The following is a 57,671-nucleotide window of genomic DNA, read 5'->3' as shown; positions in this document are numbered from 1 at the left end:
TTGTTTGCGCGCAATGCATACAACACCGAATTCCCGCATCGCATGGCGTTCTTCGATGTGGACGATGCGGGCCGTGGCATCGGTGGCGACCGCAGCGAATTTCTCGGTCGCAACGGCAGCATGCGCATGCCGGCGGAACTGGCGCGTACGCATCTGTCGGGCCGGCTCGGCGCCGGGCTTGATCCGTGCGCCACCTTGCAGGTGAAGCTCGAACTGGACGAAGGCGAGCAGCGCGATGTCGTGTTCCGCCTCGGGCTGGGCCGCAACGCGAGCGACGCCGGCGCACTGGTGCAGCGCTTCCGTGGCAACGCGATGGCGGCCGATGCACTGGCGCAGGTGCGCGCGCACTGGGATCGCATCCTCGGTGCGGTGCAGGTGCACACACCGGAGCCGGCGCTCGACGTGCTCGCCAACGGTTGGCTGCTTTACCAGACCATCGCGTGCCGCATCTGGGCGCGCAGTGGCTATTACCAGTCCGGCGGCGCATTCGGTTTCCGCGATCAGTTGCAGGATTCGATGGCCACGCTGCACGCCGCGCCGGACATCGCGCGTCGACAACTACTGCTGTGCGCGGCGCATCAGTTCCCCGAAGGGGACGTTCAGCACTGGTGGCATCCGCCGCTCGATCGCGGCGTGCGCACGCAATGTTCCGACGACTATCTGTGGCTGCCGCTCGCCGCCAGCCGCTACGTGCTGGCGACTGGTGACCACAAAGTGCTGGACGAAACCGTCGGCTACATCGAAGGCCGTCCGCTGCTGCCTGGCGAAGAGTCGTATTACGACCTGCCGCAGCAATCCGGCCTGCGCGAATCGCTCTATCGCCATTGCGTACGCGCGATCGAACACGGCCTCGCGCGCGGCGTTCACGGCCTGCCGCTGATCGGCAGCGGCGACTGGAACGACGGCATGAACCGTGTCGGCGAAGCCGGCCGCGGCGAAAGCATCTGGCTGGGTTTCTTCTCGTGCGAGGTGATGACGCGCTTCGCCGAGGTCGCCCGATTGCGCAACGACGAAGCGTTTGCACAACGCTGCGACAGCGAGGTCGCCAAGCTGCGCGTCGCGCTCGAACAACACGGTTGGGACGGCGCGTGGTATCGCCGCGCGTATTTCGACGATGGCACGCCGCTGGGCACGCACACCAACGTCGAGTGCCGCATCGATTCGATCGCACAGAGCTGGTCGGTGTTGTCGGGTGCCGCCTCACCTGAGCGCCAGCAACAGGCGATGACCTCGCTCGAGCAGCATCTCGTGCGGCGCGATGCCGGGCTGGTCCAGCTGCTCGATCCGCCATTCGACACCTCGCCACTCGACCCGGGCTACATCAAGGGTTATGTGCCCGGTGTGCGTGAGAACGGCGGTCAGTACACGCATGCGGCGATCTGGGCCACGATGGCCTTTGCCGAACTCGGCGACAGCACGCGCGCATGGGAACTGCTGCGCATGATCAACCCGGTCAACCACGGTATCGACGCCGCGCAAATGGACGTCTACAAGGTGGAACCTTATGTCGTCACCGCGGACGTCTACGCCGTCGAACCGCACATCGGCCGTGGAGGCTGGAGCTGGTACACCGGCTCGGCCGGCTGGCTGTACCGGCTCATCCTCGAATCGCTGCTTGGGTTGCGTCTCGAAAACGGACAGCTGCGCTTTGCACCGGTGCTGCCTGCCGACTGGGATGGTTTCTCCATGAGCTATCGCCATCGCGACACGTGGTACCGCATCAACGTGCGGCAAAGCGATGCCGTTTCCCGCAACCGCATCTGGCTGGACGGCGTCGAGCAAGCGGATGGAAAGATTCCGCTCGCCGACGATGGCGTGGAGCACAGCGTCGAACTCGACTACCCGCGGGTCGTGTAGAACGCATGCACAAACATCGGCCACGGGTCGAAGGCGTTGACCCGAATGACCTGCTGGCATAGGTTGCGGAAACTCGCCTTGGAGGAAGACATGCTGCGGACCGTTCTGACCTTGGTTCTTTTCATTGCCACCGGCCTTTCGGCAGCGGCTCAGCAGTCGCCCGGCTCGCCCTTCTCGCAGAAATTCAAATCCTCCATTGATAACGCCATGCGCAATCAGCATTCGGGCGCTCGGACCAGTGCATTGATTTCGGCGATGTCACAGGCGACGAACCAGGAAGTATTTTTCGTCTTGCCACTTTTATTTCCGGCCAACATGTTGAACGCGGCGACGAATGCAAGCGTATGCACGAACGAAATTTCGGCTTCCACCGACAATCTCGCTGCGTTCCAGGCCAGCACGAATCCGAAGTCATTTCCTGATGAGAAGGCCGCCAAGATCAGGGCCGACACCGACAAGCTCATCAGGTGTCTGGGGAAGTACTACAACAACGGACAGTTGCGCTTCCCGCAAGCCAAGTGACGTGCTGGATCGAAGTTTGTTCTGCGCTCAGCTAAAACTTTCGTCGTGATCGGCCCACGAACCGAGCTTCGGTGAATTCCGGGCGTAGCGCCGCGCCATGCGCCACTGATCCGGCATTCGGCCAGACGGTGGGTGGCAAAAGACTGGTTGTGTGGTCTGCGGCGGCGCGCCACTATTCGTCAAGGCCAACGTGCCGGGTAAAAACGATCTTCGTCACACCGAACCGCTGGGCTTGAGAATCCGGTCCGTGCAACCGGGCACCCACGAACCACTTGCCAGCATCTGATCTGTCGGTCGCGCACATCGTGGCCGGCCGGTCGATCACCTATACCAGGACGATCAGGGGAATGAGCACACAAGAGATGATCACCACGCGCGGCGGCGCGGACGCGCAAAAGGATGTTGTGCGACGGACGGAACCTGCCCTGTTGGTGAACCTCAACACGCTGCGCGCGATCGCCGCGATCGCGGTGGTCTATTCGCACATCACGTCCGAAGCGGGTTTGCACCTCAGGCTCAGCATCGGCACGCGTGGTGTCGACATCTTTTTCGTGATCAGTGGATTCATCATTGCGTATATCGGTTCGCGCAACTCGGACCGCTTTTTTCTGCGCCGGCTGATCCGCGTCGTGCCGTTCTACTGGGTCGCGACGCTGGCGCTTTTCAGCGTGGTGCTGGTGGCGCCCCACCTGCTGCGCAGTACACAGCCCGACATCGTGCAACTGCTGTGTTCGCTGTTCTTCATACCTAGGGAGACCGCATACGCCGGCATGTTTCCCACGCTGGTGCTGGGCTGGTCGCTCAACTACGAGATGTACTTCTACGTGATTTTTTCGCTGGCGTTGCTGGTCTCGAAACGCTTCGCGCCGATCCTGTGCTGCATGGCCATCATCACGATGCTGCTGGCGATAACTGCCAGCGGTGCGCAGAATCCGTCGGTGCAGTTCTATGCGCGTCCGCTGGTATTCGAGTTCGTGTTCGGCATCGGCATTTTCTATCTGCTGTACTGGGTCGAGCAGCATCGCGCGGCGCTGCAGGAAGCGGCGGCCGGCAGGATATGCCTGCTGCTCGTGTTGCTGGTGTCACTGGTGGCGATCTTTTATGTCGAGTCGCAACAGGGGTTCGGGCTGCCCCGGCAAATCAGCTCCGGCATCCCCGCATTCCTGATCGTGCTGTCGGCGCTTCTGCTCGAACGCATCTACCGCGTCACCGTCAACAACCGCCCGCTGTTTCTGCTCGGCGAGTCGTCGTACATCCTTTACCTGATCCATCCGTATGTCGTTTACGGCCTGCTACGCACGGTGCTCCGCGGCGAACACCACAGCCTGCCGGTAACCATCGCGATCATCGTCATCCTGCTCGCGGTATCCAGCGCGATCGCGATCGCCATCCACCTGTGGTTTGAAAAACCCGCCATGGTGTTCCTGCGCCGGCGGATTCTCGGCGAAGGCCTGCCGCGCGCGGACCAAATGCGCTAGTTCGTCCTGCATTTTTGATTGTACGTGCGCTCCGTCATCGCCGGATATTTCTGCAGCAACTCGGCTGCGCGCGTGGGTCGCGGGCTGAAACCGCCGCGACAGTTCGGGCAGATGCCGAGAAGAACGGCGGTGATGCAGTCGATGCAGAAGGTGCACTCGAACGAGCAGATCATCGCTTCGGTGGAATCCGGCGTCAGATCCTTGCTGCAGCATTCGCAGCCTGGTCGCATCTGCAGCATCGAAGTGGTCCTGTGATCTGTGGAATCAGGCCAGCGCTTTTTCGTAGCGCCAGGCATCGGCACCATCCTGGTAGTAGTGCGCGTAACTGCCGATGCGTCGATAGCCCAGGTGTTCGTAGAGCTTGATGGCGACGACGTTGTCGGTGCGGACTTCAAGCCGCAACGCACGACAGCGACGTTGCCGGCCGGCAAGTTCCGATGCGTCGATCAACGCGGTGCCGACGCCCTTGCCACGCGCCTCTGGCTGGCTGGCAATCGAATACAGCCGCACCACGCCACTGCCCTTGCGGAAAAACAGCACGGCCGTGCCGAGGAAATTCCGGTGGTTGGCACTGGCCACGAGCACCAGTGCGGAATCGCTGTCGAGATGCCGGCGATATTGATCACGACTCATTCGGTCGCTGTCGAAGGTACGGTCCTCCAGTGCCACCAGGTCATCAAGGTCGGAGATTTCGGCGCGACGCACGCGCACGGCGGCAGTGGTGTGGAGTGGCTGCATGCTCGGTTTCGGTATCCATCGAGGCGGGCGGGGAAAGGGGAAGAGGCGGGGTACCCGACGACAAGCGCGGACTCTAGCAGCGGACGCGATCAAGGTGCTGTGTTTCGGGCGTGCAGATTCCCTGCGCACGCGACCTGGGTCCGCATGTTTATTCGGGCTTCAGCGCCGTGCCTTGTGCATCAGCGACCCTGTGCCAAACTGCGCGCCTTGTGCTTTCGTGCGCCTTTCGCGCAGCCCTTTCCCCCGCAAGTTCCGTTGCTCGAGTGGTGCCATGGCGCGTCTGGTCATCGTTGTCGAAAAAGCCTCCGACTGGGGTTCGTACTATCCGTCCGTGGACGTGATGAGCGCAATGGACTACCTGCGCGAACCGGTCGGCAGCGACGACGAACGAACGCACGTGCTGAACCTTTGTCGCAGCTACAAATATCTCGGTACCGGCTATTACGTGTCGCTGCTCGCCGAGGCGCGTGGACACAAGGTGATGCCATCGGTGCGCACGGTGAACGATCTGCGCCGCCGCTCGCTGTACGGCGTGGACATTGAAGACCTCAACACCAAGCTGACGAATTTTCTTCCCGCCGGCGGACGCGACACGACCGACTTCGGCATCCTCGTCTACTTCGGCGAGACCGCTTACCCGGCGCTGCAGGATCTTTCGCGGCAGGTGTTCGAATCGTTTCCGTGCCCGTTGATGCGCATCGAGTTCGAGCGCGATCGCGTGTGGCAGGTGAGTGCGATCAAGCCGGTCGGTCTGCACACGCTGGACGATGCGCAGGAAGACGCATTCGCCGAGGAGCTCGACCGCTTCTCCAAGAAACTCTGGCGCAAGCCGCGCGCGCGCAAGCTGTATCGCTACGACATCGCGATGCTGGTCGATCCGGCCGAACAGATGCCGCCATCGAACAAGAAGGCATTGAAGGCGTTCATCGCCGCCGGCAAGCAGCTCGGCATCGAAGTCGATCCGATCGGCAAGAACGATTACCAGCGGCTGGCCGAATACGACGGCCTGTTCATTCGCGAAACCACCGCCAGCGACAACCACACCTACCGTTTTGCGCATCGCGCGGAAAAGGAAGGCATGGTGGTGATCGACGATCCCACGTCGATCCTTCGCTGCACCAACAAGATCTATCTCAACGACTTGATGGTGTCGCGCAAGCTGGCCGTGCCACGCACCGAAATCCTCTATCGCGACGACAGCAAGGGCATGAAGGACGTGGTCGACAAGCTCGGCTTTCCGCTGGTGCTCAAGATCCCCGATGGCTCGTTTTCGCGTGGCGTGGTGAAGGTGGAAAGCGAGCAGGCCCTCGAGCAGGCAGCCAGCGGTTTGTTCCAGCACAGCGCCTTGCTGCTGGCGCAGGAATTCGTCTACACCGATTTCGACTGGCGCGTGGGCGTGCTCAATCACGAGCCGATCTACGCCTGCAAGTACTACATGTCGCGCGGCCACTGGCAGATCTACAACCACGGCGCGAAAGGCACCGCGAAGTCCGGCGGCTTCGAAACGATCGCGGTGAACGACGCGCCGGCCGAAGTGATCAAGCTGGCGCTGAAAGCCACGCAGCCGATCGGCGACGGACTCTACGGCGTGGACCTGAAACAGGTCGGCAACAAGCCGGTGGTGATCGAGGTCAACGACAATCCGTCGATCGACGCGGGCGTGGAAGACGCGCATCTCGGCGACGCGCTGTACTTGCAGATCATGGAAGAATTCCTGCGCCGCATGGAACGCAAGCGCCAAGGCCAGGGCATCACTGGCTGAAGTCGTTCAGTGCCAGACCACGCTGCGCGACGCGCTGTAACGTTGCCGCCGCAGTGCCAGCAACTGGCGAGGCAGGCTTGGTTCCAGCACCAGCAGCACGATCAACGGCGCACCGATCAGCCAGAACGCAGGCGACCAGCCGAGCAGGCGGCTGTGCATCGGCACCAGCGTGGAGAGCATCAGCACGATGCCGCCAGCCAGCCAGAGCAAGCCGGCCACGAGCAGGTTCTGATGAGAAACGCGGGAAGTTGGCTGGCACATGGGCGTATCCGTGGGAGGGCGACGGCTGCAGCGTGCGATGCGTCCATCTCAAAAGCTGCGACCGCGGCGGATGAAGATCGGCGGTGTGCACGCCTTGTAGAATGGAAGGCCATCCGCTCGCGCGGACTCACGCTTTGCGGAATCACTGAATGTCTTCCACGTCGTTCGCCGTGTTTGGCCATCCCATCAGCCACAGCCTTTCGCCGCGCATCCATCAGGCGTTCGCGCAGCAGTTCGGCATCGAGCTGACTTACCGCACGATCGACGCCGCGCCGGAAGATTTCGATACGGCCGTGAGGCGTTTCTTCGACGACGGCGGCCATGGCGCCAACGTGACCTTGCCGCACAAGGCGGCCGCGTTCGCGCTCGCCGATGAGCGCAGCGACGCGGCCCATCGCTCGGGCACCGCGAACGTGTTGACGCGCTTGCCTGATGGCCGCCTCGCCGCACACAACACCGATGGCGCCGGCATGGTGCGCGACATGACCGAACGGCATGGCGTCGATTTGCGCGGACACAACACGCTGCTGCTCGGCGCCGGTGGCGCAGGGCAAGGCGTGGCATGGCGACTGCTGGACGCCGGCGTGGACACGCTCACCATCGTCAACCGTTCGCCGCAAGCAGCCGACGTGCTGGCCGACGCCATCGGCGAGCCGGGGCGCGCGCATACACGTTACTGGGCCGACCTCGACGACATCGGCAGCTATGACCTGATCGTCAACGCGACGTCGGCTGGCGTACTCGGTGCATCGCTGCAACTGCCTTTTTCGCTGGTCGGTTCGCGCGCACTTTGCTACGACCTGTCCTACGGCAACGCCGCGCAAAGTTTTCTTGCGTGGGCAAAAACAGCCGGCGCGCGCTACGCCTTTGACGGACTCGGCATGCTGGTGGAAACCGCTGCCGATGCGTTCGAGTTGTGGCACGACAAGCGGCCGGACACCGATCCGGTCTATCGCATGCTGCGCGGACCGGATGCCTGAATTGAAGCCAGGCCTCGAAACCACTTCGCCACTTCATGAGCATGTGTTTCCCGGATTCGAATAATTCCGCTCCTCAATGGCTGGATGCAATGTTGCCCTCAGGCAAGGCGATCGATGGAAAACCATCGACCGACATGCCGCAACAAGCCCAAACCCCTAGAGGATTGAACAACATGAAGCTCAAGAACAAGGTCGCTTTCATCACTGGCGGCACATCAGGCATCGGTCTGGAGACCGCGAAACTTTTTCAGGCCGAAGGCGCCAGCGTGGTGATCGTGGGATCGGATGAAGAGCGTCTGGCCGCGGCCGGCAAAGCACTCAATGGCAAGGCTTTGCTCGTCCATGCCGATATCCGCCAGGTGTCGGACATCGCACGTGCGGTCGAAGAAACCAAGGCGAAGTTCGGTCACATCGACATCGTGTTCGCCAATGCCGGTGCGACCACGGTCGCGCCTCTGGAAGCGGTGACGGAAGAATACGTTGCCGAAAACCTGGCGTTGAACTTCACCGGTACGTTTTTCACGATCCAGAAGACGGCTCCGCACATCACCGACGGCGGCAGCATCATCGTCACGACATCGTTCCTGAATACGATCGGATACCCGGGCCTTTCGATCCTGGCGGCGACCAAGGCCGCGACGCGTTCTCTTGTTCGCACCTTGGGCGCGGAACTGGCCTCTCGCGGCATTCGCGTAAACGCCATCAGTCCGGGCGCCATCGCAACGCTTTTCTACAGCAAGATCGGCTTGCCTGATGTCGCACTTCAGGAAGTCGCCGCCGGGATCACGGCGAAGATCGGTTTGAAACGTTTTGGTGAAGCGTCCGAGCTTGCGAAGACCGCGCTGTTCCTGGCGAGCGATGACTCGTCATACACGACGGGCACCGAGTTGGTTGTCGATGGTGGTCTGACCCAGTTCTAGGCGAATGACGTTCAATCATCCGCAGAGCACTCGCCCTCTTGAGTACAATCACGGACGGCGAGTTGCTTGATTTTCAGCAGGCAGATTCGAGTGTTCTTGCATTGCTATTGCAAGGACATGCGGCTCTCGAATGAGATTAAATCTAAGGAATGCGTCCGAAGCTGGCGAGTTCTTCGCGAAGTCTCGGCAATGCGAAGTCGATGAAATGACGGAGCTTGGCGGGCATGAGGTTCCGCGAGAGATAAACCAGATGGACAGGTATTGGCTCAACTTCGTATGACTGCAAGATGTACCGTAACTTTCCCGAATTCACGGCGGCCTGTACATCGTGTTCGAGAAGTAGTGTCGCTCCCACGCCATCAATGGCAGCATCCACTGCCGCATCCGGCGATGACACAAGCAAGCGCGGAATTTCCGCAATCGTGAAAGTTTCTTCCATGCCGGGATTCCGAAAACGCCAGGGCGAAAGATAGGGACTGTCGAACACGACGCATGGATAATTTTGAAGGTCATGCGGCGTTTCCGGTGTTCCAAACTTCTCGAGAAGACCGGGGCTGGCAACGACCACGACTCGTAAGGTTCCCACACGCGCAGCGACCAGACTGCTATCGCGCAAGCGTCCAATGCGGATCGCGACGTCCGCATGCGCATCGATCAGATCGACGTTCCGGTCCGACTGCACAAGTCGAATGCGTATCTCCGGATATGCCGTCAGAAACTGATCGATGACCTTCAGCACTCGCAGTCGCGCAGCTTGCACGGGAGTGGTAACAACGAGTTCGCCTCGTGGCGTCTGAAATTCGCCAGCAGCGCGCCGCTCCTGCTCATCGACCTGCTCGAGTATTTGTTTTGCGGCAGCAATATAGTCAACGCCAGCCTCTGTCGGCGTGAGCTTTCGAGTGGTCCGGACGAGGAGCTTGGTACCAACAAGCGTTTCGAGATCATTGATGTTTCGCGTGAGCGTAGCGACCGGAATTCGCATTCGTCTCGCGGCGGCCGACAGACTCCCCGTCTCGACGGAAGACACCAGCATGGCCATAGCATCCAGTCGGTCCAATGTGTTCACCCATAAAAATGTTCAGGTCGAGAACCTTGATCTGCCTGGATAAGCAGGATTTTCTCGAAGCATTAGTACCTTAACCCAGCAGTGGTACGACAGGTTCTAGCGCCCTATGAATCCGCTCTTTCCTTCTGAAGACATCAAACACGCTGGCGAATCGAAGAACACGCACAAACAAGGCGGGCTCGCTTTCCACCCTCCATTTTTCGGGGTTTAAATAGCTACGCGAGAGCAAACCCGCCGGCGTGCGCTGCGCGCAACTCACCGCCGACAACTGCCGCGCAATCTTCGGCCAACCCGAACGACCCTCGGTGTGCAGCAACCTGCGCGCAGAACCGGCGATGTGCAGCGACAATGGCACGCATGCACTGAAATGGCTGACACCACTGGAAGTTGCGACGGTAACGCTTCGAAGCCATCGCCATACGACTGAAACACGCAATGGCTATCTTGCCGGCTTCCGCCGGAGGCGCCCCGATCGTGGGCGCTTTGGTGCGCGGATGTCGCTCGCGCAGCAGGTGCCATGACACGTTTTCTTTTTACCGTATCGCGCCGGTACGGGCTGGTGATCGCCTCGATGCTGGTGCTCGCCGTGATGGCATCGGGCATCCTCTGGTATGGCCATGCCGTGGCTCATGCATCGAACATCGACGTGCCCGCACCGACGACATCCGGCGCGAACCCCATCGACGACGCGCAGAGCGGCACCGGCATCCTGCTCGGCCTGGCGCGCGACGCCATGCACGATGGTCGCCTGGTGGCGCCGGCCGGCAGCAACGCGTACGAGTTTTACCTGAGCGTGCTGCAGCTGGATCCGTCCAACAGGACGGCGCAGGACGCGTTGCGCGAATCATTTCCGCGGGCCGTAGTGGAGATCGAAGGCACCATCAACCGGAAGGATCTGGAAGAAGCGCGGCGCGAGCTCGATTTGCTGCGCGAATTCGACAGCAACAACTTCACGCTCGCGTTGTTGGGCGGCAAGCTTTCCGCGGCACGCACTATCGTGACGAAGCAGCACGAGGCGGAGGCCGAACGTATTCAGGAAACGGCCGCCCAGCGTGCGTCGACCATGTGAAGAAAGCGTGTTGTCGATGGCCCGAGAGCCGTCGTTCGCGACGCCGTACGCAATAAATGCGAATGGCCGTATGGAAGTCCATCCGGGTGATGACCGCTGGTGTCATGCGTGCTAGCGTGCGCGAACAGGGTCCACATCACGCCAGGATTTGCCATCATGCCAATCAGTAGAGTGCTCTGCCGTTTTCGTGTCACTCCATGGGCCCTCGTGCTTGCAGCGCTTGCGCTGGGTGCGGGACCGGTCGCCGCCGGTACGCCGGTAGGTTCGACCAATGTCACCACCGCCGATCCCACCGTGCCGCGGCCGCTGGGCAAACCTTGCGTGGTGCAACTGTTTACCGACGTCACATTCACCGATTTCAACAGCCGCCCGTACAGCTACACGCCGCCGGCATCGTGCAAGGGCAGTTGGTCCAAGGTGGTGCTGGAAGCGGATTTCTCGGTGACTGCGGGACGGCAGTTCGATCGCACAGCCAACCTCTGGCTGGGCGGCGTCAATCTCTATTTCGGCACGACCGAGGAGCCCTCTTCCGCCGTCGCGCCCAGCTGGCACGTCGAGCGCGACCTCACCGATTACAGCGCCTTGCTGCGACAGTCCGGCAACGGGCAGGCAATCATCGGCAACATCGTCGATGGCACGTATACCGGCGTGATCCACGGCAGCGCCAAGCTGCTGTTCTATCCGACGTCGATCCTCGCGCCGGCGGCGCGGGTTCCCGATGCGGTGTATCCGCTGGGCAGCGACCCGGTCGGTTCGACGGTGGCGTTGAATACGGCGACCGACAGCCTCTCGAAAACCTTCAGCCTGCCGCGCAATGTGGAACGCGCCTATCTCGACGTGTTCGCGCAGAGCCAAGGTGGCGACGAGTTCTGGTACACCTGCGTGCCGGATCAATACGCCGATGAAGTGGAAGAATGCGGCGGCGGCAATTTCCGCGAAGCCGAGGTGAGCATCGATGGCCAGCCGGCCGGCGTGGTGCCGGTTTATCCGTGGATTTACACCGGCGGCATTGATCCTTATCTCTGGCGACCGACGACCGGCGTGCAGACGCTCAACTTCATGCCGTATCGCGTGGACCTGACGCCGTTCGTCGGCGTGCTCAGCAATGGCGCGACGCATACGGTCGCGGTCAATGTGGCTGGCGCAAACAATTACTTCAGCGCCACGGCGAGTCTGTTGGTGTATCTCGATGCGCACGCCAAGCAGATCAACGGCGCAGTGACGAAGAACACGCTGGTCGGCCAGCCGCCGACACCGACCATCGGCGACACGCTGGTCACCGACAGCAGCGGCAACGTGACCGGCAACATCAACACCAACCTGAGCCGGCATTTCGTGATCGAAGGTTATGCCGACACCTCGCACGGGCGCGTGACCAGTTCGGTGGAACAGACGGTCGGCTTTGCGGATACGCAGGGCTTCACCATCAACGACAGCACGTTCCGCCAGATCAGCGACCAGCTGACCACGGCCACCAGCGTGAGCCGCAGCAAGCTCGGCTTTCTGCTGACCGGCGAGTACGACCAGAACGTGAGCTATCCGCTGCACGTCGACGTCAATGAGCAGGTGCAGCCGGATGGCAGCATCAGCCTCGCCACGACCGCACATCAGGGTCTGCAGCAACATCGCGCGCGCAAGCTGCTCGGCTTGACACTGTATTCGTCCGATGTGGGCAACACCGTGGACAGTGCCGACACACTTCTACTCGATGCCACAGGCAGCACGATCACCGGCCACAACGGCCAGCAGAGCGCGCAGACCTATACATTCCGCGATTCGCTCGGCAGCTGCTATCGCACCGATGTCGCATCAGCCAGCGGCGCGGTGACCAGCTACGGCACCGGCCAGGGTTGCCCGGATCGCACGAACCGCCTGCAGTGGTTCAGCCATCCGGATGGATCGCCGGACAACGGCAACACCGTTCTGGGCTGGTAAGTCTTCGTGCCACCGCCGCGACGTCGCGGCGGTGGCACGTCGAACGATTCAGACGGCCAAAAGGTAATCGTCTTTCAGGCGCACGTAGTGATCCGCCGAGTAATGCATCTGTTCGATCTGCCGGTCGCTGAGCAAGCGCACGAACTTTGCCGGATTGCCCAGCCACAATTCGCGCTCGCCCACCACCTTGCCGGGCGGGATCAAGCTGCCGGCGCCGACGAAGCCGTATTTTTTCACCGTGGCCCCGTCCAGCACGGTGGCGTGCATGCCGATCAGGCAGTAGTCCTCGATGGTGCACGCGTGGATCACCGCGGCGTGGCCGATGGTGACGCCTTCGCCAACGATGGTGGGAAAGCCGCCCGGCGAGTACGGACCATCGTGCGTGACATGGACGATGCTGCCGTCCTGCACGTTGCTGCGCGCGCCGATGCGGATGTGATGCACATCGCCGCGAAGCACGGTGCCGGGCCAGATCGATACATCGTCGCCGAGTTCCACGGCGCCGATCACGCTGGACGCGGGATCGACATAGACGCGAGCGCCGAGCGTCGGCGAAATATTCTTGTAGCTGCGGATGGCATTCATCGCGACATTCTATGCGAGCGGTGAACGAGCCGGCTCAATTGATCCATCGACGTCCGCCGCGCTTTCAAGCAGTTCGACCGCGTGCCGATAACCGGCGTCGATCGCGCGCTGCCAGTCTTTCCAGTCGAGCATGCCGACATGCTCCAGCGGCGGCGTGAACAGCAACTGCGCGAGATCGCGCCGACGCAGGCTGGCTTCCTCGCCATTGACCATGCCTGCGCGCACCAGCGTCGACAACAAGCCCGGACGTTGCACCACGCCGCGTTGCAGCCACAGTCGCCACAACGATGGCGTCGCGGATTCCTCCGCATCGGTGTGCAGCGCGATGTCGGCGCGGATGTCCAACGCCGTGATATGCGCGATGCCATCGGCAGTCATCACATCGGTCGGCAAGTTGTTGACCAGTGCGCCATCCACATGCACCTGGCCGCGATGCAACAGTGGCGGAAGCACGCCCGGTATCGCGCTCGACGCGCGCAGCCAGTGCCACAGCGGACCATGGCGATGCACGGCCTGGCCGCCGCCCGACAAACGCGTCGACACGCAGAAATAGGGCAGCGGAAGATCCTCGATTTCGAGCGCACCGAAGGTTCGATGCAGCATGCGCGCCGCGCGACCACCGCGGGTCAGCGCAACCAATGGCAGCGTCCAGTCCGACAGCGGTCGACCGCGCACGAAGGCGTGGCGAAAGGTGTCGGTCATCTCATCGACGCCCCAACCTGCGGCGACACCGGCGCCGATGATCGCGCCGATGCTGGTGCCACCCACGGCATCAAACCTGTGGCCAGCTTCGTGCAGCGCGCGCAACACGCCCAGATGTGCCAGCCCGCGCGCGCCGCCGCCGGCGAGTATCAGTCCTCGTGCGTTGCCGCTGATCGATCGCGCCAGTCGCGGGATATCCGCGTCACTGCAAAGATGGTGATGCTGCAGCTCGCCGTGGAAGACATCGCGCCAGCGTTGCGCCGCGCCCAATGCAACTTGATGACCGGCGTGAAGCAGAATCAAATGTCGTGGTCGATGACGCACACGCAACGGACGATCCGGTTGCATGTCCGGCCACGCACGAACCGGCTGCGCGGCCATGGCCGGCAGCAAAAGCACGTCCGCCTGACGCAGGCAGCGTTCGCGCCAGAGGTGTCTGTCCGCGCCGCTGTACCGGGAGACATCGAGATAGATCACGAAATGCGCTTGCGCCTCGCGCTCGGCGAACCAGTCGGCACTGCGGCCCGCACCGAGTTCAGCGTCGATCACCACGCAACTGCCGTACTTTTCCAGCGCGATCATCAGGCGCATCGCGAGCATGCGCGCCGGCACGCCATCGCTCGCCGGGATCAGTGCAAAGGTTCGCGGCAGGCCCGCGCTTTCTTCGCCGCGCTCACGGCGTTGCAGCCGATCGATGGCCATCCGCGCCACGCCGAGCAGAGCTTGCGGATGCCGCGCGAGCACGCGTTCGAAGGCGGCGCGGTCCAGTCGCAGCAACTCGCAATCCCGCAGCGCGCGCACCGTGCGCTGGCGATGCACGCCATCGACCAGGCCGATTTCGCCCACGCTTTCGCCGGCACCAATCAGATGGCGAAGCACAGTGGGGCTGTCGAATACGCCGAGGCTGCCGTTCTTCAAGAGGTAGAGCGCGTCCGCCGCTTCGCCGTGCTTGAACAACGGCCGCCCGCCGGGCAATCCGAACCAGACCAGCTCGCGACGAAGTGTCTCGCGCGCCGAGTCGTCGAGATGCGCAAAAGTCGCGCTGCGCTTGAGTAATCCATCGACATCGGGCGGCAACATGGCAGCAATGTTATGGGCCGGATGATGACAAAACGGCGCCAGCGCCGGATCAACAGCGCCCGCGCTTGATTTTGGCGATGCCGGTCGCCACGCTGGCGCTCTCCAAGGAGCTTCCATGAGTCAAGACAACCCATTGCTGGCGACCGATGCGTTGCCCGCGTTTTCGCAGATTCGCCCCGAACACGTCGAGCCGGCGATCGACATTCTGCTTGTCGAATATCGAAGCGCCATCGACGCATTGACCGCCGTCGATGCGCCGCACGATTTCGCCACCGTGATGCTGACGCAGGAACGCCTCGAACAACGGCTTTCGCATGCTTGGGCACCGGTCAGCCACCTGCATTCGGTGGCCGACAGCGACGCCCTGCGCAAGGTCTACGGACCGGCCGAGGAAAAGCTCACCGAGCACGCGATCGAGCTGGGCCAGAACCGCGCGTTGTACGCCGCGGTGCAAGCGCTGGCGGATGCGCCCGATTTTGCCGCGCTTCCGCGGCCGGAACGCGCGCTGGTGGAACACGCGCTGCGCGATTTCACCTTGTCCGGCGTGGCACTGGAGGAACCAGCGCGCTCGCGCTTTCGTGACATCGGCGTGGAACTTTCCAGACTTTCCACCGAATTTTCCAACGCGGTGCTGGATGCCAGCGAGGCATGGCACGAGCATGTGACCGACGAGCGCGACCTTTCCGGCATTCCCGAATCCGGTCGCGCGGTGCTGCGTCAGTATGCACAGGATCAGAATCTGGATGGCTATCTGGTGACCTTGAAACAGCCCAGCGTGCAGGCTGTGCTCGGCTATGCCGATAACCGTGCACTGCGCGAACGGGTTTACTGGGCTTACCAGACGCGTGCTTCGGACCAGGGCCCGAACGCCGGCAAGTTCGACAATAGCGAGCGCATCGAGAAAATCATGGCCTTGCGCCACGAAGCGGCGCAGTTGCTGGGCTTCGACAATGCCGCAGAGGAATCGCTGGCAACCAAGATGGCCGCGTCGCCGACCGAGGTGATGGAATTCCTGCGCGACCTCGCCACGCGCGCGCGTCCGGTGGCGCAAAAGGAATTGGCGGAACTGCGCGACTTCGCCCACACGGAATTGAAACTCGACAACCTCGAATCGTGGGACGTCGGATACGCCTCGGAAAAGCTGCGCCAGCAGCAATACGATCTCGACGAGGAGCAGTTGAAGCCGTACTTCCCGCTACCGGCGGTGATCGACGGCCTGTTCGGTTTGACCCACCAGCTCTACGGCATTGCACTCGCGCAACGCGATGATGTCGACGTGTGGCATCCGGATGTCCGCTACTACGACGTGCGCGACGCCGACGGGCGCGTGTTTGCCGGCGCTTACATCGACCTCTATGCGCGCAACGGCAAGCGTGGCGGCGCATGGATGGACGTGTGCCGCGCGCGTTTCGATGACGGCGATCAGTCGCAGGTTCCGGTCGCGTTCCTGACCTGCAATTTCGCGCCGCCGACCGAAGGCAAACCGGCGCTATTGACCCACGACGACGTGCTCACGCTATTCCATGAATTCGGGCACGGCCTACATCATCTCCTCACCGGGATCGCGCTGCCGTCGATCGGCGGCATCGAGGGCGTGGAATGGGATGCTGTGGAGCTTCCCAGCCAGTTCATGGAGAACTTCGGCTGGAACCGCGCCGCGCTGGATCTGTTCGCGCGCCATTACCAAACCGGCGAAAAACTGCCGGAAGAATTGTTTCAGCGCATGCTTGCCGCACGCCATTTCCACGCCGGCCTGTTCCTGGTGCGGCAGCTTGAGTTCGCGCTGTTCGATTTCCTGTTGCACATGGAATACGACCCGGCCGAAGGCGCGCAACCGCTTGCCGTGCTGGAGCAGGTGCGCAAGCAGGTCGCGGTGATCCATCCGCCAGCGTGGCAGCGGTTTCCGCACGGGTTCAGCCATGTTTTCGCGGGCGGATACGCGGCGGGTTACTACAGTTACCTGTGGGCGGAACTGCTATCGGCCGATGCGTTCGGCGAGTTCGAGGAACACGGCGTCGTCGATCGCGCGACCGGTGAACGCTTCCGGCGCGAGGTGCTTGCCGTCGGCGCCAGCCGGCCTGCGCTGGAAAGTTTCGTGGCGTTCCGCGGGCGCAAACCCGAACCGGAAGCGTTGCTGCGCAGTCACGGGCTGACCTGAAGGCTCATCGGCGAACCATTTGGCAGTTGCCGACGAATAGCGACTTCGGCAACGAATCGCGAACGAACAAACGGCACATAAAAAAAGCCCGCCGAAGCGGGCTTTTTCAGATCAACTCAAGTCCGAAGGGACTCAGGCGACCTGGACTTCCTCAGCCTGCAGGCCTTTCTGGCCCTTGGTGACGACGAACGTGACGCGCTGGCCTTCCTGCAGGGACTTGAAGCCCGTGCCCTGGATCGCGCGGAAATGCACGAACAGGTCGTCACCGCTTTCCGGGGTGATGAAGCCAAAACCTTTGGCGTCGTTGAACCACTTGACTGTACCGCTCTGACGATCCGACATGTAACTTTACCTTTGAAGCATTGATGGTTTGCGGCTCGGAGCGTAGTGCACTTGACCGCAATGAGAGCAGGAACTACCGGGTTGAATCGGAGTCTTGCTTTGCCAGCATACACTGGAAGTTGTGGTTTCGGTGGTTTTCGCTTGCATATTCCTGTAGGTCGGATTTCCGGACTCCCCAAACCAGCCGTGCAAGCGCCGATCACGGCGCCATGCCGATGCTGGTACAGGCCAGCGGCGACGGTTCAAGCGCATCCGGCACATCACATACAATGCCGCGATGAAAATCGCCTCCTGGAACGTGAATTCGCTCAAGGTACGTCTGCCGCAGCTGACACAGTGGACGGCCGACGCGAAGCCCGACATCGTCGCGCTGCAGGAAACCAAGCTGGAGGACGCCAAATTTCCGGTCGATGAGCTTGCGGCCGCGGGTTATCACGCGGTGTTTTCGGGGCAGAAGACCTATAACGGCGTGGCGATCCTTGCGCGCGAGGCACCACGCGATGTGGTCACCGACATCCCCGGGCTAGACGATCCGCAGCGCCGCATCCTGGCCGCCACCATCGGTGATCTCCGGGTGGTGGATCTCTACGTGGTCAATGGCAAGGCGGTTGGCGATGAAAAGTACGCCTACAAGCTGGATTGGCTGGCCAAGGTGCGCGAGTTCATCGCGCGCGAGCACGAGCGCCATCCCCATCTGGTGGTGCTCGGCGACTTCAACATCTGCCCGGACGACCGCGACGTCTACGATCCGGTGGCCTGGGGTGAAGACGTCCTGTGTTCGCCCCCGGAACGCGCCGGCCTCAAGGCCATCACCGATCTGGGGCTGCACGACAGTTTCCGCCTGTTCGAATCGCAGCCGCAGCATTTCAGCTGGTGGGACTACCGGCAGGCGGCGTTCCGTCGCAACATGGGCCTGCGCATCGACCTCATCCTGATCGGCGATGCGTTGAAATCCGCGGCGAAAGCTGCGGCGATCGATCGCGAACCGCGCCGTTGGGAACGTCCTTCCGACCATACGCCGGTGACGCTGGAACTGGACTTGAGATGACCGATAAAACCGAATGGCCCAGCTCGCTGGACGACAATGAACTGGATGAACTGGATCGCTACCTGCGCGCCCATACCGGCGAAGGTGACCTGCTGCTGGATGGCGTGCACGGCCTGCTCAGTGCGCTGACGGTCGGCCCGTTGCTGGTGCTGCCGGACGAATGGCTGCCCGAAGTGCTGCACGAGCCGTTCGCCGACGAGGACGAAGGCAATCGCGTGCTCGCCCTGCTGGCCAAGCTCAACGATTCGATCAGCGCTGAACTGGACGTGCAGGCCTATGAGCCCATTCTCGGCGAAGTCGAGATGGAAACCGGACCGATGCTTTCCGCCGCCGGCTGGTGTGAAGGCTTCAGCCGGGGCATCGACCTGCGCGCGGGCCTGTGGGAAAACCGCCTGTCTGAGGATCCGCAGCTGATGGAGCTGCTCGGCCCGGTGATGGCGTTGGCGGTAGATGAAGGCATCCTCAGTGCCGAGACCGAGTTCGAGAAACTCAGCGACGACGAATACGACGAATGCCTGTCGCAGGTGCCAGCGGTGCTCGGTGCGGTCAACCAGTACTGGCAGACCAAGCCGGCCACCGAAACAGAGGTCGAGGCAATGATGTTGCAGCATCGACCGAGCAACGATGACGACGAAGCGCCGCCGCGGCAGCGCAGCGGGCATTGGGTGCACTGACCGTTTCGTCGTCGCCGACACGGAACGATCCGTTCCGGCGGCGACTCTTGGTTACCTGTCGCGACGCAGCCATTTTGGCGGGCAGTTCTTTCCTCAGGAGCAAGCCATGAGCGACCGCCACATCACGCGACGCATTCGCGGCACCGACACCGCCGATGGTGCCGGGGTGAAACTCAAGCGCATCATCGGCCAAGCCGGGCTCGACATGCTCGATCCGTTCCTGCTGCTGGACGAATTCCGCTCGGATGACGCGGGCGATTACATCGCCGGCTTTCCCGAGCATCCGCATCGCGGTTTTGAAACCGTGACTTACATGCTCGCCGGCCACATGCGCCACCACGACAACCACGGCAACAGCGGCGACCTCACGCCCGGCAGCGTGCAATGGATGACCGCCGGCCGCGGCATCCTGCATTCGGAAATGCCGCAGCAGGAAAACGGCCTGATGTGGGGTTTCCAGCTCTGGGTGAACCTGCCGGCCACCGACAAGATGACGGCGCCGCGTTATCAGGACATCGCTGCGGAACGCATCCCGACCGTGCACCCGGCCGACGGCGTGGAAGTGCGTGTGATTGCCGGCGAACTCGACGGCGCCACCGGACCGGTCGAAGGCATCGTGACCGCGCCGGTCTATCTGGACGTGAGCCTGCAGCCCAACGCAACGCTGACGCTGGATCTGCCGACCGGCCATCAAGGATTTGCGTACGTGTTCGATGGCGAATCCGCAGGGGTTGGCGGCGAAACGCTGCGCCGCAGTGAACTGGGCGTGTTGTCCGAAGGCGACCGACTGCAGCTTCTCGGCACCGATAAACCATCGCGCGTGCTGGTCGTCGCCGGTCGTCCGCTGAAGGAAAGCGTGGCGCGCTACGGTCCGTTCGTGATGAACACGCCCGAGCAAATCCACGAAGCCATTGCCGACTTCCGCTCGGGCAAGTTCTAAGCAAGGAACCCGATTGTTGCGAGCATCCTCCTCCTCTCCCTTCGGGGAGAGGACTGAGGTGAGGGCGGGTGCCCGCCACAGGCCAAACAATCAGCCCTTCACGCTGCCCAACAAAAGTCCCTGCAGGTAATAGCGCTGCAGCGCCAGAAACAGCAGCAGCACCGGCAACACGGTCACGACCGAACCGGCCATCATCAATTCGCTGTCTTGCGCGTGCTCGCGTGCGAGTGAGGCCAGCCCGATCGGCAGCGTGTAGTGCTCCTGTCCGGTCAGCACGATCAGTGGCCACATGAAGTCGTTCCATGCGGCGAGAAAAGTGAAGATCGCCAAGGTCACCATGATCGGCTTGAGCAGCGGCAGCACGATCTGCACGAAGATACGCCATTCGCCGGCACCGTCGATGCGCGCCGCTTCCAGCAATTCGTCGGGGATGCTGCGCGCGTACTGCCGCACCAGATAGATGCCGAACACCGTGGCCATCGCCGGCACGATCACGCCGGCATAGCTGTCGATGAGGCCGAGATACTTCAGCAACAGGAACAACGGCAACATCGCCACCTGCGCCGGAATCACCAGGCCACCGATCAATATCTGAAACAGCACGCGGCGACCGGCAAAGCGCAACTTGGCGAACGCATAGCCGGCCATCAGGTTGCACGCCAGCGAGAGCAGCGTGATCGCGCTGGACACCAGCAAACTGTTGAGCAGGTACTGACCCATGCCCGCACGCAGGAACAACTCGCGATAGTTGTCGAATGTCGCGTGCGCCGGCAACAGCGGTGGCGGCAGCGAACCGGTTTCGCCTGGCCGCATGAAAGACACTGACAGCATCCACAGCAACGGAAACAACGCGACTGCCGCGCCGCCGAGCAGCAAGCCGTTGACGAGCGCCTTGGCGATACGTGGATTCACGCAGGTTCCTCATCGGCGCCATGACCATGACCGCGCCGCGCCAGTTTCAGCAACACGGCCGTCGCGGCAAACATCACCGCGAACAACAGGAACGCCACCGCCGATGCGGTGCCGAGGTTCCACCACTTGAAACCTTCGTCGTACATCAGATACAGCACGCTCGTCGTACTCTGCAACGGGCCGCCTTCGGTCATCACGTACGGCTCGGCGAACAACTGGAAATATCCGGACACCGTGAGGATGCTCACCATCATCAACGTGGGGCGCAGCATCGGCAACGTGATGTGCCGAAATTGCCGCCACGCCGATGCGCCGTCGATACGAGCGGCTTCGTACAGATCCACCGGGATGGCCTGCAAACCGGCGAGGAAGATGATCATGTTGTAGCCGAAGTTTTTCCACACCGCGAACAGGATGATGGTCGGCATCGCCCAGTGCGGATCGCCAAGCCAATCCATTGGGTGAAAACCGAAATGCTCGAGCACGACATTCGCGATGCCGTACTTGGTGTTGAACAGATAACGCCAGATCACCGCGACAGCGACCACAGTCGTCACCACGGGCGCGAACAGCACGGTACGAAAAAACGAACGGCATCGCGCCAGCGGCGAGTTCAGCAACAGTGCCGCTCCCAGAGACGTGGCCATCGACAACGGCACACCGATCGCAACGAAATAAAACGTGTGGCCCAGCGCGGACCAGAACAACGGCCGCTGCAGCAATGCCCAGTAATTTCCTAGCGCCACGAAGCGCAGGTTGTGGATATCCGCCAGCGCATAGAGGTCGTAATCGGTGAGGCTGAGCACGAGCGCGGCGATTACCGGCAACAGGAAAAACACGCCCAGCACCAACATTGCCGGCGCGAGAAACAACCACGCCGTACGCCGGGAATTCATCGCGCCGCCCCGGTTGCGGGACGCGCGTGATCGAGTACCCAGCGACGCTTTTCGAGGATGCGATCGACGCGGCGATCCAGCTCCGCCGTCGCCTGGTCGACGGTGAAATTTCCGGCGATGGTCTGCGCGGCAACGAGCTGCATTTCGCTGGCGATGCGCTCCCATTCCGGAACGCGCGGCGATGGCCGCACGTGTTCGAGCTGTTCGCGAAACGCGCGCGCCTGCGGATCGTCATGCAATACGCCCTGCGCCCACGAACTACGTCGTGGCGGCATGTCTCCCAGCAACTCATAGAAGCGCCGCTGCACGTCAGGCCGCGACAGATATTCGATCAGCTCCCAAGCCGCCTGCTTGTGCCGGGAGCCGCGAAAGATCACCAGGCTGGAACCGCCCGCTGCGCCGATGCCCGAACCGTCCGGTCCATTCGGACCCGGCAGTGGAGCGGTGTCCCAATTGTTCTGTTGCGATGCCGGCAGGCGTTTGCGGAATTCGCCGATGTTCCATGGCCCTGATAGGTAAAACGCGTAGACGCCGTTGCCGAATTCGGTCCACGGATTACCTGCTTCGACATTGGTGATCGCCGGCGCCTGATGCAGCTTGAAGGTGTCCACGTAGAACGCGAGTGCGCGTTTGAAACCCGCGCTCTCGAAATTGCCGTAGCGGCCATGTTCGCGCAGCAGCATGTCCGGCTGCTGCAACGCCAACGACATCAACTGCTCGTATTCGTTGGTGGGCAGCAGGATGCCGTAGACCTTGCGATGCGGATCACTCAACGCGGCAAGCATTCTGCGCCACTCGGCCCAGTCGTGAGGCGGCTGTGCGAAGCCGGCGTTCTTCAACAGGTCCTTGCGATAAAACAGCAGTCGCGTATCGACGTACCACGGCACGCCATACAGCGTTCCGCCAATCATGTTGGTGGCCCAGATGCTGGCGAAATAGTCGTCCTGTTTCACTACTGCAGATCGGTCGACGCGTGGCTGCATCGGTTCCAGCGCATCGAGTGCCGCCATTTCCGGCAACCAGGTGTTGCCGAGCTGGCTCATGTCGGGACTCGAACCGCCAGCGAATGCCGTGAGCAGTTTCTGATGCGCTGCGGTCAACGGCAGCTGCTGCACCTTGAGATGGATGTCCGGATGCGTGCGCTCGAAATCAGGCAGCAGCTTGAGGACAGCTTCGCCCTCGCGCCCGATCGTCCAGAAGGTAAGTTCGTTGCGGTCGGATGTCGAAGGCGAACATGCGCCCAGCAACGCGACACCGCACAACACGCAGATGGCCAACACGTGCCGAAGCGGCGATCGCCGCACGCTCGGCAAGTGCTGGCGTGCGCCTTCGATCAAGGCGTGGCCGCTGCCCTGTTCTGCGCATCCGCGTGGTGATCCAGCCAGCCGCCGGTAAAGCCGGCTCGCTCGAGACCTTTGCGCACGTAGGGATTTTTCTGCATCACTTTCCACACGAAATCGCTGCGCCAGTTTTCGATCATCAACACGATCGGGCCCTGGTCGATGCCGAGTTGCTCGTCGTCGACCCAACCCAATTCTGGCACCACTTTGCCCGTACGCAGCGGGGTCTGGATATGAAAGCTCGGATTGAAGGCATCCACGAAACCGTACTGGTTGTAGATGTACTTGCCGTAGCGCTGCTTCATTTCGGCCAGAGCCGGCACCACGAGTTCGGGTGCGAACACAATCGACCCGCCGACGGCCGTCGGCGCCAACGTTCCGTCATCGCGAACATAATCCAGCCCGGCACCGCGCGCGGAATAGCCCTCGAATGCGTCATCGCCATCCTTGCCGTGCACGGTGAAGTTGCCCGGACCATTACTCGCCGTCAGGCCCCACACATTCGCGCCGTAACCGGTCCGGTTTCGCGGGTTGGCGATGGCGTAGTTGCGCTGGCTGATGGTGGCGCGCCGGCTGTTTTCGAAATAGTCCAGGTCGTGCTTTCGATTCCAGTCGTCTCGGATGCCGCGAAAGTCGATCCAGGTCTGGCTGTACTGATGGCCGAACATCGGCGCGAAGCCGAGAAAAGTCTGCCCCTGATACGTGCCCCAGGTGAGATCGTTGGTGGACGTCCAGGCCTTCCATGCATCGGGCTGCACCGCGTGCGTCGGGGATCCCAGTGCGAACACGTAAACCATCATGCCTTCGCAGTAGCCTTTCCAGTCCGCCGGAATGAACTTGCCGCCCGGCGTCCAGCCCATGCTGATCAACGGCGCGCGCGCCTGCATCCAGCTCCAGTCGACCTTCCGATAGATGTCGTCGGCGAGCTGGCGAATCTCCTTTTCCTTCGGCGTGTCGCGGTCGTAGTACGACTGCGAAAACAGCACGCCGCCGAGTAGCAGCGTCGTGTCCACGCTGGACAATTCGGTCCACCGTCCATGGCGCTTGCCGGTTTTCATGTTGAGGAAGTGATAGAAGAAACCGTGGTACCCCGTCGCATCATCCTCGCTGTCGTTCTCCGGTGCGTTCTCGAAAAACCGAAGCGTCGCCAACGTGCGATCCACCGCCTGCTCACGCTTGATATAACCACGTTCCACGCCCACGCCATAAGCCGTCAGGCCGAAACCCACCGCGGCAATGCTCGAAAACGATTTACCCGGATAGTGATCGGGTATCAGTCCGTTGTCGGGGTTTGCGCTATCCCAGAACCAGCGAAACGTACGCTGCTCGATGTCATTGAGCATGGCCTGCTGTTGCGGTGATGCCACGAAATGATCGGATCGATCTTTCGCTGAAGCCGGCGATGCGGCGCTCGCGCCGAGGACGAAAAAAAACACGAAAGTGTTCACGCGAAGAGCGCGAAAAAAACTGCGAGAAAACATTGCCAGCTCCATCAGCAAAAAAAGTATCGGCCCGCATCAAGCCGGGCACATAAATCAACCGCGCATATCGCGGCTTTGGTAGGTGAAAGGACCCTTGAACGACGCGAAGGTTCAGGCTTTGCAACACGAATCGATGAAGGCCTGATGCATCGGCATGGCGTCAACGCAGCTTGAAATGACGTTGCGCACGCTGGTCATGAAATTCTTAAGGTCGTGATCGGGCATCTGATCGACCATCGGGTGATAGCCCTTCGGCATGATGCCCTGACCGATCATCACCTGCACCCAGCTCGTGGTCGCAAACATTTCTTCGGCGTCGCGATAGAAACGACCGCTGTCCTTGAAGAGACAAATATTGTCGCTGAGCTGCTGCGGAATCTGCATGTTGCGGCATAGATTCCAGAACGGCGTGTCATCGCGTTCGGTGGCATTGAAATGCAGGATCAGGAAATCGCGGATGCGCAGGTATTCGAAAGTGCATTGCGCGTTGTAGCGATCGATCACTGTTTCGCTGAAATCCTTGCGTGGAAACAGGCTCAGCAATTTCGTGATGCCCGATTGCACCAGATGGATGCTGGTGGACTCCAGCGGTTCCATGAAGCCACTCGCCAGGCCCAGCGCAACAACGTTCTTGTTCCAGAATTTTTTGCGCATGCCTGCGGTGAAACGCAAGGGACGCGGATCGGCGAGCACCGGTCCATCGAGATTCGCGAGCAACGTCGCCGCGGCTTCGTCGTCGCTGATATGCGCGCTGGAATAGACGTATCCGTTTCCTATGCGGTGTTGCAGCGGGATGCGCCATTGCCATCCGGCAGCACGCGCTGTCGCGCGCGTGTATGGCGTGGGCGGGCCGTTGCTCTCACAAGGCACTGCCATGGCGCGATCACAATGCAGCCATGACGAAAAATCGGTATAGCCGGTTTTCAATGCTTGTTCGATCAGCAGTCCACGAAAACCCGAGCAATCGATGAATAAGTCGGCCTCAATGATTTCGCCGTTTTCAAGCACTACGGATTCGACGAAGCCATCATGCGCGCGCAGCTTGGTCTGCGCGATTTTACCTTCGGTGCGGATCACGCCGATTTTTTCGGCGTAGCCGCGCAGAAATTTTGCATACAGGCTGGCGTCGAAGTGATAGGCGTATGCAATATCCGCCAGGGGTGAAGTTGGCGGAACATCTGTGGCCGAAGGCATGAATTTGCCCCGCGGCGCTGCAACGGTGTTGATCGAATAGTCGCCGATATCCGTCGCCGCGCCGAGTTGCGTTGCTTTGATCCAGAACTGGTGGAAAGGCAACAGGCTGATGTCGTGGCCGATGTTGCCGAACCCGTGGATATAGGAGTCACCGATCTTGCCCCAGTCGTTGAACTGGATACCAAGCTTGAACGTGCCTTGGGTTTGCTTGACGAACTCGACATCGTCGATGCCAAGCAGATTGTTGAAGAGTTTCAGATGCGGCACGGTAGCTTCACCGACGCCCACAATTCCGATTTCTTCCGACTCGACAAGTCGAATGGAATAGTCGCGGCCGAGCACTTTGGCGAGTGCTGAGGCGGCCATCCAACCTGCCGTGCCCCCACCGACAACGAGGATGTTTTTGATGCGTTGATCGTTGTGCATAGATGTCAGCGTCTGTATTTGTCGAAAGCAAAAAAATCATTGGCGATATTTAAAACAAGGCCCGCAAAAGCGGGCCTTGTCGGGTTTCGTTTGCAACCTATCGGTACATCAATCGCGTTTAGAACTTGAAGCCCATGCTCACGCGCAGTGTGCGTGGATATCCAGTGATATTGCCGGTTGGGTTGTACATGACCGGTGTCTTGCTCAGCTGGCCATTGGCGCCGTAAGACGTGAGGTAATCCTCGTAGTTGTTCCAGTTGAACAGGTTGATGACGTCGATTCTCAGGTAAGCACTGATGCCTGCATAGATATTGAAGTTCTTGGTCGCCTGCAGGTCGATGTCGCGATAGCCGAAGACCTTTCCGCCCACCAGGAACCTGCCTTCACCCGGTGGAACGAGTGATAACGCCTGGCCGCCACCACCAGAGATGCCGTCGTGGTCTTGAGTGCTGGTGGGAAGACCGTAAAAAGCTTGGCCGAGGGACGGTGAAGGGGTCGCCAGAGTCAGCTTGCCACCGAAGAGGAAGCCCCACGGGCCATCCAGCGAGCCGGTGACTACCAAGCGGTGCTTTGGCACGTCGGAAGAGATGAACGGATAACTGGCCGCGCTTTCATAATCGAACGCGTATTGATCATCCGGGTTGTTGTTGTTGTGGTTGTAGAGCGAATGCGTATAGGTGTACGCGATGCTCGCGCCCCAACCGGACTCCTTGGTGTAGGGCTTGTCGGCGGAGAGCAGCAGGTTTTCGGTTTTGGTTTCCAGACCACTGTCGGCAATGATCAGGCTGCCAAAGCCCGGTACTCCGTTGTTCCAGGGCTGGCTGCCGTTTTGCCAAAATGCGCCATTGGGATAACGGTTGCCCAAGTGGAAGTAGAGCCCGTCAAAGCTCTTGACGCGGGCAAGGGTGACACTGGTGTTCCAGTCGCCGATCTTGTTGCGCATGCCGATGCTGATCTGATCAGAATACGGGGTCTTGATGTTGTTGCTGACCAGATCGACTTCCTTGCCGACGTTGCTGCCAGACACTAGTGCCTGCAAATTGGGAATGTTGAGATAGGCAGGGTCCCATGCAAAGCACTGGTTGATGCCGACGACGCAGGGCACGCCTGCTGTATTGAAGTTGAGTGTCGGTTGCGACAGCGCTGATTTGGTCTGCTCGACCTGCAATGCTTCGTACAAGTTGCGGTTATAGGAGCGGCCGATGCCACCGAAGACCACATGCTCTTCGTCGCCGAAGATATCGTCGGAAAAACCAAGGCGCGGTTGAAACTCGTTCTTCTGCGCTTTGCGGTTGTTGCCGGTACTTATGTAGTCGTTTACGTCGACGCCACCCTTGGCCAGGGATTGCGCATAGGTCTGGCCTGCCGGTGCGTTCGGATCCTGGCTGTTGAACGCGGCGACAACATTGGCCGGGGTTACGAAGTTGAGATACGACGGCGTTTTCTCGTAATCCCAACGCACGCCCAGGTTCAGCGTCCAGTGGTCATCGATGGCCCAATCGTCCTGCACGTATGCGCCGAACTGCCTGTCCGAGCTGCTCGCCGTCGGGTTGAAGCCCGGCGTCGGACTGCCGAATTGCACCGAATATGGAATCGATTCGGTACCAGCCGCCGTGGTGGAGTAGCTATACAAAGCATTGCTGTCGCCGGAGTCCAGCGCACTCAATTTGACTGCCTTGAATTTCACGCCCAGCTTGATGACATGGTCGCCGTTCCACTCCAGATCGTTGAAAGTCAGATCGTCCTGCAGCGAGGGACCTTTCTGACCCTTGTCCTGCTCGGACAGCGGACCCGCGCCGGTGACAAGGATCGTCTGTGTCTGGGAGAGATCGGTGGCTACGTACTGGGCGCCGTCTCCAGTAAGGATTGGAACCGGGTGATAGGAGGCGTCCTCATATGTCGCCTGCAGGCGGTTGAACCAGCTGTCCGTGCTGTGATCCCAACGCAGATCAGCACGCTTGTCTTTATTGAGGGTGTTCACCGCAGCGGTAGCAGCGCTGGTGCCGCCTACGCCGCTAATGGCGGTTTCATCACGATACTTGGCGCTCACCTCAAAACGGTCGCGATCGGTCGGTTCCCAGTCGATCTTGCCGAACCAGTTGTTTTCACGGAATGGATTGCTGGCCGGACCCAGCAGAGCCTGAGCGCTCGCCGGCAGCGCAGCGTTGTAACCGCTGACCCCGGGGACGACGGTGATGGGGCTATCGAACTCTTTGCCTTCGTAGGCAATGTAGAAGTGCGCCTGATCCTTGAGGATCGGTCCACCAAGGTCAAAGCCGTAGTTCTTTTCGTGCGATACCGTTTTCTTGCCTGTCGCCTGCTCGGAAGGTGTTTCTGCACGCATCGCGGTATTAGTGAAATCACCAAACACATCGCCGTGGAATTCGTTGGTGCCGGACTTCGTCTCGGCAGTGACCGCAGCGCTGGAGACCTGGTCGTATTCGGCCTTGTAGTTCGAGGTGATGACCTTGTATTCGGCGATTGCCAACTGCGGAAATGGGTTGCCCTGGCTATTGTTCTGGCCGGTACCGCCGCCACCCAACACGTAATTCTTCTGGCCGACGCCATCGATGTAGATGTTCGTGCCGCTGGCGAACTGCGCACCAGAGCGAAGGCTCGTATTGCCATTGGAACTGCGGGTGAAAATCATGCCTGGGACAGCATCGGCAAACTCGAGGAAGTTGCGCGAGGCCGCTGGTGTGGCATTGATTTCACGCAGAGACACGGTATCGCCCACTTCGGACGTCTTCACTTCCTGCAGCGTCGTCGCAGACACCGTTACCGAATTGAGGTTGGTGGCGTTGGCCGCGCCCGGAGCTGGTGCACTGGTCAGGTCAAGCGAAGCGGTCGACGCAACCGTCAAAGTCACCGTGCGCTCTGTTCCGGCGCCGGCGTCCACCTGATACGTGCCCGGTGGCAAACCGACCAGCGCGTAGCTGCCGTCCGAGCCAGCCGTTGTGCGACGCGTGGCGCCCGTCGAGATTTCCTTGGCGGTCACAACCGCGTTCGGAGTTGCCTTGCCGCGCAAGTTGGCGTCGGAGCTCGCGGCCCTCAACATCGTTGGCGCGGTGGCGACTGACATGACCGCCGTGGCGATCAGTCCTGCGAGCAATTTCTTCTTGAAGCGTATTGGTGATTTCATGAATCCCTCCCGGATAAAAAAGTGCTGATATTTGAATTCTGTTTTTGGTTCGGTAGTGGTGCAGCGAGCCTCATGCCACAGGTTTCACGGGTGATGATTTCGCAGCCGAGTGTTTGTGCGGATGCTGGTGGTGAATCAGGGTTTTCCAGTAGCGCCGCGAGTTGCTCCAGCGCACTGCGGCCCAGGTCGACAATACGTACGCGAACCGTGGTGAGCGGCGGCGTGACGTAGCGTGCGATAGGTATGTCGTCGAAGCCGGCGAGCGCGATGTCCTGGGGGATGTTGAGCCCGGCTTCCTTCAGCGCGAACAGGCATCCCACCGCCATCATGTCGTTGGCGGCAAAGACGGCCTGCGGTCGAGCTGCATGCGCCAGCAATGTGCGGCCGGCGCGATATCCGGAATCCTCGGTGAAATCACCTGCAACGATATTGATCGCAGCATTTGGCGCATGTGCCGCCATGGCGGCGCGATATCCCATTTCGCGCTGTTCCGCGTCGAAGTTCTTTTCAGGTCCGGTGATGAAGGCGATGTCGTTGTGACCTGTATCAACCAAGTGCCGCACCATGGCGTAGGCGCCGGTGTAGTTGTCGATATTCAGTACGCCGTATTCGTCGCTCTCCACCGCGCTGTTGAGCAACACGGCGGGCAGTGACGCCGGAAGGTTCGACTGAAGAAATGCCGCATCCACACGCGGCGACAGGATCAGCATGCCGTCGACGCGACCCTGCATCGCGCGCAGCGCTGCAGCTGCTTCCTCGACACTGTCATGCGAACTGGAAACCAGCAGGTGAAATCCACGCGCGCGCGCCGCGAGATCGATGCCACGAATCAATTCGGAGAAGAACTCGCCATGCAGATCCGGCAGCAGCGCACCGATCGTATTGGTGCGGCGGGTAATCAGGGTTCGTGCCGCCGCGTGAGGCACGTAGCGGAGCCGCTTGGCTACTTCGCGTATGCGTTGCCCCGTTTCTGCCGTGACGCCGTTTCCACCATTCAATGCACGCGAAACCGAAGCCACGGAAACCCGTGCCTCGCGCGCTACATCCTTGATGGTTACAGCCGCCATATGACGCCCCGAGAACTTTTCTGACCCCCAACGCGGCGCCAACGTAATCGTTTTCACGACGGCTTGTAAAGCTTTTGCAAATAGCCGTTTTGTTGCGCTGCAAGAGGGTTTGACGCCCATCTCCCTTGACGATCGGGAATCTCCAACAGCCGGGCCATCTGCAAGGCTTGTTTCTTATGGAACCTTCTATGGCGCCGCAACAATCATCGATAGGCCAAGCACTTAGGCATGGCCTTTGCACACGATTTCTGCAGACATCCACAGTAAGCGGATTTGTTAAATTTTAAATTTTGTCGTTAAATCTAGGTTAATCTTAGAACGCTCAAGCGACTGTATCATCCATCTCCTGCAAGCGATGAAGATATTTAGGATAAATTGTTGTTTTTGATCATGTTCATACTGCTAATTTCATTGATGCTCTTTTCTGCCGTCGCAGCCGCGACCGTACGACACGTTCCCGTGGGCCAGGTTTACAGCCTTTATCGCCATGGCAAACCCATTCGGCTGATGCAGGCAGGCCTGCATCTCGTATTGCCGTTACTTGATCGCGTGGCCCACAAGATCGACCTGGCTGGACAGACACTTCGTTTCGAGGAGCCGCTGGCCACATCGCGCGAAGTAAGCGGCACGGTGTATTGGCAGGTGCTGGAACCCGAGCGCGCCGACGCTGTATTCGAACAGGTCGACCAGTTGATCCGCCATGGCGCACAACAGGTGCTGCGTGACGAGCCGGAGGTCGATCCTATTGATCGGCGTGATCTGGGCGCGCGTTTGAAGCAGACCTTGAACAAGGCGCTGCGCGAGCGCGGCATGATGGTGACTCGCGTCGAACTCGACGCTGCCTGATCGGCATTGCGTGAGGCGCCCCAGAGCGCCACTGCAAAGGGGAACTGAAACCCTTGTGACCCGCCCGTGGCGGGTTTTCTTTTTACGCGCTGGCAACAATCAGCATCCATACGGATACTTGCGCGCACCGGATGTCGATCAGGAACCAGCATGACCGCGCGCAATGCGTTGCAGACTCGCCTCGAACAAGGCATGGCCGAGCTGGAAATGGCGCTCCCGGCCGATGCAGTGACGCGCTTGCTTGATTACCTCGCGCTGCTGGAGCGCTGGAACGCGACCTACAACCTGACGGCCGTACGCGATCCGATGGAGATGGTCACGCGGCACCTGCTCGATTCACTGGCGATCCTGCCATTCGTGCAAGGTGGCACGCTCGCCGACCTTGGCACGGGTCCGGGTTTACCGGGCATCGTGCTCGCCATCGCCGCGCCGGGTCGGGAAATTCTCCTGGTCGATTCCAACGGCAAGAAAGTGCGATTTCTGCGCGAGGCCATCCGAACGTTGAAACTGGAAAATGTCCGCGCGCTGCAATCACGCGTGGAAGATGTCCAGGGTCAATACGATTGCGTGACCGCTCGCGCGTTCGCGAGCCTCGGCGACATGCTCGCCTGGGGCGGCCATCTACTCGCGCCGGAAGGCATCTGGCTTGCCATGAAAGGCAAACGTCCGGATGACGAGTTGCTTGGCATTCCGGAAGGTTTCGAGCTTCGCGATACGCGCGCGCTGGTCGTACCGGGCGTCGAAGGCGATCGTCATTTGCTGACGATCGGGCGTGTCCGCAACAGTTGAAAATCAATCAGCGGCGAGAGCTTCGCCGTTACTTTCGATCACAGTTGCATAAAGTTTTGCCGATGTTTTCGCGGTGCGTTTCTGGGTGGCGAAGTCGACGTGATAGAGGCCAAAGCGCTTCGAAAAGCCCAGCGACCATTCAAGGTTGTCCATCAGCGACCAGGCGTAGTAACCCTTGAGATTCACGCCAGCTTCGATCGCCTGATGCAGGGCGACGAGATGCTTGCGCAGATACGTCGCGCGCAGTGGATCGTCCAGCTCGCCGTTTTCTGCTTCAGGCGGATCGTAAAAGGCCGATCCATTTTCCGTGATGTACAGCGGCACATTGCCGTAGCGATTCTTGAACCACGTCAACGTGTCGATCAGGCCCTGCTCGAAAACTTCCCAACCGGTTTCGGTATAGGTCGCGTTGGGCTGGAATACCGATGACGCCTTCAGCGGAAACGCTTCCGCGTCATGTTTCACCACGGCGCGCGTGTAGTAGTTGATGCCGACGAAATCCACCGGTTGCTGCATCAGCTTGAAATCGTCGTGTGGAAACTCCGGCCATGCATCGCCGAAAATTTCCTTGAGTTCGGGCGGATAGCTGCCAAGCAATGCCGGATCGGCGAACTGCTGATTCATGTATGCGTGTGCGCGGCGAGTCGCTGCCAGATCTTCGGCGCTCTGCGAATGCGGATATTTCGGTTCGATATTGAACACCACACCGACCTCGTGATTGCCATGTGCGCGGTACGCCTGGATGCCGGCGCCACTGGCGCGCATCAGGTTGTGCGCAGCGATCGGCGCCTCGTACTTGTTGCGGTGGCCTGGCGCGAGCAGGCCATGCAGGTAGCCGCCATCGGTGACGACCCATGGTTCGTTGAGCGTTGTCCAGCGTGGCACGCGGTCGTCCAGAGCCTTGAACATCACCGCGGCGTAATCGGCGAACCAGTGCGCAATGTCGCGATTGAGCCAGCCACCACGATCGTCCAGCGCGGTCGGCAGATCCCAATGAAAAAGCGTGGCGTTCGGCACAATGCCGTTTTCGAGCAGCTCGTCGACCAGCCGCGAGTAGAAATCCAGCCCCTTCGGATTCACCCGCCCGGTACCTTCGGGAAGTACCCGCGCCCAGTTGATGCTGAAACGGTAGCCCTGCAATCCCAGTGCCCGCATCAGCTGCACGTCATCCCGATAACGCCGGTAATGATCGCATGCGATGTCGCCGGTATCGCCGTTGGCCATCATGCCGGGCGTGTGCGCGAAGCGCTGCCAGATGCTCGGCCCGGCGCCATCGGCCAAGGGCGAACCTTCGATCTGATAGGCCGACGTCGCGGCGCCCCAGTGAAAACCCTCGGGGAAGCGGAAACGGTGGCTGGTCATCGGGCTCCCTGCGGGCGTGCTTGCTGTCGTCGATTGCGCGGGCAGAATAGCCCAATGGTCGACGATGTGCGGACGAGTGCATTGGCCGCCCTGCATCGGCCATGATGGCCGCACGCATCGGAGACATTCATGGCCGCCGTACGCCTCGACAATCTGCGCAAGGTCTACGCCAGCGGCAATGTGGGCGTGGATGCTGCCAGTTTCGCGATCGCCGACGGCGAATTGCTGGTGCTGGTCGGCCCATCCGGTTGCGGCAAGACCACCTTGCTGCGGATGATCGCCGGGTTGGAGTCGATCACCAGCGGCACACTGAGCATTGATGGCCGCGTGGTCAATGACGTCGCGCCGAAAGATCGCGACATCGCGATGGTGTTCCAGAACTACGCGCTCTACCCGCACATGACGGTGGCTGAAAATCTCGGTTTCGGTTTGCGCCTGCGCGGTCACAAGCAGGCCGATATCGATCGCCGCGTCGCCGAAGCGGCGAAGACGCTCGAACTGGAATCACGCCTGACCTCGCGACCGGCCGCGCTCTCCGGCGGACAACGCCAGCGCGTGGCGCTCGGTCGCGCGCTCGTGCGCAATCCGAAAGTGTTCCTGCTCGACGAGCCGCTTTCCAACCTCGACGCCAAGCTGCGCCTGTCGATGCGCGTGGAAATCGCGCGGCTGCATCGACAGCTCAATGCCACCATGATCTACGTCACCCACGATCAGATCGAGGCGATGACGCTCGGCCAGCGCATCGTCGTGCTCGATGGCGGCGTGGTGCAGCAGATCGACACGCCAATGCATCTCTACGATCGTCCGGCCAATCTGTTCGTGGCCGGATTCGTCGGCAGCCCGGCGATGAATTTGCTGCACGGTACGCTGGCTTTCGATCACGGCTGGTCGCTCGTCACCGCGCAAGGCGACATCACGCTGGGCGAATCGCTCGCCTCCGCGACCTGGGCAGCGTGGCGCGATCGTCCCGTTGTCCTTGGCGTCCGCCCCGAAGACCTGCAGCCCGCCGATACCTCGCGCGCCGTGCTGCATGCGCAGGTTGAAGTGGTCGAGCCGGTAGGCAACGAGATTTTCCTGTACCTCCGATACGGCGCGCAGGCGCTGGTGTCGCGTGTTTCGCCCCGCGCGTTGCCTGAGGCTGGCAGCAGCGTGCCGCTGGGACTCGTGAACGAGAAATTGCATCTGTTCGACGCCGAAAGCGGCGCCCGGATCGCCGGTTGAAGCCGTCAGGCAGCGGGAAGCACTGGCCGGAATGACGCATTACACTAGCCGTCCTTCGCGCACGATAGCTACTCCACCATGGCCCGCATCATCGCTGTCGCCAACCAGAAGGGCGGCGTCGGCAAGACCACCACTGCCGTCAACCTCGCCGCTGCGCTGGCCGCCGCGAAGCGAAAGGTATTGCTGATCGATCTGGATCCGCAGGGCAACGCGACCATGGCCTCGGGCATCAACAAGCGCGATGCCAAGCCGGGCGGCTGTGAAGTGCTGCTGGAGGAAGTGGATATCGCCACGGCGATCGTACCGACCAACGGCCTTTACGATCTGCTGCCGGGCAACGGCGATCTCACCGCCGCCGAACTGAAACTGATGGATGCGCTGGCGCGCGAACACCGCTTGAAGGAACTGCTCGCCAAGGTCTCGGCCAACTACCACACCGTTCTCATCGACTGCCCCCCATCGCTGAACCTGCTCACGCTCAACGCGCTCACTGCGGCCGATGGCGTATTGATTCCCGTGCAGTGCGAATATTTCGCGCTGGAAGGCCTGTCGAGCCTGCTCGATACCGTGAAGGCCGTGCGTCATCGGCTGAATCCGAAACTCGAAATCGAAGGCCTGCTGCGCACCATGTACGACGTGCGCAACAACCTCGGCAACGAGGTTTCCGCGCAGCTCACCCAGCACTTCGGCGACAAGGTGCTGCGCTCGATCATCCCGCGCAACGTGCGGCTTGCCGAGGCGCCGAGTCATGGCCAGCCGATCCATCTGTACGACCGCAGCTCGCGTGGCGCGATCGCGTACATCGGATTGGCCGGCGAAATGATTCGCCGCGAGCGAGGCCTTGCGCGCGGCGAGCAGGAAACGGTCGAACCCAACGAATCGCCGAAACACGGCGACCACGGCCCGACGCTCAAGGCGCCGGCCGCGAATCAACAGGACTGAGCATGGCTGCTGCAAAAAAGCGTGGATTGGGACGCGGGCTCGATGCCCTGCTCGGCGGCGATGACGACGCATCGCCGTCGGTGCTCGCACAGGAAGGCGAGCTGCGCATGCTGCCAATCCAGCAGATCCAGCCCGGCAAATATCAGCCGCGCCGGCACTGGAACGATGAGGCGCTCGACGAACTCGCCGCATCGATCAAGGCACAGGGTTTGATTCAGCCGGTGGTGGTTCGCGCGCTCGGCAAGAACAGCTACGAGCTGATCGCCGGCGAGCGCCGCTGGCGTGCCGCGCAGCGCGCACAGCTAAGCGAGTTGCCGGCGCTGATCAAGACCGTGCCCGAAGCCGCCGTTCCGGCGATGGCGCTGATCGAGAACATCCAGCGCGAAGATCTCACGCCGCTGGAAGAAGCCGATGCGCTCAAGCGCCTCATCGACGATTTCGACCTGACCCATCAGCAGGCGGCGGAAGCGGTGGGACGTTCGCGTGCGACCGTGTCGAATCTCCTGCGCCTGACCGAGCTGCCCGCATCGATCAAGAAATTGCTTGATGAAGGCAAGCTGGAAATGGGCCACGCGCGTTGCCTGCTGACGCTGCCGGAGCGTGATGCCGAATCGCTGGCGCTGGAAGCGGCACGCAATGGCTGGAGCGTGCGCGAACTCGAGGAAGCCGCGCGACGCGTGCAACAGATGCCGAAAGGCAAAGCCAAAAGCGCGCCTGCGCGCGATCCGAACATTGCCGATCTCGAGCGCCAGCTCGGCGAACGTTTCGCCACACGCGTCGAACTCGCGCAGGGTCGCGGCGGACGCGGCAAGCTGGTCATCCACTATCACAGCAACGACGAGCTGGAAGGGATTCTCGGCAAGATACGGTGAGCGCGGCTGTAGGAGCGAGTACCGCGTTGTTGTTCCGTCGAACGCTCAGGGCGCCCAACCAGATTTTCGATAAGTGCATTCGACCTCGTCTATCGGTTGTGCGCCCTCGCTACTCGTCCATCGCCGCTGAAACATCCACACACTAAAATTTGCCTCGCAAATCCAGCTTCCGCAAAAGGTCCTCTCATGCCGCAGCTATCGGTCGTCGTTCCCGTCTTCAACGAGCGCGACAATATTCCGCCGCTGCTCGCCGAAATCGCGGGCGCGCTGCGCGGCAAGATCGACTACGAAGTCATCTACATCGATGACGACTCCAGCGACGACAGCCGCGCCGTATTGCTGGCGCAAAAAGCGCTGCATCCGGAACTGCGCGTGCTGCACCATGTCACGCGCAGCGGGCAAAGCACGGCGGTATGGAACGGCGTGCGCGATGCGAAGTCGCCATGGATCGCCACGCTCGATGGCGATGGCCAGAACGATCCGGCCGACATTCCGAAACTGCTCGCCGCACGCGACGCGTCGCCGGACATGCGCCTGTTCGCCGGCTGGCGCACCACACGCCGTGACAGTTTCAACAAGCGCATTTCCTCGAAGATCGCCAACGCGGTGCGCTCGCGCATGCTGAAGGACGCGACGCCGGATACGGGCTGCGGGCTGAAGCTTTTCGATCGCGACGTGTTCCTCCGGCTGCCGTATTTCGATCACATGCATCGCTATCTGCCTGCGCTGGTCAAGCGCGCCGGCTTTGCCTGCCAGAGCGTGCCGGTCGGTCATCGGCCGCGCACCGCCGGCGTTTCCAAGTACGGCATGCTCGATCGCTTGTGGGTCGGTTTGGCCGATCTGCGCGGCGTGGCGTGGCTGATGCGTCGCGGCAAGGTCACGCGCGTCGAAGAACTTTAGCGCGCGATCGTCAGCATGATTTCTTGGCGATTGCGTTCGTCAGACGTGCCGCGGCGGCGTCAGCTTTTTCGACCAGTCCGTCAACGCTTCGCGCGCCTGCTCGCGACCCAGTTCGATCAACTCGCGCGCACGATAGAACTCGTATGGCGTTGAAAGATTGCGCGGCAACTGGATCAGCAAATCCGGTTCGTACGCAGCCAGCCGCAATCGCGACAGATTTGCCTGCATCAAATCCAGCGACTGGTTGAGCAAATCCCACGCACCGGGTTCGCGCGGCTTCCCTTCGCTGTGTGGCAACATGCGGCTGAAGAATTCGCCCACGCGATGACGATGCGTGTGATGTTCGCCATCGTCCGGCGCTGCCACTTCGACCGGCGTGGTCTTGATCGGTCCGTCCATGCTGATCGCGAACAGGTAATCCGCCGGATCGCGAATCAACGGCGCCACCGGCAACGGATTCAGCAACGCACCATCCAGCAGACGACGTCCGTCGATGACGTGCGGCCGGAATACGGTGGGGATCGCGATCGATGCGCGGATCGCGTCGAACAACGAACCGCGCGTCAGCCATACTTCGCGTTCGCGATCCAGATCAGTGGCCACCGCGGTGAACGCAATCGGCAATTCCTGGATGCAGGTGTCGCCGACCAGTTCGCGCAAGGTGCCGATGAGTTTTTCGCCCTTGATCAGTCCACCGCCGGTGAACGTCCAGTCGAGCATGCGGAACACGTCGAACTTCGCCAGCGTGGATACCCAATCGCGATAGACGTCCATCTTGCCCATCGCGTAGATGCCGCCGATCAACGCGCCCATTGACGTGCCGGCTATCGCGACGATCTCGAATCCCTGCGCATCAATCTCCTCGATCGCGCCGATGTGCGCCAGCCCCTTGGCGCCACCCGCACCCAACGCGAGGGCGACGGTGGGGCGTCGCGGTGTTGCCGTCTCGAGCGGGGCCAGCATCTGTGTTGTGCGATCTTCTTTGTTCATGGGCGATTTCGATCACGAAAGTGCATGCAAGCTGGGCGCGGGCGGGCGGAATCGAACATCGATCCAACCCATCGCCTCGACTGCCGGCTAGGATGGAACCAAGCCTTACGTGCAGCAAGCCCGGACTGATCATGCCTCTCTGCGATTTTCCTTTTTTCCGTGAAGCCATCGGCGCATGTTTTTGCGGAGTCGCCGCATGACATGGCAGGCCTGGGCCACGCTGGCCGTGATCGTCGGCGCGATGGGCCTGTTCGCCAGCGAAAAACTGCGCATCGATCTGGTCGCATTGCTGGTGCTGGCGGCGCTGGTGATTCTTGGCATCGTCAGCCCGGTCGATGCGCTAAGCGGTTTCAGCAACGAAGCGACCGTGACGGTGGCGGCGATGTTCGCGCTGAGTCTGGGCATCGAACGCTCTGGTGCGCTCGAACCGCTGAGTCGTCTGCTGATACGCATCCGGCGCCCATGGCTGCTGACGCTGGCGATGATGCTGGCGATCGCGCCGCTCGGTGCTTTCATCAAGAACATCGCGCTGGTCGCCACATTTCTTCCGCTCGCGCTCAAGGTCTGCCAGCGTACCGGCACGCCGCCCGGTCGCGTGCTGATGCCGATGGCTTACGCCGCGCAGATGGGAGGCGTGTGCACGCTCATCGGCACGTCGTCCAACCTGCTTGCAGACACGCTCGCGCAGAAACACGGCATGCCGGGATTCGGTGTTTTCGAATTCACCCGCATGGGCGCTGTGCTCGCCGTGGTCGGCATCGTGTACCTGATGCTGGTGGGCCGTTGGCTGTTGCCGCGGCACATTCCCGCCGACATGCCGGAGGAAGCGGACATCGGCAAGTACGTGGCCGAGCTCGAAGTGACCGAGCAATCCGCGTTGATCGGCAGCAGCATCGCCGATGCGAACCTCGGCGAAAAGTTCGGCGTCTATCCGCTCGAGTTGCTGCGCGGCGAGCGCCGCATGTGGTCGCCGCGTTCGCAGCAACTCGCCGCAGGTGATGTGCTGCTGGTGCGTGGCGACTGGGAAAAGATCGAGGATTTCCGCCATCAGGCCAACCTGCGCAACGCGCCGGAGAGCCGCTACCCTCGCATCGAGGATCACCCGCGCGTGCTGGCGGAAATCATGGTGTCGCCGGGCAGTGCCGCCGAAGGCCGGCGTTTTGCCGAGACCGGCATCGGCTGGCGCTACGACATGACGGCGCTGGCCATCCATCGCCGCGGTCAGGTGCTGCGCGACAAGCTCAGCGACGTCACGCTCGCGCTTGGCGACGTGCTGATGGTGCTGATCGACGAGAACGCGCTGACCAATCTGCGCAACGACGAAGCCTTCGTCGTGCTCAGCGAACGCGAGGAACCGCGCCGCACGTCGCGAAAGGCGCTGTACGCGGTGGCGATCATGGCCGCCGTGGTGATTTCGTCGGGACTGCACTGGCTGCCAATTCCGATCGCGGCGATCTGCGGCGCCACCGCCATGGCGATCGCCGGATGCTTTGGCCGTAAAGACGTCTATGAAGGCATGGACTGGAAGATCATCATTCTGCTCGGGGCGATTCTTCCGCTGGGCATCGCGATCGAAAAGAGCGGGCTGTCCGACATCGTCGTGCATGCCGGCATGTCGGTCGCTGGCAGCCACGGGCCGCTCGCGGCGCTGCTCATGGTGTATCTGCTGACGGCGCTATTGACCGAACTGATGGGTCACAACCCGTCGGTGGTGTTGATGGTCGGCATCGCCGTGTCGGTGGGGCATGCGATGCATGTGGATGCGCGCCCATTCGTGGTGGCGGTCGCCTTTGCCGCGGCGACTTCATTCGCGACGCCGGTGGGTTATCCGACCAACACGATGGTTTATTACGCGGGTGGTTATCGATTTACCGACTTCATGAAAGTCGGCATCCCGCTGATCCTGATCTTCTGCTCATTGTCGATGTGGCTGATACCGATCTTCTGGCCGTTTCATCCCGGCCACTGATAAAGGCGATTACTCGCCGCTGGATTTGTACGCATCGCGTGCGAGCTGCAGCAGGATCTTCATCTCCTCGCGCAGCGGGATCGGCGCGACGATCTGCGCGTCCGGGCCGTACTTCAGCACGTCCATCAGCAGCTCCTTGGAATTGGAGTAGGGCACCTTCAATTCGTAGTGGCCGTCCGAAAGCCATTCGCCCTTCTGCTGCGAATGCCAGTGTTCTTCGGCCACCCAGCGCGCCGCGTGCGGTGAGAAGCGAATCGTCGCCCAGGCTTTGGGCTTGCCGGCGAAAATGCCGTAGCTCGACGCCAGCAGATCGTTGAGATCGCCTTCGCTGACGTCGGTCGCCGCCTGATCGAGTGAACTCGCTTCCACGATGCGGTCCACCGCGAAACTGCGCAGGGCTTCGCGGTCGTGATCCCAGACATCGAGATACCAGTTGTCGCGATAGTGCGTCAGCCGTTGCGGTGACACGGTACGGCGACTGTCGGCATTGGTAGTGCGCGCGCGATATCGAAAGCGCAGTTGTCTACGCTCCAGCACCGCCCCGGCCACGATGCGGAATACCTGCTGGTCCAGCTTGCGCTCGCCCCACGGGATCACGCGGATTCGTTCGATCGGCAGTGCCTTGCCGCTGCCCTGATCGGACAGCAAGCCTTCGATGCGCGCCTTGAACGGTGCCAGCGCACCGGCCAGTACGCCGGGACCGGAACGGCTGATCAGTTCGTTCAACGCAAGCAGCGCGGCCAGTTCGTCCGAGGTCAGCCACAAACCCGGCAGTTCGAATCGCTCGCCTTCGCCGACCTCGTAACGGAACGCCGCCTGCTCGGTGCCGGCGCTTTCGATCGGTGCGCCCAGAGCATCGCGAAGAAACGCCACGTCGCGATACAACGTCGCGCGCGAGCACTCCAGCTCGCCCAGCAGGCGCGACAAGGGAATGGGGTAATGCGCCGATTTCAGGAGGCGGTGGAGGGTCAGTATGCGTTCGTAACGATCCATGATTTACCGCCGGCCTGTCGTCGTTGAGTAGCGCTGACTAGCATGGTGGCGGCCTCGTGAAGCCGCAAGTCGCTGCGCTGCCAGCCCATCTTGTTCATCGGCTTGCAGCATGTCGTGACGAAGATGTTGACGGCGCGAAAGGTGCGTTCGCGGCCCCGTATGAGGGGTTACCGTTCATTGCAAGTTCAATCCCGCCCGTTAAGGTAGGCGCCTTACCAATGTTTAACAAATGGATGCCCCATGAAAAAGACCCTGATCGCCGGCCTGCTGCTGGCCGCTGTTTCGAGTTTCGCCGTGCAGGCACAAGACGCCAGCCCGACCACGACCGACGCCAGCACTGCCGCGAAGAATGGTGGCTGGACGGGCTCCGGTGAACTTGGCTATTCGTCCGCAACCGGCAACACGCGTTCACAGAATCTCGACGCCAAGCTCGGCCTCGCCCAGGAAAACGAGCAATGGAAAAACGCGTTTTCGCTCGATTTCCTGCGCACCAAGGCTCAGCAGTCGATCGTCGATGCCAACGGCAACACGACGGACCAGTTCAACACCACCGCCAATCGCTATGACGGCGGCGCGTCCGTCGGCTACAAGCTTGATCCGCGCAGCTACATCGTTGGTGCCGCGCGTTACGAGCACGACGAATTCGGCGCCAACGTGTGGGATGGTGTGGTGTCGCTGGGCTATGGCTATATCGCGCTGAAGGACGAGAGCAACGAGTTGTCGTTCGAAATCGGCCCGGGTTACAAGCGTTATCGCCCGGCAAACATCATCGACTCTGCTGCCAATCCGGACGGTTCCGTCACCGTTACCACCTTGGAGCAACCCACAGTCGGCGAAGTGGTGGCGCGTGGTCTGGTCAACTACAAGTTGAAGCTGACCGACAACACCGCGTTCGAGGACACGTTCCTGATGGAAGCGGGCTCCAAGAACACCTACCTGCAGAACGACGCCGGACTCGCGGTCAGCATGACCAAGAAAATGGCTCTGAAACTCGGTTTCCAGGTTCGCCACAACAGCGACGTACTGCCGGGCATCAAGAAGCTCGATACGTTGACCACCACCAACCTGGTCTACAACTTCTGATCCACGCACCAACGCTGAAAAAACAAAAGCCCCGGCATATGTCGGGGCTTTTGTTTTGGACGTCCATATGAATCAGGGCATCACGAACGATTTCACCAGCGTGAGCTCGCCGGCCTTGCGCATCGGCACGATGAACGTCTGCTGTTTCTCGTTGGGCGTGCCCTCGTCGGTCACGATCGCCACTTGCGCCACGGTCAATAGCTGGTGGTTTTCGCCGCTGCCGTAATAGTTCACGTAGACCAGATAGGTGCCGCTCGGTGGTGACGGGTTGGAATAGATCTCCGGCCCGTAGCCCGTCGTGACATCCACGTCGAGGGCGCCGCCGTTGGGCACCACGCGATTGCCGTAGAACGCATGCTGGCCGTCCGGCGACACCACGTGCAGATCGAGATCGGTGCCGTCGCTGTCCCACGAAAGCAGCACGCGCAGCCGCGGCCTGGTTTTGCCGCTGTAGCCTTCGTAGAACTGCGTGCGCTGGCGCGTGCCGTCGGCGCTGATCATTTCCACACTGTTGCTGCCCGATCCGAAAGCATACGGGCGCGAGAAATGACCATCGCTCTCGACTCGCTGCGGCATCGCAACGCCGTTGACGATCAGCGTCGCGGGTTGGTCGGCAGCGCTGGCGGTTCCCTTGGGCGCGTGGCGGATTTCGCCGGCGATCATCGCGCTGGCCGCCTGTCCTTCGGGCGTGTTCACCGCGACCGCGGGGTAATGAACCTCCTGCGTGTAGCGCGACTCGTCGCCGGCCGACGAGCGCCAGCCATTGATCGGCGCGCTGAATTCTATTTTCTCGTCGGGCTGCGTCGGGGCCTGTTGAGCCCATGCCGGGCCACCCATACTCGCCCCGAGTACGAAGGCAACACAGGCAAACTTGAGGGATCCTGCAGTCATGGCGCTGTCCTGAATAAAAAGTGGTGGCACTGCATGGGCATCAACGGCCGTCGGGCTCGATCAGAATTCGACAGGGCGATTCGCGTCATGGCGTGTTTCCCTGGTGTTCGTCCGGCACGGCATCGGGCAACGCGACGGGCGTGCGCAACAACCGCCGTGCCTGCTGCTCGATGAAAACCTCGTCCTCTCCGCGCGGATGATGCGCGAAGGCGAGGTGCAGGTATTCGTGCGCGAGCGCGATGCGATCTTCCTCACTGGACAGACCACTCACGTACAGTCGATTGCGTCGCGCATCGGCATAAGGCCGACCTTCGCGCAGCTGGCATACCGCGGGAATCGCGGGTGTTTCGTATCCGGGTTCGTCGCGCAGACGCTGCTGCCATTGCGGTGTCTGGTGCTGCAGCCACGATTGCGCCAACGCGATCGGCTGACAATCGCCGCCGAGCGGACTCATCAGCGACGTGAGCGTCGCGCCCGGCCAGCTGCGCGCGAGAATCGCGTCGAACGAAAGTCCCTGCTTCGACAACTGCACCGCATCCCGCCACGCCATGCGATCTTTGCCCGGCAACGTGCCGTGATATTGCACGCTGACGTCGGTGAGAATCAGCGTGTCGGTCCATGCTGCAACCTGCCGTGCTGCTGCGCTCGGCGGATGCGCGGCGACGCGTTGCGTGCGGCTGGCATCGGCGATGTGCCAGCAACCGCGATCGAGCGATGCCTGCTGCACGAGATAGCTGCGCGCGGCCACGGCCAGCGCTTCGGCGGCTGCGCTTTCGCTGGCATCGCCCTCGCGCTCCACGACGCGCGCGATGTAATCGTTGAGGCCCAGCCGCGCGCTGAGATGCGGGTCACCTGCGGCGCCACGCAATTGCATCTCGCCATGGCTTTCAATGTCGATCCAGTGACCGTTGACGAACTCGACGCGAAACCGGCCATTGAGCGCGCCATCGCGCACAGGCTGATGACCTTGCGCGGGCAGCACGTGGTGGATCGGATAACGATCGAAATAATCGACCACGACGCAGGCGTCGCTGTCGGCGACCGGAACGGTTTGCAACAACGGATGCAAATGGCTCGCCGCAGCCGCCAGCACGCGGTTGCTGCTGCCCGGGCCGGACATCCATATCGGCGTGCCGTCGGCGAGCCATCCCGCGGCGCCGCCGAGCGACGCACCGCGGCGTAGCGGATCGGGCATCGTCCACGTCTTGGCGCGCAGCAGGCTGCCGTAGTCGGCGAGCGTGCCTTCGCCGCGACCCAGGGTGATCACCGAGATCAGCGTGTGTTCGGCTTCGGTGCGCGCGTCTTCGGGAACGCTGCGCAACGCGGCCAGCAGATCGGCGACGGATACGCGCGTGGTGGATTTGATCTGCGCCAGCGATTGCAGCCACAGCGGCGCGTGTCGCTTGCGCCAGTAGTCGCGCCAGACTGTGGTATCGAGCTGCAGTCGTTGCGGCTCGAAATACAGTCCGCACGATTGCACCAGCGCGCGTTCGCGATCGATGCGCCCGCCGGCGTGGCAGCAATAGATTTCCTCGTCGCCGATGCGCTTGCGCTCCACAGTCGTCAGCGATGAATGATCGTCACCGCAATGGTAATCGTCTGAATGCATGCGGCGATCGACCAGGTAGCTGTAGACGAAAAGTTTCCACACGCTGCCGAGCGGTGTATCCAGATCGGCCGGCAATGGCCGCGCTGTGCTGGCATCAAGTGGGCGATCGTCCAGATGCCACAACTGAGCATCGGTACCGCGCGGTTGCCACGCAAACTGCAGCGGCGCCGAATACTCCGCACTCGCAACCGGCGAACCGATCGCGAGCCATGCGAATGCCGCAGCGGCAAGTGCATGCCATGGCCGACGCTGATTCATGGCGCGCTTATTTCGCCTCCATCACTTCACCACCATCGTGAAGTTTTTCTTGCCGTCGTCCTGCAAGGCCTTGGCTTGGGGCTGGTACATGCGGAAGTAACGCGCCGGCGGCAACGAAAACGTGCCCGGCAGCGAGAAGCGCACCAGCTGGCGATAGACCTGTGGATGATCCAGCGATGCGACCGGCTGGCGATACGACATCTCGCCCATTTCGTGCTGCACCTGGCGTACCGGCGCGCGCTGCAGGCGGGCGTCATCGCCCGCGCCACTCAGACCGGTGATCGTCAGTCCCCATGTGCTCGCTTCGACATCGCCACCCGGCGGCAACGGCACTTCGAGCAGGCCGTAGCGATAGCTGCCTTTCTTGTCCGGCGTGAGCATGACTTCGTCGACGTACAGGGTGTTGGCTTCCAGCGCGCTGCCGACAGGCACTTCTTCCGCGGCGTACGTGCGGCCCTGATCGCCCGCTTCGACATCGCCGCTGCTGTTGGTCGCCGTTGCCTGCGCAACCAGTTTGTAGAGCTTGCGTTGCAGGGTGATCGGCAACTGCGTGCCTTGCTTCGCGCGGCTCTGATAGCTGATGACCGCCACCGGCGTGTTGTCGCCCGACGCGGCCGACGCAGCCGCCAAGGCCAATGTGCTCGGCGCGGTATTTCCACTCCAGTGCCACTCGCGCTGACCGGTGGGACTATCGATGGCCTGCCACTGACCGGCACCGATCGCGCTCGGTGCGTTGGTCGGGGCAGCACTTCCCGGTGCGCCGCCGAGTGCTTTCTGCAACCACGTCAACGCGATCGCGCGTTCCATCGTCGGCATGTCGGCGCTGACCCGCGCGAGCAACGCGCCAGTCTGACCGGGGTTGGTATTGCCCTGGCCGAGCAGCAGCAGGCTCTGCACGAACGGCGAGTGGCTGCTCGCCAATGCCTGCTTCGCCGCGTCGATTTCGGCGACCAGCTTGCCGGGCAATGGCTGGTTGATCTCGCGATACAACTGCGCGGCAAGCACGAGTGCAACCTGATGTCCTTCGCTGGAATCCGGCGCCGCGAAAATCAGGCTGTCCTCGTCGGCGAGCGTTTCCGGTTTGGCATCGGCGGTGGCGAGGTTGTCGGTGAGGCCGTCGAGCTGGGTCTGCACCGGCAGGCCCATCTGATGGCTCCAGTAAAGTTCGAGCACGCGATGCAGCAGCGGTTCGTCGGCACTGTTCTTGTACGACTCCAGCATCTGTTTCCAGTTGTCCGCCGGCAGTTCCAGACCGATGCTGCGACTGGCCAGCCAGTCCGCGTAGTAGGCGTACGTGGTGAGGAACGGATTGCCGCCGCTGCCATCGCCCCACCAGCCGAACACGCCGCCTTCGCCGGCGAGCAGCGCAAGCCGTTGGCGCTGCGTGCGCAGCAATGCATCGATGCCTTGCGTGGTGTCGCGTCCACCAGCGGCCGTGGTGCCGTTTTGCGCGTAACTGGTCAAGGCCAGCGCCAGCGGAATCAGACGGCTGGACGTCTGTTCGACGCAGCCATACGGATAGTCCACCAGATCATCGGCCACGCGGGCGAACTGGCTGATCGCGCTGTCGACGAAACGCAGGCGCACGTCGCTGGCGTCGGCCGGCAGCGTCAACGGCAACATGGATGCACCGGCAGTCAGCGGCAGGTTGAGTTGCTGCTGCGACAACCAGTCGAGCGGCTCCATCACCACGGTGGTTTGCAGGCGATCGACCGGCTTGTCGTTCTGCAGCAGTTGCGCCGTCACCGAACCGGCGCTCAACGCATCCACCGGCAAGGTCAGCACGTTCGGCCCGCGCTTGAGCTTGACTGTCTGATGGACGGCCAAACCCGCGCCGTCGACTTGCAGCTGCGCTTCGACATCCTGCGCACCCTGGTTGAAGGCGACCATGTCCAGGCGCGGTTTGTCGCCACTGCGGAAATGCGTCGGGCCGGTCCATTTCAGATACAGCGGTTTGTCCGAGCGCACGTTGGCGGTGGTCTGTCCGACCACGCCTTCAGCGGTGGTGGCACGCACGGTGATGCGCCAGCGCGTGAGCGAATCGGGCATCACGAAACTCATGTGCGCGTGACCGGCCGCGTCGGTCTTGAGAGTGGCGACCCACGCCGCGGTGTCTTTTTCGTCGCGGCGCGGACGCTCCAGCACCTTCACGCCGCGCTCGTTGTAGCGGCCTTGTTCCGGCGCGCCGGGCAGCGACGACAACGCCATGTCGTAGCTGATGAAGTTGAGGCTCGATGTGGTGCGCACGCTGTTGCGACGTGGGTGATAGAAAAAGTCCACGATGTTCGGCGCGATCTCCGGCTGCAGCACGTAGACCATTTCGTCGACCACGCTGACCGTGAGATTCGCCGACGCCGGTTTGCCGGCGAGCTGACTGTCCAGATCCAGCTGCACGGTGTCGCCCGGCGCGTAGACCGGCTTGTCGCTCTTCACTGCCAGCGCAATCTGCGGTTGCGCCACGGAGATGCCGGCGTTCTGGAAAGCGTAATCGCCATCCTTCACGTACAGCACCGAAAACGTCATGTTGGGACTGAAGTTGGCGGCGATACGAATGCGCGCGCGCCACTGCGTATCGGACACTTTGCTCAGGCTGAGCCAGTCCGCGCCGCTGCCCAGCAGCGCATGCTCTTCCACCTTGTCGCGCTCCAGCGTCAGCAGCGCATTGCCTACCGGCTGCGGAAAAGTGATCAACGCTTCAGCCGTGTCGCCAATGGCGTAATGCGCGCGATCGAGCACGATTTGCACGCTTCCCGGCGTCGCGGTGATGCCGTTGCCGGCGACCCAGTGACTGGTCGCTGCGAGTAGGTTGCCGTGTTGATCCTTGACCGACAGCGTGTACGAACCCGGCTGCGGAAACGTGACCGGGAAAGTGATCGGCGCGCCCGGCGTTGCGGCGGCGAGATCGCCGCTCTGCTTGCTCTGATCCTCCAGTCGCGTCAATTCCCAGTGCGCGGGAATCTGCGCAGGCACGACGATCGGCGTGCCGGTGCTGTTGAGTGCGGACGGCAACGCTTGCGCAGCCAGCACGAAATCGGTTTTCGCGCCGGGCTGGGTGAACTGGCTCGACGTGCTCAGCGTGTACGGCATGACGCCGCGGGCCACCAGCAATTCGCGCGTGATGCGCACGCGATACGCCGCGCCATCACTTGCCAGCACGGTGACCACATAGCGGCTGGGGTCTTTCGCCGGCGGCAATTTCAACGGCACGCTGCCGTCGTTGTCGGCGACCAGTTCCTGCTGGTCGAGCTTGACCGGAAACAGGCCGGCATAGCGCAGCTCGCCTTCGACCATGGTGACCTGCTGCGCGCGCACGCTCACCGACACATGCGCGTTGCCGACCGGACGGCCGTCCGGATAACTCAAGCGAATCTTGCCTTCGAGCGCTTCGCCGGTGCCGTAGTCGGGCTTGTCCATCACCAGCGCGATATCGAAATGCGGCTTGATGTATTCGGCCACGCGAAAGGCGCCGCCGTAGGTGCTGCCGCCGTACGTGAAGCGCAAGGTGTAACCGCCCGCACTGGCATTGGCGGGCAGGGTGAAGCTGGTATCCGCGCCGGTGTCGGACGACATCGTGAGCGCGCTGTGCGCGACCGGCGAGCCGTTCGGATCGAGCACGTCCAGCGCGATGGCGCCGCTGGCCACAGGCGTGGAGTCTGTGGCGTTCTTGAAATCACGCCCGACAAACTTGACGTGCACGTCGTCGCCCGGCCGATACAGCGGCCGATCGGTAACGGCGTAAAGCTTGGCGTTATAGATCTCGCTGTCGTAATAGAAGTTCTCGGAGATGAACACGCCGCCGCCGGCGTCTTCGCCGATCAGGTAGCTGCGCTCCGGGCTCGCGTGATCGAGTTGCAACACGCCGTCGGTGCCGGTCTGCCCGCTCTTCAGCACGCCAAGACCATCGGTCCACTGCAATGTCGCCGATGGCACCGGCACGCCCTGCTTGCGATTGGCCGTCCAAACGAGCATGCCGTCGTGGGTGCTCTTGGTGATCGCCACGGTGTCGGTGACGAACAGCAAGGTGTTGGCACGATAGGCGCCGATCACCGCTTCCACCAGATACAGGCCGGGCTTGAGCTTGCCGACCGGGATCATCAGATTGCCGCTATTGGGCGAAAGGAAGTCGGAACTTGAACCTTCCATCTGCACGCCCTTGGGCGGCTCGATCGGCTTGGCGCTCCACAGCGGATAACGGAAGCGATCGACCAGGTCGTATCCCTTGAGCGGCTCGAACTGCGGGTTCTGCTCGAAGCGGGTCGGTTTGGTCAGCGCCGCGCCGATCTTCAACTGCGGCGCCTGCGCGATGGCCTGCTTGCGCGTGTCGGTCGAAAGAATGCGCTGCCACGAGCGGCGCGTCTGCTGATACCAGCTGTCCCACAGATACGACAGCGTGTTGGCGAGTCCTTCACCGCGATAGTTCGGATGTACTTCGACCCGATGAAGATTTTTCTGTCCCTTCAGAAACGCCAGCGGCTGCGGGATGCGATAGAGCAGGATGTCCGCGCCACCGTAAGGCTTCAATGCATCCGCATCGCCGCCGGGCGCTTCCAGCCGCACCTTCGCCACTTCGTCGCTGCCGTAGCTGCTGTCGGTGAGCAGGAAGAACGGCTGACCCTTGAAGGTCGCGTAGTCGCTCGGCGTGGTCGCCGACAAGGTGGCGTTTTCGCGGGCATGGACAACCGACCCGAGCGCGAAAGTGCACACGGCGGCGCAGGCGAAGCGCGACAGCAATGGAGGCAAGCGTTGCATGGTGAACATCCCTGATGGATTCGGTCGTGCGTGGTTCATCGCGAGAGAAAGCCGAGCTTGAAGACGCCAATGAAATTCGGATTGTCCGCACTCGGTTGCCAGCGCGGATCGGGCCACTGCAGCAGTTGCTGCACGGTGACCGCGCGCAATCCGTTGTCGTGTTTGCTGCTGGTGCCGGTGTGATACGCGATGTAGCGATCCATCCACACCATCAAGTGCTGGTCGTCGCCCTGATCGAAAAAAAGCAGGTCGCCAATGCGCGCCTGGTTGATGTCGCGCGAGACGAATTCGCTGTTGGCCTGGATCAGCGCCAGCGCCGTGACAAACGCGCTGCTGCGTCCATCCACCGTGGTCCACGCGTTGCCCAGCGAGCGTTGATCGGCGCGCAATTCCAGTTCGGGCGGCAGACGATCGGCATCGATGCCGTTGGCGCGCAGCCAGTGCGCGTCGTGATGCTTGAACGCCTCGTTCACCGCGAAGCGCACGAGGCCTGCGCAATCGCGATGCACCCAGCGCGGCGTCGGGCCCTGCCGCAACTGCTCGTTGATCACGCGCACGAACCACGCGCGGAACACCTGCGATTGCGCGGGCGTGAGTTGCGCCGCGACATTGGTTGTCGCGGGTGCGCGCAGCGGCATGCACACACCGAGCAGCATCAGCAGCGCGCCGAGCCACGCGTGAGGCGCGCGATATCGGCGACGTCGTGCGGGCATCGATATCGCGGAAGGATGTTGAAAAGAGGGCTGCATGGTTGCGGCCAGCTTCAGTGCGCCGAGCCCACGGCGGCCGATTGCCACTGCACCGCAATCCATCCGCGTTGCGTCGGCAATGTGTCCGGCAGGCGCAAGGTCAATGCCGGATATGCACCCAGCGCATGCAGCTTCGGTATCAGGAATTGCGTGGCTGCGTTGCGGAACACCGGCTCCTGATCCTGCGGCAGGCTGGCGAACGATTCCTGCTCGATCAGCTTCGCCATGCTGGCCGGCGTCAGCTGTGCGACGACATGCTCGCGGCTCGCGTTGCCCATGCTGTCGGCCACGGCCGGCCAGCGTTTTTCCAGCACCGCCAGCGCATCGTCGACCAATGCGCCGTCCGGCGAAAACACCACGTAGCCGTGCGCCACCGCGAGCGTCACCGGAAAGTAGCGGTCCGATGAAATCGTATCGGTGAGCTTCGCTTCGGTGGCATCCGCCGAACCGTAGCGCGCACTGACATCGCGTTGCCATTCGGTGCTGTCGCCAACACCTTGATGCGATGTCACCGGCAGACGGCCATCGGCATTGCCGGCCTTTTCCTCGTACGCACCGATGATCTGGGTGAACGCTTTTTCCAGCGATGGCTTCATCGACGCGACGAGTTCAGGCTTGTCGAATCGCGCGACGAACAGCGGCGACGACAACCTCGACTTGCCGTACCAGCAAATCGCCGCCGGTCCCGAAAAAGCCGGCAGCACGATTCCCGCCGCGTCCTTGCCCATCACCGCGTCCAGCACGTGGCCGGCGGATGCCCAGTCCACCGGCAGGCTGACGCATGCGGCGGGATCGGTCGGCAACACCTGCCATAGCGACGCGCTGTTCCACTGCTCCGGCAGCAAAGCCGGATTGACCAGCGCGCGCGTATCCCACGCATGCTCGGCGTCGGCGGAAAAATCGAAACGCAGCGCTTCGATGCCGGGGAAAAACGGCTGGTAACCGAACGACAGGAAGTGCGCGGACACGCTCAGTTGATGACCCTTGATCTTGTCGAGGCGCGGGTTATCGCTGTCCTTCGCGAGCGCGCTGTCCGGCCATGCGGGTTTCTTCGAGCTTCCATCGAGCAGCGCGATGATCTGTTCGCTGCGCTCGTCGTCGAGCGTGCCGTTCTCGTTCAACAGCATGCCCGGATCGGACAGCACCACCAGCCGATCGCCATGCACGGCAAACAGCAGGTTGCGCTGATAACCATAAGCCAGCGCATAAAGCGCGACCTTGTCGCCATCGACCTCGAGCTTGCCGACGTTTTTCAGCTGGCTGTCGTCGAGCGCGACGTTCGCGATGCCTTGCAGCAGTCGAGTGAGCCCGTTGCGCTGGCCGAGCAGCAACCAGTATTGAAGCTTGCCGTGATCGCCGTGCCACAACGCCACTTCCGCCGGCGCATCGAGCGCTTGGCGAATCACTTCGTCGCCGAGATCCAGTTGGTGTTCGTAGGCGATGCGGCGCAGCGTGCCGGACAGCGACAGGCGGCCTTCGTTGAATTCGTAGTAGCTGACGAAATCCTCGCTGAGCACTTCGTGCAGCAACGGCACGCGCAGCAGATCGCGCGGCAATGCCGAGAGTCGCTCGGAGCGGATCAATGCATCCGGTTGCGCGAGATCGATGTCGGCCAGTTGCGCGGCGACGTGCGCATGCGGCGCCAGCGGTCGCCAGATCGCCTGGACGGTGATCGCCGCGGCACTCAGGCCGAGCAGCAGCAGGCCGCTCAACAGCAGGGTCTTGTGATTTGCCAATGTCATGATCGCGCCTGTCCCCGAACGTCGGCGTTGCGCCGAACCCCAATGAATTCCGTTTGCTCCGGATGCGACGGATATCGCACCTGCCGCGTCCTTCAGCCGAGCCCGCCGTGACGGGTCCGCGACAGCATAACCGGCCGCGATCGGCTTCGGTTCGGTGTCGGCATAAAATCAGTATTCGGGCCGAATCGTTGCGCCGGATCGCCCGAACGGCATGGACTCAACGGCCGGCGAGAAACGCCGCTGCGCCTTGCGCGAACAGTTGATCAGCCACTTGCTGGCCAAGCGCCGCCGCATCGTTGCCGTCCGCCTGCGCATGCAAGAGTTGACCGCTCGCCGCATCGCCCACCAGCCCGCGCAGATGCAGGCCGTGTTCGCCGAGCACGCACCACGCACCCACCGGCACCGTGCAACTACCGCCGAGTGCCTGGTTCATCGCGCGCTCGGCGGTGATCGTCAGGCGTGTGTCGGCATCGTCCAGCGCGGACAGCAGCGACAGCACCGCCGGCTGATCGTCTCGCGCCTCGATCGCGATCGCCGCCTGTCCGGGCGCGGGCAACCAGTTCGGCGCGGCCAGTCGCGAGCGGATGCGTGCGGAAAGACCGAGGCGGTCGAGTCCCGCGCAGGCGAGCACGATCGCGTCGTAATCGCCGGCATCAAGCTTGCCCAGCCGCGTGCCGACATTGCCGCGCAAATCCAGCAGCTGCAGATCCGCTCGCAACGCGCGCAACTGCGCCTGCCGTCGCAACGATGAGGTGCCGACGCGCGCGCCGTGCGGCAGCGCGGCGAGATCGACGTAGTCGTTGCTGACAAAGGCATCCGCCGCATCCGCGCGCGGCAGGATCGCCGGCAATACGAAACCCGGTTCGAGTTGCGAAGGCACGTCCTTGAGCGAATGCACGGCAAGATCGGCGCGACCTTCGAGCATCGCCACTTCGAGCTCCTTCAGGAACAGTCCCTTGCCGCCGATGGTCGCTAGCGGTTGATCGAGGATTTCGTCGCCGCGTGTGCTCATCGGCACCAGCTCGACCACCAGGTTCGGATGCGCAGCGCGCAGCAACGTCGCAACGTGCTCGGCTTGCCACAGCGCAAGAGCGCTCTTGCGGGTGGCGATACGCAGGGTGGGCGTGATCATTGAAACTCCGCGGCATTCGGCAGACGCGCATTGTCGCGTAGTTTGAACGCGAAGGCGCATGCGGCTGGGAACCGCAGGAGCGCGCCGCTACGATGTCGAGCTCGCGTCGCGCAACGCGGCGATCACAACGCAACATTCGGAAAACCATGACCACTCGGGAAACCACCATGCGTCGCCTGCCGGGCCTGGATTTGCTGCGCGCCGTGGCGATCGTGTGGGTGATGCTGTTCCACTCGTACATCGTCGGCGGCATCGGCGAACACTTCGCCGTACTACAGGATTCCGGCTGGATGGGCGTCGACCTGTTTTTCGTGCTGAGCGGTTATCTGATCGGCTCGCAACTGCTGAAGCCGCTCGCGCGCGGCGAACCGCTGCACTTCGGAAATTTCTATCTGCGCCGTTCGTTTCGCGTATTGCCGGCATACCTCGTGGTGCTGGCGCTTTACTTTCTGATACCCGATTTTCGCGAGTCACCCGGTATCCAGCCGCTGTGGCAGTTCCTCACTTACACGGTGAACCTGCTGATCGACTACGACCATCACAAGGCGTTCTCGCACGTGTGGTCGCTATGCGTGGAGGAACATTTCTACCTGCTGTTTCCACTGCTCGCGTGGTGGCTGATGCGCAAACCATCGGCAACGAAATTCATCAGCTTGGGCGTGGCGATCGTGCTGGCGGGCATGGCGCTCCGCGGTTTCATCTGGCTGCACGAACTCGCGCCTGTGCAGAATGCGGATAGCGACCTTTTCGGTCTGCGCTATGTGCAGGACATCTACTACCCGACCTACACGCGGCTCGATGGTTTGCTCGCCGGCGTCTCGCTCGCAGCGCTGGAAATATTTCGGCCGCTCGCATGGCAACGCATGCAGCGATCCGCCAACACGATGTTGCTGCCGGCGGGATTCGCACTGTTCGGATTCGCCGTGTGGCTCTTTCGCGACCGCACTGGTCTGCTGCCGAATGTCATCGGTTATCCGCTGCTGTCGGCCGGCATGGCCTTGCTGGTCGCCGCCGCGAGTACGCCAACTTGCTGGCTGGGGCGATGGCGGATTCCGGGCGTCGAAGGACTCGCGCTGATTTCCTACAGCCTCTACCTGATCCACAAGGCGATATTCCATCTCGTGGAGATGGCGCTCACGCCATCGATTCAACAACACGCGCTACTCACGTTCGCGATCTACACCGTTGCATCGCTGCTCGCCGGCACGCTGCTGTTTTTCTGCGCGGAGCAGCCGTTTCTGCGGCTGCGAGACCGGCTTCGTCGAAAGAAAATCGTTACGACCGACGAAGCTACGGCGCTTCCCGTCGAAGCGCCGTAGCTCACGCAAAGATCAGTTGCCGAGCAACGCTTTCGCGCGCTTCACCACGTTGTCGACGGTGAAGCCGAACTCTTCCTGCAACTTGTCGGCCGGTGCGGAGGCGCCGAAGTGGTCGATGCCGAGCACGTCGCCACGATCACCGGTGTAACGCTTCCAGCCTTGTGGCGAGGCCATCTCAACCGCCAGTCGTGCGGTGATGCCGGGTGGCAGCACGTCGTCCTGATACGCGCGCGGCTGCGCATCGAACAATTCCCAGCTCGGCATCGACACGCAACGCACCGCCACGCCATCGGCACGCAGCTTGTCCGCGGCCTCGACAATCAGGCTCACTTCCGAACCGGTGGCGATCAGGATCACTTGCGGCTTGCCGCCTTCGGCATCGCTCAGCACATACGCGCCCTTGCGCAGACCTTCCGCGCTGGCGTAACGCGTGCGATCGAGCACCGGCAGATTCTGTCGGCTCAGCGCCAGCAGCACGGGATGATCCTTCGACGCGACCACCACCTTCCACGCCTCGGCTGTTTCGTTCGCATCGGCCGGACGGATCACCGTGAGGTTGGGAATCGCGCGCAGGCTGGCGAGTTGTTCGATCGGCTGATGGGTCGGGCCGTCTTCGCCCAGCGCGACGCTGTCGTGAGTGAAGATGTGCACGACGTGCAACTTCGACAACGCGGCCAGCCGGATCGCCGGACGCATGTAATCGGAGAAGATCAGGAAGGTCGAGCCGTACGGAAGGAATCCGCCGTGCGCAGCGAGGCCGTTGACGATCGCGCCCATCGCGTGTTCGCGCACACCGAAGTGCAGGTTGCGTCCCGCCTGGCTCCAGCCAGCGCTGTCCGAACCCTGTGTGTCCTGGCCGGTGACCACCAGCGGATTGAAATCGCCCTCGCCTTTCAGGTTGGTGAAGGTCGACGAATCGAGATCAGCGGAACCGCCGAACAACGCCGGCAATTTTGCGGCGAACGCGTTCATCACCTTGCCGCCGGCGACGCGCGTGGACATGCCCTTCGCATCGGCGGGGAAAGTTGGAATGTCGCTGTCCCAGCCATCCGGAATCGTGCCGGCCAGACGCTCTTTCAATTCCTTGGCCAGATCGGGGAATGCTTTTACGTACGCGTCCATGCGCCCGTTCCACGCCTGCTCGGCCTTCGCGCCGGCGTCCTGCGCTTCGCGAAAATGTTTCAGCGCGTCGTCGGGCACATAGAAGTCAGGCGTCAGCGGCCAGCCGAGTTTCTGCTTGGTCGCCTTGACGTCGTCCTCGCCCAGCGGCGAACCGTGCGCCTTGAACGAATCCTGCTTCGGCGAACCGTAACCGAGATGCGTGCGCACCAGGATCAGCGTCGGCTTGGCGATTTCGGCGCGCGCATCGTCCAGCGCCTTGGCGATCGCCGCAACGTCGTTGCCGTCGGGCAGGCGAATGATCTGCCAGCCGTACGCTTCGAAACGCTTGCCGCGATCTTCGGAGAAAGTGATGTCGGTGCCGGCGGCGAGGCTGACGTAGTTGTCGTCGTAGAGACAGATCAGCTTGCCGAGTTTCAGATGGCCGGCGAGCGATGCCGCTTCGCTGGCGACGCCCTCCATCAGGTCGCCGTCGCTGACAATGGCATAGGTGTGGTGATCAACCACGACGTGATCGTCGCGGTTGTAGCGTCCGGCCAGGTGCGCTTCGCCGATGGCCATGCCGACTGCATTTGCCAAGCCTTGTCCCAACGGTCCGGTGGTGACTTCGACGCCGGCGGTATGGCCGCGCTCGGGATGTCCGGGCGTCTTGCTGCCCCACTGGCGGAACTGCTTGATGTCGTCCAGCGACAGGTCATAGCCGGTGACGTGCAGCAGGCTATAAAGCAACGCCGAGCCATGGCCAGCCGACAACACGAAGCGATCGCGATCGGCCCACAGCGGATTGGCCGGATGATGCTTGAGGTATTTGCTCCATAGCACGTAGGCCATCGGCGCCGCATCCAGTGGCAATCCGGGGTGGCCGCTATCGGCCTTCTGCACCATGTCGACCGAAAGAAATCGGAGCGTATTGATGCATTGCTGATCGAGCGACGCGGCATCGTGCGATGAATCGGTCATGGAAATTTCCTTCGGTGCAGTGGGCGATGTTCGGGGAGTGGGTGAGCGTAACGGTTGGGCGGTCAAACAGCCGTCAAGTTTTTCTTGTGGTTTCGAGTGCTCAGCCGGCGTGGCCCAGCCATGTGCCGACGCCAGCGGTGATCGCCATCGCCATCGCGCCCCAGAAACCGATGCGCATGGCGCCGATCATCACGCTGGCGCCACCGGCGCGTGCTGCCACGCTACCGAGAATCAGCAGGCACAGCAGTGAGCCGATGGATACCGCGGCGAGCAGGATATTCGGCGACGCGATGCAAGCGATCAGCAGCGGCAACGCGGCGCCCGTAGCGAAACACAGCGCGGACGCCAGCGCAGCCTGCAGCGGTTTTGCACGCGAGGTATCGGTGATGCCCAGTTCGTCGCGCGCATGCGCATCAAGCGCGTTGTGCGCCATCAACTGGACGGCTACCTGCTCGGCCAGCGCGGGTTCGAGACCACGCCCGACATAGATCGCGGCGAGCTCCTTGTGCTCGCCTTCGCTGTCGGTGTGCAACTCGTGGCGTTCCTTCTGCAGTTCGGCTTCTTCGATGTCGACCTGCGAATGCACGGACACGTATTCGCC

46 protein-coding genes (1 of these 46 only partly in view) are annotated in these 57,671 nt (G+C 61.9%); 21 read left to right on the top strand and 25 right to left on the bottom strand.

Annotated elements, in window-relative coordinates; genetic code table 11:
* The 3 genes from GSQ73_RS04135 to GSQ73_RS04125 all read left to right on the top strand — a co-directional run.
* Window positions 1–1,857 carry the 3' portion of a glucoamylase family protein gene (locus GSQ73_RS04135; protein ID WP_158881240.1) on the top strand. It extends 6,789 nt beyond the left edge of the window, so only the last 1,857 of its 8,646 coding nucleotides appear in the window; the start codon falls outside the window, past its left edge; it ends in the stop codon at window positions 1,855–1,857.
* 90 nt (window positions 1,858–1,947) lie between these two features.
* Entirely contained in the window at window positions 1,948–2,379 is a 432-nt protein-coding gene (locus tag GSQ73_RS04130) for a hypothetical protein (protein WP_158881238.1), read from the top strand.
* A 347-nt stretch (window positions 2,380–2,726) separates the two neighbouring features.
* The gene (locus tag GSQ73_RS04125) at window positions 2,727–3,857 is read left to right on the top strand and encodes an acyltransferase (RefSeq protein WP_158881236.1); all 1,131 of its coding nucleotides are present in this window, start codon (window positions 2,727–2,729) and stop codon (window positions 3,855–3,857) included.
* Here GSQ73_RS04125 and GSQ73_RS04120 read toward each other — a convergent pair.
* The gene (locus GSQ73_RS04120; protein ID WP_254063284.1) at window positions 3,854–4,087 is read right to left on the bottom strand and encodes a DUF1272 domain-containing protein; all 234 of its coding nucleotides are present in this window, start codon (window positions 4,085–4,087) and stop codon (window positions 3,854–3,856) included. The genes GSQ73_RS04125 and GSQ73_RS04120 overlap by 4 nt on opposite strands.
* Before the next feature lie 34 nt (window positions 4,088–4,121).
* A complete protein-coding gene (locus GSQ73_RS04115; protein WP_158881232.1) occupies window positions 4,122–4,595 on the bottom strand; it encodes an N-acetyltransferase in 474 nt (157 codons plus the stop codon).
* 271 nt (window positions 4,596–4,866) lie between these two features.
* On the opposite strand from GSQ73_RS04115, the gene GSQ73_RS04110 reads away from it, so the two are divergent.
* Window positions 4,867–6,357, top strand: a complete 1,491-nt coding sequence (locus tag GSQ73_RS04110) for a RimK family protein (RefSeq protein ID WP_158881230.1) — start codon at window positions 4,867–4,869, stop codon at window positions 6,355–6,357.
* A 6-nt stretch (window positions 6,358–6,363) separates the two neighbouring features.
* On the opposite strand, the gene GSQ73_RS04105 is transcribed toward GSQ73_RS04110, so the two are convergent.
* Window positions 6,364–6,618: a hypothetical protein gene (locus GSQ73_RS04105; RefSeq protein ID WP_158881228.1), complete on the bottom strand. Its 255-nt coding sequence runs from the start codon at window positions 6,616–6,618 to the stop codon at window positions 6,364–6,366.
* 149 nt (window positions 6,619–6,767) lie between these two features.
* On the opposite strand from GSQ73_RS04105, the gene aroE reads away from it, so the two are divergent.
* Together aroE and GSQ73_RS04095 are read left to right on the top strand one after the other, a co-directional pair.
* Window positions 6,768–7,598 carry a shikimate dehydrogenase gene (aroE, locus tag GSQ73_RS04100; protein ID WP_158881226.1) on the top strand — a complete coding sequence of 277 codons (831 nt, stop codon included), beginning with the start codon at window positions 6,768–6,770 and terminating at the stop codon, window positions 7,596–7,598.
* Window positions 7,599–7,771: 173 nt separating this feature from the next.
* The gene (locus GSQ73_RS04095) at window positions 7,772–8,518 is read left to right on the top strand and encodes an SDR family oxidoreductase (RefSeq protein ID WP_158881224.1); all 747 of its coding nucleotides are present in this window, start codon (window positions 7,772–7,774) and stop codon (window positions 8,516–8,518) included.
* Between the two features lie 142 nt (window positions 8,519–8,660).
* Here GSQ73_RS04095 and GSQ73_RS04090 read toward each other — a convergent pair whose 3' ends face one another.
* Window positions 8,661–9,557, bottom strand: a complete 897-nt coding sequence (locus GSQ73_RS04090) for a LysR family transcriptional regulator (RefSeq protein WP_158881222.1) — start codon at window positions 9,555–9,557, stop codon at window positions 8,661–8,663.
* 544 nt (window positions 9,558–10,101) lie between these two features.
* On the opposite strand from GSQ73_RS04090, the gene GSQ73_RS04085 reads away from it, so the two are divergent.
* Both GSQ73_RS04085 and GSQ73_RS04080 read left to right on the top strand, forming a co-directional pair.
* Complete coding sequence (locus tag GSQ73_RS04085; protein ID WP_158881220.1) at window positions 10,102–10,653, top strand: energy transducer TonB; 552 nt, start codon at window positions 10,102–10,104, stop codon at window positions 10,651–10,653.
* 156 nt (window positions 10,654–10,809) lie between these two features.
* On the top strand, window positions 10,810–12,588 hold the full coding sequence (locus GSQ73_RS04080) for a peptide-N4-asparagine amidase (RefSeq protein ID WP_158881218.1): 1,779 nt from the start codon (window positions 10,810–10,812) through the stop codon (window positions 12,586–12,588).
* 48 nt (window positions 12,589–12,636) lie between these two features.
* Here GSQ73_RS04080 and GSQ73_RS04075 read toward each other — a convergent pair whose 3' ends face one another.
* Together GSQ73_RS04075 and GSQ73_RS04070 are read right to left on the bottom strand one after the other, a co-directional pair.
* The gene (locus GSQ73_RS04075; protein WP_158881216.1) at window positions 12,637–13,173 is read right to left on the bottom strand and encodes a gamma carbonic anhydrase family protein; all 537 of its coding nucleotides are present in this window, start codon (window positions 13,171–13,173) and stop codon (window positions 12,637–12,639) included.
* A gap of 9 nt (window positions 13,174–13,182) precedes the next feature.
* Window positions 13,183–14,955: a patatin-like phospholipase family protein gene (locus GSQ73_RS04070; RefSeq protein WP_158881214.1), complete on the bottom strand. Its 1,773-nt coding sequence runs from the start codon at window positions 14,953–14,955 to the stop codon at window positions 13,183–13,185.
* A gap of 115 nt (window positions 14,956–15,070) precedes the next feature.
* Between GSQ73_RS04070 and GSQ73_RS04065 the strand changes: the two genes are divergently transcribed.
* Window positions 15,071–17,113 (top strand): M3 family metallopeptidase, encoded by a 2,043-nt coding sequence (locus GSQ73_RS04065; protein WP_158881212.1) that lies wholly within the window; start codon window positions 15,071–15,073, stop codon window positions 17,111–17,113.
* Window positions 17,114–17,245: 132 nt separating this feature from the next.
* On the opposite strand, the gene GSQ73_RS04060 is transcribed toward GSQ73_RS04065, so the two are convergent.
* Window positions 17,246–17,455 (bottom strand): cold-shock protein, encoded by a 210-nt coding sequence (locus GSQ73_RS04060; protein ID WP_007809889.1) that lies wholly within the window; start codon window positions 17,453–17,455, stop codon window positions 17,246–17,248.
* Window positions 17,456–17,732: 277 nt separating this feature from the next.
* On the opposite strand from GSQ73_RS04060, the gene xth reads away from it, so the two are divergent.
* From xth to GSQ73_RS04045, 3 genes are all read left to right on the top strand, one after another.
* Window positions 17,733–18,503, top strand: coding sequence for an exodeoxyribonuclease III (xth, locus tag GSQ73_RS04055; RefSeq protein ID WP_158881210.1), 771 nt, complete (start codon window positions 17,733–17,735; stop codon window positions 18,501–18,503).
* The gene (locus tag GSQ73_RS04050) at window positions 18,500–19,177 is read left to right on the top strand and encodes a YecA family protein (protein ID WP_158881208.1); all 678 of its coding nucleotides are present in this window, start codon (window positions 18,500–18,502) and stop codon (window positions 19,175–19,177) included. The genes xth and GSQ73_RS04050 overlap by 4 nt, the downstream gene beginning before the upstream one ends.
* Window positions 19,178–19,283: 106 nt before the next feature.
* Window positions 19,284–20,117: a pirin family protein gene (locus GSQ73_RS04045; protein WP_158881206.1), complete on the top strand. Its 834-nt coding sequence runs from the start codon at window positions 19,284–19,286 to the stop codon at window positions 20,115–20,117.
* Window positions 20,118–20,207: 90 nt separating this feature from the next.
* On the opposite strand, the gene GSQ73_RS04040 is transcribed toward GSQ73_RS04045, so the two are convergent.
* The 7 genes from GSQ73_RS04040 to GSQ73_RS04010 form a co-directional block, all read right to left on the bottom strand.
* Window positions 20,208–21,029 (bottom strand): carbohydrate ABC transporter permease, encoded by an 822-nt coding sequence (locus tag GSQ73_RS04040; RefSeq protein WP_254063261.1) that lies wholly within the window; start codon window positions 21,027–21,029, stop codon window positions 20,208–20,210.
* Window positions 21,026–21,925: a sugar ABC transporter permease gene (locus GSQ73_RS04035; RefSeq protein ID WP_158881204.1), complete on the bottom strand. Its 900-nt coding sequence runs from the start codon at window positions 21,923–21,925 to the stop codon at window positions 21,026–21,028. The genes GSQ73_RS04040 and GSQ73_RS04035 overlap by 4 nt, the downstream gene beginning before the upstream one ends.
* Window positions 21,922–23,205 (bottom strand): sugar ABC transporter substrate-binding protein, encoded by a 1,284-nt coding sequence (locus tag GSQ73_RS04030; protein WP_254063260.1) that lies wholly within the window; start codon window positions 23,203–23,205, stop codon window positions 21,922–21,924. The genes GSQ73_RS04035 and GSQ73_RS04030 overlap by 4 nt, the downstream gene beginning before the upstream one ends.
* 53 nt (window positions 23,206–23,258) lie before the next feature.
* On the bottom strand, window positions 23,259–24,746 hold the full coding sequence (locus GSQ73_RS04025; RefSeq protein ID WP_158881202.1) for a glucoamylase family protein: 1,488 nt from the start codon (window positions 24,744–24,746) through the stop codon (window positions 23,259–23,261).
* Window positions 24,747–24,857: 111 nt separating this feature from the next.
* Complete coding sequence (locus GSQ73_RS04020; protein ID WP_158881200.1) at window positions 24,858–26,366, bottom strand: tryptophan halogenase family protein; 1,509 nt, start codon at window positions 26,364–26,366, stop codon at window positions 24,858–24,860.
* Between the two features lie 118 nt (window positions 26,367–26,484).
* Window positions 26,485–29,508, bottom strand: a complete 3,024-nt coding sequence (locus GSQ73_RS04015) for a TonB-dependent receptor (protein ID WP_158881198.1) — start codon at window positions 29,506–29,508, stop codon at window positions 26,485–26,487.
* Window positions 29,505–30,575, bottom strand: coding sequence for a LacI family DNA-binding transcriptional regulator (locus GSQ73_RS04010; protein ID WP_158881740.1), 1,071 nt, complete (start codon window positions 30,573–30,575; stop codon window positions 29,505–29,507). Before GSQ73_RS04010 ends, GSQ73_RS04015 begins: the two co-directional genes overlap by 4 nt.
* Before the next feature lie 390 nt (window positions 30,576–30,965).
* On the opposite strand from GSQ73_RS04010, the gene GSQ73_RS04005 reads away from it, so the two are divergent.
* Together GSQ73_RS04005 and rsmG are read left to right on the top strand one after the other, a co-directional pair.
* A complete protein-coding gene (locus GSQ73_RS04005) occupies window positions 30,966–31,421 on the top strand; it encodes an SPFH domain-containing protein (protein WP_174236052.1) in 456 nt (151 codons plus the stop codon).
* Window positions 31,422–31,571: 150 nt separating this feature from the next.
* Complete coding sequence (rsmG, locus tag GSQ73_RS04000) at window positions 31,572–32,210, top strand: 16S rRNA (guanine(527)-N(7))-methyltransferase RsmG (RefSeq protein ID WP_158881196.1); 639 nt, start codon at window positions 31,572–31,574, stop codon at window positions 32,208–32,210.
* Between the two features lie 3 nt (window positions 32,211–32,213).
* Here rsmG and GSQ73_RS03995 read toward each other — a convergent pair whose 3' ends face one another.
* Window positions 32,214–33,572, bottom strand: coding sequence for a GH1 family beta-glucosidase (locus GSQ73_RS03995; RefSeq protein WP_158881194.1), 1,359 nt, complete (start codon window positions 33,570–33,572; stop codon window positions 32,214–32,216).
* Between the two features lie 129 nt (window positions 33,573–33,701).
* On the opposite strand from GSQ73_RS03995, the gene ugpC reads away from it, so the two are divergent.
* The 4 genes from ugpC (at window position 33,702) to GSQ73_RS03975 (ending at window position 37,507) form a co-directional block, all read left to right on the top strand.
* Window positions 33,702–34,793, top strand: coding sequence for a sn-glycerol-3-phosphate ABC transporter ATP-binding protein UgpC (ugpC, locus tag GSQ73_RS03990; RefSeq protein ID WP_158881192.1), 1,092 nt, complete (start codon window positions 33,702–33,704; stop codon window positions 34,791–34,793).
* A 78-nt stretch (window positions 34,794–34,871) separates the two neighbouring features.
* Window positions 34,872–35,735 (top strand): ParA family protein, encoded by an 864-nt coding sequence (locus GSQ73_RS03985; protein ID WP_158881190.1) that lies wholly within the window; start codon window positions 34,872–34,874, stop codon window positions 35,733–35,735.
* 2 nt (window positions 35,736–35,737) lie between these two features.
* Window positions 35,738–36,607, top strand: a complete 870-nt coding sequence (locus GSQ73_RS03980) for a ParB/RepB/Spo0J family partition protein (protein WP_174236051.1) — start codon at window positions 35,738–35,740, stop codon at window positions 36,605–36,607.
* Between the two features lie 186 nt (window positions 36,608–36,793).
* Window positions 36,794–37,507, top strand: coding sequence for a glycosyltransferase (locus tag GSQ73_RS03975; protein ID WP_158881188.1), 714 nt, complete (start codon window positions 36,794–36,796; stop codon window positions 37,505–37,507).
* 39 nt (window positions 37,508–37,546) lie between these two features.
* On the opposite strand, the gene GSQ73_RS03970 is transcribed toward GSQ73_RS03975, so the two are convergent.
* Window positions 37,547–38,497, bottom strand: coding sequence for a patatin-like phospholipase family protein (locus tag GSQ73_RS03970; RefSeq protein WP_254063258.1), 951 nt, complete (start codon window positions 38,495–38,497; stop codon window positions 37,547–37,549).
* 196 nt (window positions 38,498–38,693) lie between these two features.
* Here GSQ73_RS03970 and GSQ73_RS03965 point away from each other — a divergent pair, with 196 nt between their 5' ends.
* A complete protein-coding gene (locus GSQ73_RS03965) occupies window positions 38,694–40,466 on the top strand; it encodes an SLC13 family permease (RefSeq protein ID WP_158881186.1) in 1,773 nt (590 codons plus the stop codon).
* A gap of 9 nt (window positions 40,467–40,475) precedes the next feature.
* Here GSQ73_RS03965 and GSQ73_RS03960 read toward each other — a convergent pair whose 3' ends face one another.
* Window positions 40,476–41,459: a YafY family protein gene (locus tag GSQ73_RS03960; protein WP_158881184.1), complete on the bottom strand. Its 984-nt coding sequence runs from the start codon at window positions 41,457–41,459 to the stop codon at window positions 40,476–40,478.
* A 240-nt stretch (window positions 41,460–41,699) separates the two neighbouring features.
* Between GSQ73_RS03960 and GSQ73_RS03955 the strand changes: the two genes are divergently transcribed.
* Window positions 41,700–42,542: a DUF481 domain-containing protein gene (locus tag GSQ73_RS03955; RefSeq protein ID WP_158881182.1), complete on the top strand. Its 843-nt coding sequence runs from the start codon at window positions 41,700–41,702 to the stop codon at window positions 42,540–42,542.
* A 72-nt stretch (window positions 42,543–42,614) separates the two neighbouring features.
* Here the strand turns inward: GSQ73_RS03955 and GSQ73_RS03950 are convergent, their stop codons facing one another.
* From GSQ73_RS03950 to hemC, 6 genes are all read right to left on the bottom strand, one after another.
* Window positions 42,615–43,433 carry a DUF2135 domain-containing protein gene (locus GSQ73_RS03950; RefSeq protein WP_158881180.1) on the bottom strand — a complete coding sequence of 273 codons (819 nt, stop codon included), beginning with the start codon at window positions 43,431–43,433 and terminating at the stop codon, window positions 42,615–42,617.
* 85 nt (window positions 43,434–43,518) lie between these two features.
* Window positions 43,519–45,300 (bottom strand): DUF2300 domain-containing protein, encoded by a 1,782-nt coding sequence (locus tag GSQ73_RS03945; RefSeq protein ID WP_158881178.1) that lies wholly within the window; start codon window positions 45,298–45,300, stop codon window positions 43,519–43,521.
* A gap of 21 nt (window positions 45,301–45,321) precedes the next feature.
* Window positions 45,322–50,049 carry an alpha-2-macroglobulin gene (locus GSQ73_RS03940; RefSeq protein ID WP_216844714.1) on the bottom strand — a complete coding sequence of 1,576 codons (4,728 nt, stop codon included), beginning with the start codon at window positions 50,047–50,049 and terminating at the stop codon, window positions 45,322–45,324.
* A 35-nt stretch (window positions 50,050–50,084) separates the two neighbouring features.
* The gene (locus tag GSQ73_RS03935; protein ID WP_216844713.1) at window positions 50,085–50,762 is read right to left on the bottom strand and encodes a DUF1175 family protein; all 678 of its coding nucleotides are present in this window, start codon (window positions 50,760–50,762) and stop codon (window positions 50,085–50,087) included.
* Window positions 50,763–50,812: 50 nt separating this feature from the next.
* A complete protein-coding gene (locus GSQ73_RS03930; protein WP_158881172.1) occupies window positions 50,813–52,540 on the bottom strand; it encodes a DUF2138 family protein in 1,728 nt (575 codons plus the stop codon).
* A gap of 217 nt (window positions 52,541–52,757) precedes the next feature.
* Entirely contained in the window at window positions 52,758–53,672 is a 915-nt protein-coding gene (gene hemC, locus GSQ73_RS03925) for a hydroxymethylbilane synthase (protein WP_158881170.1), read from the bottom strand.
* A 146-nt stretch (window positions 53,673–53,818) separates the two neighbouring features.
* Between hemC and GSQ73_RS03920 the strand changes: the two genes are divergently transcribed.
* On the top strand, window positions 53,819–54,991 hold the full coding sequence (locus GSQ73_RS03920; RefSeq protein WP_254063257.1) for an acyltransferase: 1,173 nt from the start codon (window positions 53,819–53,821) through the stop codon (window positions 54,989–54,991).
* Window positions 54,992–55,003: 12 nt separating this feature from the next.
* On the opposite strand, the gene tkt is transcribed toward GSQ73_RS03920, so the two are convergent.
* Window positions 55,004–57,070, bottom strand: coding sequence for a transketolase (tkt, locus tag GSQ73_RS03915; protein WP_158881168.1), 2,067 nt, complete (start codon window positions 57,068–57,070; stop codon window positions 55,004–55,006).
* 100 nt (window positions 57,071–57,170) lie between these two features.
* Window positions 57,171–57,671 (bottom strand): VIT1/CCC1 transporter family protein (locus GSQ73_RS03910; RefSeq protein ID WP_158881166.1); only part of this gene is annotated, 501 nt, incomplete at its 5' end.

The sequence above is a fragment of the Rhodanobacter sp. L36 genome (assembly GCF_009765755.1).
In the GTDB taxonomy this organism is placed as follows: domain Bacteria; phylum Pseudomonadota; class Gammaproteobacteria; order Xanthomonadales; family Rhodanobacteraceae; genus Rhodanobacter.
This window is presented reverse-complemented; position numbering and strand designations above follow the sequence as displayed.

Coding starts and splice junctions, on each gene's coding strand:
- rsmG (WP_158881196.1), top strand. CDS start 31,572: ATGACCGCGCGCAATGCGTTGCAGACTCGCCTCGAACAAGGCATGGCC.
- GSQ73_RS04105 (WP_158881228.1), bottom strand. CDS start 6,618: ATGTGCCAGCCAACTTCCCGCGTTTCTCATCAGAACCTGCTCGTGGCC.
- GSQ73_RS04065 (WP_158881212.1), top strand. CDS start 15,071: ATGAGTCAAGACAACCCATTGCTGGCGACCGATGCGTTGCCCGCGTTT.
- GSQ73_RS03995 (WP_158881194.1), bottom strand. CDS start 33,572: ATGACCAGCCACCGTTTCCGCTTCCCCGAGGGTTTTCACTGGGGCGCC.
- GSQ73_RS04045 (WP_158881206.1), top strand. CDS start 19,284: ATGAGCGACCGCCACATCACGCGACGCATTCGCGGCACCGACACCGCC.
- GSQ73_RS03960 (WP_158881184.1), bottom strand. CDS start 41,459: ATGGATCGTTACGAACGCATACTGACCCTCCACCGCCTCCTGAAATCG.
- GSQ73_RS03950 (WP_158881180.1), bottom strand. CDS start 43,433: ATGACTGCAGGATCCCTCAAGTTTGCCTGTGTTGCCTTCGTACTCGGG.
- GSQ73_RS03935 (WP_216844713.1), bottom strand. CDS start 50,762: ATGCCCGCACGACGTCGCCGATATCGCGCGCCTCACGCGTGGCTCGGC.
- GSQ73_RS03975 (WP_158881188.1), top strand. CDS start 36,794: ATGCCGCAGCTATCGGTCGTCGTTCCCGTCTTCAACGAGCGCGACAAT.
- GSQ73_RS04125 (WP_158881236.1), top strand. CDS start 2,727: ATGAGCACACAAGAGATGATCACCACGCGCGGCGGCGCGGACGCGCAA.
- GSQ73_RS03985 (WP_158881190.1), top strand. CDS start 34,872: ATGGCCCGCATCATCGCTGTCGCCAACCAGAAGGGCGGCGTCGGCAAG.
- GSQ73_RS04005 (WP_174236052.1), top strand. CDS start 30,966: ATGTTCATACTGCTAATTTCATTGATGCTCTTTTCTGCCGTCGCAGCC.
- GSQ73_RS04015 (WP_158881198.1), bottom strand. CDS start 29,508: ATGAAATCACCAATACGCTTCAAGAAGAAATTGCTCGCAGGACTGATC.
- GSQ73_RS04085 (WP_158881220.1), top strand. CDS start 10,102: ATGACACGTTTTCTTTTTACCGTATCGCGCCGGTACGGGCTGGTGATC.
- GSQ73_RS04010 (WP_158881740.1), bottom strand. CDS start 30,575: ATGGCGGCTGTAACCATCAAGGATGTAGCGCGCGAGGCACGGGTTTCC.
- hemC (WP_158881170.1), bottom strand. CDS start 53,672: ATGATCACGCCCACCCTGCGTATCGCCACCCGCAAGAGCGCTCTTGCG.
- GSQ73_RS04070 (WP_158881214.1), bottom strand. CDS start 14,955: ATGTTGCCGCCCGATGTCGATGGATTACTCAAGCGCAGCGCGACTTTT.
- GSQ73_RS03940 (WP_216844714.1), bottom strand. CDS start 50,049: ATGCAACGCTTGCCTCCATTGCTGTCGCGCTTCGCCTGCGCCGCCGTG.
- GSQ73_RS03945 (WP_158881178.1), bottom strand. CDS start 45,300: ATGAATCAGCGTCGGCCATGGCATGCACTTGCCGCTGCGGCATTCGCA.
- aroE (WP_158881226.1), top strand. CDS start 6,768: ATGTCTTCCACGTCGTTCGCCGTGTTTGGCCATCCCATCAGCCACAGC.
- GSQ73_RS04120 (WP_254063284.1), bottom strand. CDS start 4,087: ATGCGACCAGGCTGCGAATGCTGCAGCAAGGATCTGACGCCGGATTCC.
- GSQ73_RS03970 (WP_254063258.1), bottom strand. CDS start 38,497: ATGAACAAAGAAGATCGCACAACACAGATGCTGGCCCCGCTCGAGACG.
- tkt (WP_158881168.1), bottom strand. CDS start 57,070: ATGACCGATTCATCGCACGATGCCGCGTCGCTCGATCAGCAATGCATC.
- GSQ73_RS04020 (WP_158881200.1), bottom strand. CDS start 26,366: ATGCACAACGATCAACGCATCAAAAACATCCTCGTTGTCGGTGGGGGC.
- GSQ73_RS03980 (WP_174236051.1), top strand. CDS start 35,738: ATGGCTGCTGCAAAAAAGCGTGGATTGGGACGCGGGCTCGATGCCCTG.
- GSQ73_RS04090 (WP_158881222.1), bottom strand. CDS start 9,557: ATGGCCATGCTGGTGTCTTCCGTCGAGACGGGGAGTCTGTCGGCCGCC.
- xth (WP_158881210.1), top strand. CDS start 17,733: ATGAAAATCGCCTCCTGGAACGTGAATTCGCTCAAGGTACGTCTGCCG.
- GSQ73_RS04080 (WP_158881218.1), top strand. CDS start 10,810: ATGCCAATCAGTAGAGTGCTCTGCCGTTTTCGTGTCACTCCATGGGCC.
- GSQ73_RS04060 (WP_007809889.1), bottom strand. CDS start 17,455: ATGTCGGATCGTCAGAGCGGTACAGTCAAGTGGTTCAACGACGCCAAA.
- GSQ73_RS03965 (WP_158881186.1), top strand. CDS start 38,694: ATGACATGGCAGGCCTGGGCCACGCTGGCCGTGATCGTCGGCGCGATG.
- GSQ73_RS04095 (WP_158881224.1), top strand. CDS start 7,772: ATGAAGCTCAAGAACAAGGTCGCTTTCATCACTGGCGGCACATCAGGC.
- GSQ73_RS04035 (WP_158881204.1), bottom strand. CDS start 21,925: ATGAATTCCCGGCGTACGGCGTGGTTGTTTCTCGCGCCGGCAATGTTG.
- GSQ73_RS04050 (WP_158881208.1), top strand. CDS start 18,500: ATGACCGATAAAACCGAATGGCCCAGCTCGCTGGACGACAATGAACTG.
- GSQ73_RS03930 (WP_158881172.1), bottom strand. CDS start 52,540: ATGACATTGGCAAATCACAAGACCCTGCTGTTGAGCGGCCTGCTGCTG.
- GSQ73_RS04025 (WP_158881202.1), bottom strand. CDS start 24,746: ATGTTTTCTCGCAGTTTTTTTCGCGCTCTTCGCGTGAACACTTTCGTG.
- GSQ73_RS04075 (WP_158881216.1), bottom strand. CDS start 13,173: ATGAATGCCATCCGCAGCTACAAGAATATTTCGCCGACGCTCGGCGCT.
- GSQ73_RS03920 (WP_254063257.1), top strand. CDS start 53,819: ATGACCACTCGGGAAACCACCATGCGTCGCCTGCCGGGCCTGGATTTG.
- GSQ73_RS04115 (WP_158881232.1), bottom strand. CDS start 4,595: ATGCAGCCACTCCACACCACTGCCGCCGTGCGCGTGCGTCGCGCCGAA.
- GSQ73_RS03955 (WP_158881182.1), top strand. CDS start 41,700: ATGAAAAAGACCCTGATCGCCGGCCTGCTGCTGGCCGCTGTTTCGAGT.
- GSQ73_RS04130 (WP_158881238.1), top strand. CDS start 1,948: ATGCTGCGGACCGTTCTGACCTTGGTTCTTTTCATTGCCACCGGCCTT.
- ugpC (WP_158881192.1), top strand. CDS start 33,702: ATGGCCGCCGTACGCCTCGACAATCTGCGCAAGGTCTACGCCAGCGGC.
- GSQ73_RS04110 (WP_158881230.1), top strand. CDS start 4,867: ATGGCGCGTCTGGTCATCGTTGTCGAAAAAGCCTCCGACTGGGGTTCG.